Annotated in this window: 60 protein-coding genes, 1 tRNA gene and 2 pseudogenes (1 of these 63 only partly in view); 17 read left to right on the top strand and 46 right to left on the bottom strand. The window is 62.2% G+C overall.

Going from position 1 to position 55,077, the window contains the following annotated elements; genetic code table 11:
• Together dxs and ACIP1G_RS25100 are read left to right on the top strand one after the other, a co-directional pair.
• Window positions 1-455: the end of a 1-deoxy-D-xylulose-5-phosphate synthase gene (dxs, locus tag ACIP1G_RS25105; protein ID WP_400741756.1), read on the top strand. Its footprint begins 1,441 nt before the window's first position; 455 of the gene's 1,896 nt are visible here — the last part of the coding sequence; the start codon falls outside the window, past its left edge; its stop codon occupies window positions 453-455.
• Between the two features lie 135 nt (window positions 456-590).
• Window positions 591-2,462: a TonB-dependent receptor domain-containing protein gene (locus tag ACIP1G_RS25100; RefSeq protein WP_400741753.1), complete on the top strand. Its 1,872-nt coding sequence runs from the start codon at window positions 591-593 to the stop codon at window positions 2,460-2,462.
• Here the strand turns inward: ACIP1G_RS25100 and ACIP1G_RS25095 are convergent.
• The 12 genes from ACIP1G_RS25095 to nrdR form a co-directional block, all read right to left on the bottom strand.
• Window positions 2,440-3,252, bottom strand: a complete 813-nt coding sequence (locus ACIP1G_RS25095) for a cobalamin-binding protein (protein ID WP_400741750.1) — start codon at window positions 3,250-3,252, stop codon at window positions 2,440-2,442. The genes ACIP1G_RS25100 and ACIP1G_RS25095 overlap by 23 nt on opposite strands.
• On the bottom strand, window positions 3,252-3,671 hold the full coding sequence (locus ACIP1G_RS25090; RefSeq protein ID WP_110741770.1) for an MFS transporter: 420 nt from the start codon (window positions 3,669-3,671) through the stop codon (window positions 3,252-3,254). Before ACIP1G_RS25090 ends, ACIP1G_RS25095 begins: the two co-directional genes overlap by 1 nt.
• Window positions 3,668-4,285 carry a GTP cyclohydrolase II gene (gene ribA, locus ACIP1G_RS25085; RefSeq protein WP_003260612.1) on the bottom strand — a complete coding sequence of 206 codons (618 nt, stop codon included), beginning with the start codon at window positions 4,283-4,285 and terminating at the stop codon, window positions 3,668-3,670. Before ribA ends, ACIP1G_RS25090 begins: the two co-directional genes overlap by 4 nt.
• 253 nt (window positions 4,286-4,538) lie before the next feature.
• A complete protein-coding gene (locus ACIP1G_RS25080; protein WP_400741746.1) occupies window positions 4,539-5,282 on the bottom strand; it encodes a substrate-binding periplasmic protein in 744 nt (247 codons plus the stop codon).
• Between the two features lie 16 nt (window positions 5,283-5,298).
• Window positions 5,299-5,802: a phosphatidylglycerophosphatase A gene (locus ACIP1G_RS25075; RefSeq protein ID WP_003255391.1), complete on the bottom strand. Its 504-nt coding sequence runs from the start codon at window positions 5,800-5,802 to the stop codon at window positions 5,299-5,301.
• Window positions 5,799-6,767: a thiamine-phosphate kinase gene (thiL, locus tag ACIP1G_RS25070; protein ID WP_400741743.1), complete on the bottom strand. Its 969-nt coding sequence runs from the start codon at window positions 6,765-6,767 to the stop codon at window positions 5,799-5,801. Before thiL ends, ACIP1G_RS25075 begins: the two co-directional genes overlap by 4 nt.
• 18 nt (window positions 6,768-6,785) lie before the next feature.
• The gene (gene nusB, locus ACIP1G_RS25065; protein ID WP_400741740.1) at window positions 6,786-7,286 is read right to left on the bottom strand and encodes a transcription antitermination factor NusB; all 501 of its coding nucleotides are present in this window, start codon (window positions 7,284-7,286) and stop codon (window positions 6,786-6,788) included.
• Window positions 7,283-7,759, bottom strand: coding sequence for a 6,7-dimethyl-8-ribityllumazine synthase (gene ribE / locus ACIP1G_RS25060; protein WP_391131027.1), 477 nt, complete (start codon window positions 7,757-7,759; stop codon window positions 7,283-7,285). Before ribE ends, nusB begins: the two co-directional genes overlap by 4 nt.
• Before the next feature lie 91 nt (window positions 7,760-7,850).
• A complete protein-coding gene (gene ribBA, locus ACIP1G_RS25055; protein ID WP_016484697.1) occupies window positions 7,851-8,942 on the bottom strand; it encodes a bifunctional 3,4-dihydroxy-2-butanone-4-phosphate synthase/GTP cyclohydrolase II in 1,092 nt (363 codons plus the stop codon).
• Between the two features lie 18 nt (window positions 8,943-8,960).
• Window positions 8,961-9,626, bottom strand: coding sequence for a riboflavin synthase (locus ACIP1G_RS25050; RefSeq protein ID WP_003255399.1), 666 nt, complete (start codon window positions 9,624-9,626; stop codon window positions 8,961-8,963).
• A 42-nt stretch (window positions 9,627-9,668) separates the two neighbouring features.
• The gene (ribD, locus tag ACIP1G_RS25045) at window positions 9,669-10,799 is read right to left on the bottom strand and encodes a bifunctional diaminohydroxyphosphoribosylaminopyrimidine deaminase/5-amino-6-(5-phosphoribosylamino)uracil reductase RibD (RefSeq protein WP_400741737.1); all 1,131 of its coding nucleotides are present in this window, start codon (window positions 10,797-10,799) and stop codon (window positions 9,669-9,671) included.
• Between the two features lie 2 nt (window positions 10,800-10,801).
• On the bottom strand, window positions 10,802-11,266 hold the full coding sequence (gene nrdR, locus ACIP1G_RS25040) for a transcriptional regulator NrdR (protein ID WP_009685710.1): 465 nt from the start codon (window positions 11,264-11,266) through the stop codon (window positions 10,802-10,804).
• A 106-nt stretch (window positions 11,267-11,372) separates the two neighbouring features.
• Here nrdR and ACIP1G_RS25035 point away from each other — a divergent pair, with 106 nt between their 5' ends.
• Genes ACIP1G_RS25035 through trxA form a run of 3 tightly spaced genes read left to right on the top strand, consistent with a single transcriptional unit; the run spans window position 11,373 to window position 13,389 of the window.
• Window positions 11,373-11,825 (top strand): YbaY family lipoprotein, encoded by a 453-nt coding sequence (locus tag ACIP1G_RS25035; protein WP_400741777.1) that lies wholly within the window; start codon window positions 11,373-11,375, stop codon window positions 11,823-11,825.
• The gene (locus ACIP1G_RS25030) at window positions 11,826-12,485 is read left to right on the top strand and encodes a class I SAM-dependent methyltransferase (RefSeq protein ID WP_400741734.1); all 660 of its coding nucleotides are present in this window, start codon (window positions 11,826-11,828) and stop codon (window positions 12,483-12,485) included.
• A gap of 31 nt (window positions 12,486-12,516) precedes the next feature.
• A complete protein-coding gene (gene trxA, locus ACIP1G_RS25025; RefSeq protein ID WP_400741731.1) occupies window positions 12,517-13,389 on the top strand; it encodes a thioredoxin in 873 nt (290 codons plus the stop codon).
• Between the two features lie 136 nt (window positions 13,390-13,525).
• Here the strand turns inward: trxA and ACIP1G_RS25020 are convergent, their stop codons facing one another.
• Window positions 13,526-13,870, bottom strand: a complete 345-nt coding sequence (locus tag ACIP1G_RS25020; RefSeq protein WP_400741728.1) for a hypothetical protein — start codon at window positions 13,868-13,870, stop codon at window positions 13,526-13,528.
• A 129-nt stretch (window positions 13,871-13,999) separates the two neighbouring features.
• Between ACIP1G_RS25020 and ACIP1G_RS25015 the strand changes: the two genes are divergently transcribed.
• From ACIP1G_RS25015 to ACIP1G_RS24995, 5 genes are all read left to right on the top strand, one after another.
• The gene (locus tag ACIP1G_RS25015; RefSeq protein ID WP_400741726.1) at window positions 14,000-14,581 is read left to right on the top strand and encodes a DUF2796 domain-containing protein; all 582 of its coding nucleotides are present in this window, start codon (window positions 14,000-14,002) and stop codon (window positions 14,579-14,581) included.
• A complete protein-coding gene (locus ACIP1G_RS25010) occupies window positions 14,582-15,292 on the top strand; it encodes an ABC transporter ATP-binding protein (protein ID WP_400741723.1) in 711 nt (236 codons plus the stop codon).
• Window positions 15,292-16,557, top strand: a complete 1,266-nt coding sequence (locus ACIP1G_RS25005) for an ABC transporter permease (protein ID WP_400741720.1) — start codon at window positions 15,292-15,294, stop codon at window positions 16,555-16,557. Before ACIP1G_RS25010 ends, ACIP1G_RS25005 begins: the two co-directional genes overlap by 1 nt.
• 108 nt (window positions 16,558-16,665) lie before the next feature.
• Window positions 16,666-17,178 (top strand): DUF3299 domain-containing protein, encoded by a 513-nt coding sequence (locus ACIP1G_RS25000; protein WP_400741774.1) that lies wholly within the window; start codon window positions 16,666-16,668, stop codon window positions 17,176-17,178.
• A 109-nt stretch (window positions 17,179-17,287) separates the two neighbouring features.
• Window positions 17,288-17,971, top strand: a complete 684-nt coding sequence (locus ACIP1G_RS24995; RefSeq protein ID WP_400741718.1) for an OmpW family protein — start codon at window positions 17,288-17,290, stop codon at window positions 17,969-17,971.
• On the opposite strand, the gene ACIP1G_RS24990 is transcribed toward ACIP1G_RS24995, so the two are convergent.
• Window positions 17,959-19,164 (bottom strand): MFS transporter, encoded by a 1,206-nt coding sequence (locus ACIP1G_RS24990; protein ID WP_400741715.1) that lies wholly within the window; start codon window positions 19,162-19,164, stop codon window positions 17,959-17,961. The two genes, ACIP1G_RS24995 and ACIP1G_RS24990, sit on opposite strands and share 13 nt — an antisense overlap.
• Before the next feature lie 102 nt (window positions 19,165-19,266).
• Between ACIP1G_RS24990 and ACIP1G_RS24985 the strand changes: the two genes are divergently transcribed.
• A complete protein-coding gene (locus tag ACIP1G_RS24985) occupies window positions 19,267-19,710 on the top strand; it encodes a winged helix-turn-helix transcriptional regulator (RefSeq protein ID WP_400741713.1) in 444 nt (147 codons plus the stop codon).
• 133 nt (window positions 19,711-19,843) lie between these two features.
• Here ACIP1G_RS24985 and ACIP1G_RS24980 read toward each other — a convergent pair whose 3' ends face one another.
• Window positions 19,844-20,776, bottom strand: a complete 933-nt coding sequence (locus tag ACIP1G_RS24980; RefSeq protein ID WP_400741711.1) for an NAD-dependent epimerase/dehydratase family protein — start codon at window positions 20,774-20,776, stop codon at window positions 19,844-19,846.
• Window positions 20,769-21,653, bottom strand: coding sequence for a sugar nucleotide-binding protein (locus tag ACIP1G_RS24975; RefSeq protein WP_400741708.1), 885 nt, complete (start codon window positions 21,651-21,653; stop codon window positions 20,769-20,771). Before ACIP1G_RS24975 ends, ACIP1G_RS24980 begins: the two co-directional genes overlap by 8 nt.
• A 293-nt stretch (window positions 21,654-21,946) precedes the next feature.
• Between ACIP1G_RS24975 and ACIP1G_RS24970 the strand changes: the two genes are divergently transcribed.
• Window positions 21,947-22,987 (top strand): hypothetical protein, encoded by a 1,041-nt coding sequence (locus tag ACIP1G_RS24970; RefSeq protein ID WP_400741772.1) that lies wholly within the window; start codon window positions 21,947-21,949, stop codon window positions 22,985-22,987.
• A gap of 17 nt (window positions 22,988-23,004) precedes the next feature.
• Entirely contained in the window at window positions 23,005-23,799 is a 795-nt protein-coding gene (locus tag ACIP1G_RS24965; RefSeq protein WP_400741705.1) for a TSUP family transporter, read from the top strand.
• A gap of 8 nt (window positions 23,800-23,807) precedes the next feature.
• Here ACIP1G_RS24965 and ACIP1G_RS24960 read toward each other — a convergent pair whose 3' ends face one another.
• Window positions 23,808-24,617, bottom strand: a complete 810-nt coding sequence (locus tag ACIP1G_RS24960; protein WP_400741702.1) for a helix-turn-helix domain-containing protein — start codon at window positions 24,615-24,617, stop codon at window positions 23,808-23,810.
• 179 nt (window positions 24,618-24,796) lie between these two features.
• Here ACIP1G_RS24960 and ACIP1G_RS24955 point away from each other — a divergent pair, with 179 nt between their 5' ends.
• On the top strand, window positions 24,797-26,239 hold the full coding sequence (locus ACIP1G_RS24955) for an alanine/glycine:cation symporter family protein (RefSeq protein ID WP_400741699.1): 1,443 nt from the start codon (window positions 24,797-24,799) through the stop codon (window positions 26,237-26,239).
• Window positions 26,240-26,311: 72 nt separating this feature from the next.
• Complete coding sequence (locus tag ACIP1G_RS24950; RefSeq protein ID WP_400741696.1) at window positions 26,312-27,301, top strand: asparaginase; 990 nt, start codon at window positions 26,312-26,314, stop codon at window positions 27,299-27,301.
• Window positions 27,302-27,408: 107 nt separating this feature from the next.
• On the opposite strand, the gene ACIP1G_RS24945 is transcribed toward ACIP1G_RS24950, so the two are convergent.
• The 9 genes from ACIP1G_RS24945 to ACIP1G_RS24905 form a co-directional block, all read right to left on the bottom strand.
• Window positions 27,409-27,504 (bottom strand) — tRNA-Sec (locus ACIP1G_RS24945).
• 6 nt (window positions 27,505-27,510) lie between these two features.
• Window positions 27,511-29,433, bottom strand: a complete 1,923-nt coding sequence (gene selB, locus ACIP1G_RS24940; protein WP_400741769.1) for a selenocysteine-specific translation elongation factor — start codon at window positions 29,431-29,433, stop codon at window positions 27,511-27,513.
• A complete protein-coding gene (gene selA / locus ACIP1G_RS24935) occupies window positions 29,430-30,857 on the bottom strand; it encodes an L-seryl-tRNA(Sec) selenium transferase (protein ID WP_400741693.1) in 1,428 nt (475 codons plus the stop codon). Before selA ends, selB begins: the two co-directional genes overlap by 4 nt.
• 160 nt (window positions 30,858-31,017) lie before the next feature.
• Window positions 31,018-31,938, bottom strand: coding sequence for a formate dehydrogenase accessory protein FdhE (gene fdhE, locus ACIP1G_RS24930; protein WP_400741690.1), 921 nt, complete (start codon window positions 31,936-31,938; stop codon window positions 31,018-31,020).
• 4 nt (window positions 31,939-31,942) lie between these two features.
• Window positions 31,943-32,599 (bottom strand): formate dehydrogenase subunit gamma, encoded by a 657-nt coding sequence (locus ACIP1G_RS24925; RefSeq protein ID WP_400741687.1) that lies wholly within the window; start codon window positions 32,597-32,599, stop codon window positions 31,943-31,945.
• On the bottom strand, window positions 32,596-33,546 hold the full coding sequence (gene fdxH / locus ACIP1G_RS24920; protein WP_400741685.1) for a formate dehydrogenase subunit beta: 951 nt from the start codon (window positions 33,544-33,546) through the stop codon (window positions 32,596-32,598). The genes ACIP1G_RS24925 and fdxH overlap by 4 nt, the downstream gene beginning before the upstream one ends.
• Window positions 33,546-36,614, bottom strand: coding sequence for a formate dehydrogenase-N subunit alpha (fdnG, locus tag ACIP1G_RS24915; protein ID WP_400741682.1), 3,069 nt, complete (start codon window positions 36,612-36,614; stop codon window positions 33,546-33,548). The genes fdxH and fdnG overlap by 1 nt, the downstream gene beginning before the upstream one ends.
• Before the next feature lie 208 nt (window positions 36,615-36,822).
• Window positions 36,823-37,584: an SDR family NAD(P)-dependent oxidoreductase gene (locus tag ACIP1G_RS24910; RefSeq protein WP_400741680.1), complete on the bottom strand. Its 762-nt coding sequence runs from the start codon at window positions 37,582-37,584 to the stop codon at window positions 36,823-36,825.
• 22 nt (window positions 37,585-37,606) lie between these two features.
• A complete protein-coding gene (locus ACIP1G_RS24905; protein WP_400741678.1) occupies window positions 37,607-38,341 on the bottom strand; it encodes a sulfite exporter TauE/SafE family protein in 735 nt (244 codons plus the stop codon).
• Between the two features lie 12 nt (window positions 38,342-38,353).
• On the opposite strand from ACIP1G_RS24905, the pseudogene ACIP1G_RS24900 reads away from it, so the two are divergent.
• A pseudogene (locus ACIP1G_RS24900) lies at window positions 38,354-38,773 on the top strand (PLP-dependent aminotransferase family protein); the annotation flags it as partial.
• 146 nt (window positions 38,774-38,919) lie between these two features.
• Here the strand turns inward: ACIP1G_RS24900 and ACIP1G_RS24895 are convergent.
• The 3 genes from ACIP1G_RS24895 to ACIP1G_RS24885 form a co-directional block, all read right to left on the bottom strand.
• Complete coding sequence (locus tag ACIP1G_RS24895) at window positions 38,920-39,789, bottom strand: EamA family transporter (protein ID WP_400741675.1); 870 nt, start codon at window positions 39,787-39,789, stop codon at window positions 38,920-38,922.
• A 167-nt stretch (window positions 39,790-39,956) separates the two neighbouring features.
• Complete coding sequence (locus ACIP1G_RS24890) at window positions 39,957-40,505, bottom strand: single-stranded DNA-binding protein (RefSeq protein ID WP_400741674.1); 549 nt, start codon at window positions 40,503-40,505, stop codon at window positions 39,957-39,959.
• Between the two features lie 9 nt (window positions 40,506-40,514).
• Window positions 40,515-41,909, bottom strand: a complete 1,395-nt coding sequence (locus tag ACIP1G_RS24885) for an MFS transporter (protein WP_400741671.1) — start codon at window positions 41,907-41,909, stop codon at window positions 40,515-40,517.
• 129 nt (window positions 41,910-42,038) lie between these two features.
• Here ACIP1G_RS24885 and uvrA point away from each other — a divergent pair, with 129 nt between their 5' ends.
• Window positions 42,039-44,873, top strand: a complete 2,835-nt coding sequence (gene uvrA / locus ACIP1G_RS24880) for an excinuclease ABC subunit UvrA (protein WP_400741669.1) — start codon at window positions 42,039-42,041, stop codon at window positions 44,871-44,873.
• A gap of 72 nt (window positions 44,874-44,945) precedes the next feature.
• Here uvrA and bfr read toward each other — a convergent pair whose 3' ends face one another.
• The 17 genes and pseudogenes from bfr to rplE all read right to left on the bottom strand — a co-directional run.
• Window positions 44,946-45,410, bottom strand: a complete 465-nt coding sequence (bfr, locus tag ACIP1G_RS24875; RefSeq protein ID WP_003257116.1) for a bacterioferritin — start codon at window positions 45,408-45,410, stop codon at window positions 44,946-44,948.
• 163 nt (window positions 45,411-45,573) lie between these two features.
• Window positions 45,574-47,013: a catalase gene (locus tag ACIP1G_RS24870; RefSeq protein WP_400741667.1), complete on the bottom strand. Its 1,440-nt coding sequence runs from the start codon at window positions 47,011-47,013 to the stop codon at window positions 45,574-45,576.
• Between the two features lie 172 nt (window positions 47,014-47,185).
• Window positions 47,186-47,572 (bottom strand): 50S ribosomal protein L17, encoded by a 387-nt coding sequence (gene rplQ, locus ACIP1G_RS24865; protein WP_003255451.1) that lies wholly within the window; start codon window positions 47,570-47,572, stop codon window positions 47,186-47,188.
• A 42-nt stretch (window positions 47,573-47,614) separates the two neighbouring features.
• On the bottom strand, window positions 47,615-48,616 hold the full coding sequence (locus ACIP1G_RS24860; RefSeq protein ID WP_003255452.1) for a DNA-directed RNA polymerase subunit alpha: 1,002 nt from the start codon (window positions 48,614-48,616) through the stop codon (window positions 47,615-47,617).
• A gap of 22 nt (window positions 48,617-48,638) precedes the next feature.
• Entirely contained in the window at window positions 48,639-49,259 is a 621-nt protein-coding gene (gene rpsD / locus ACIP1G_RS24855; RefSeq protein WP_012270238.1) for a 30S ribosomal protein S4, read from the bottom strand.
• 15 nt (window positions 49,260-49,274) lie between these two features.
• Window positions 49,275-49,664 (bottom strand): 30S ribosomal protein S11, encoded by a 390-nt coding sequence (gene rpsK, locus ACIP1G_RS24850; RefSeq protein WP_003255454.1) that lies wholly within the window; start codon window positions 49,662-49,664, stop codon window positions 49,275-49,277.
• Between the two features lie 18 nt (window positions 49,665-49,682).
• Window positions 49,683-50,039 carry a 30S ribosomal protein S13 gene (gene rpsM / locus ACIP1G_RS24845; RefSeq protein WP_003255457.1) on the bottom strand — a complete coding sequence of 119 codons (357 nt, stop codon included), beginning with the start codon at window positions 50,037-50,039 and terminating at the stop codon, window positions 49,683-49,685.
• Between the two features lie 131 nt (window positions 50,040-50,170).
• Window positions 50,171-50,287, bottom strand: coding sequence for a 50S ribosomal protein L36 (rpmJ, locus tag ACIP1G_RS24840; protein WP_002555468.1), 117 nt, complete (start codon window positions 50,285-50,287; stop codon window positions 50,171-50,173).
• Between the two features lie 28 nt (window positions 50,288-50,315).
• Window positions 50,316-51,647, bottom strand: coding sequence for a preprotein translocase subunit SecY (gene secY, locus ACIP1G_RS24835; RefSeq protein WP_003257108.1), 1,332 nt, complete (start codon window positions 51,645-51,647; stop codon window positions 50,316-50,318).
• Complete coding sequence (gene rplO, locus ACIP1G_RS24830) at window positions 51,648-52,082, bottom strand: 50S ribosomal protein L15 (protein ID WP_003255461.1); 435 nt, start codon at window positions 52,080-52,082, stop codon at window positions 51,648-51,650.
• A 3-nt stretch (window positions 52,083-52,085) separates the two neighbouring features.
• Entirely contained in the window at window positions 52,086-52,262 is a 177-nt protein-coding gene (rpmD, locus tag ACIP1G_RS24825) for a 50S ribosomal protein L30 (RefSeq protein ID WP_003255463.1), read from the bottom strand.
• Between the two features lie 2 nt (window positions 52,263-52,264).
• A complete protein-coding gene (gene rpsE, locus ACIP1G_RS24820; RefSeq protein ID WP_003255465.1) occupies window positions 52,265-52,765 on the bottom strand; it encodes a 30S ribosomal protein S5 in 501 nt (166 codons plus the stop codon).
• Between the two features lie 3 nt (window positions 52,766-52,768).
• Complete coding sequence (rplR, locus tag ACIP1G_RS24815; protein ID WP_003255467.1) at window positions 52,769-53,119, bottom strand: 50S ribosomal protein L18; 351 nt, start codon at window positions 53,117-53,119, stop codon at window positions 52,769-52,771.
• Window positions 53,120-53,129: 10 nt separating this feature from the next.
• The gene (gene rplF / locus ACIP1G_RS24810; protein ID WP_400741664.1) at window positions 53,130-53,663 is read right to left on the bottom strand and encodes a 50S ribosomal protein L6; all 534 of its coding nucleotides are present in this window, start codon (window positions 53,661-53,663) and stop codon (window positions 53,130-53,132) included.
• Window positions 53,664-53,675: 12 nt separating this feature from the next.
• Window positions 53,676-54,068 carry a 30S ribosomal protein S8 gene (gene rpsH / locus ACIP1G_RS24805; RefSeq protein WP_003255471.1) on the bottom strand — a complete coding sequence of 131 codons (393 nt, stop codon included), beginning with the start codon at window positions 54,066-54,068 and terminating at the stop codon, window positions 53,676-53,678.
• A gap of 208 nt (window positions 54,069-54,276) precedes the next feature.
• Window positions 54,277-54,582, bottom strand: coding sequence for a 30S ribosomal protein S14 (gene rpsN / locus ACIP1G_RS24800; RefSeq protein ID WP_008089807.1), 306 nt, complete (start codon window positions 54,580-54,582; stop codon window positions 54,277-54,279).
• Window positions 54,583-54,595: 13 nt separating this feature from the next.
• Window positions 54,596-54,988: pseudogene (gene rplE / locus ACIP1G_RS24795) on the bottom strand (50S ribosomal protein L5); the annotation flags it as partial.
• Window positions 54,989-55,077 lie beyond the last annotated feature (89 nt).

The raw sequence follows: 55,077 nt of genomic DNA, 5'->3' as shown, positions 1-55,077 counted from the left end.
GTTACCCGCGTGGTACCGGCCCGAATGCACCGATCAGCGGTGACCTTGAACCGCTGGAAATCGGCAAGGGCGTGGTCCGCCGCCAAGGCGAAAAAGTGGCCCTGCTGGTATTCGGCGTGCAGCTGGCCGAGGCCATGCAAGTGGGCGAGCAGATCAATGCCACGGTAGTCGACATGCGCTTCGTCAAGCCACTGGACGAAGCCTTGGTGCTGGAGCTGGCTGGCAGCCATGAGCTGCTGGTGACCATCGAAGAGAACGCCATCATGGGTGGTGCGGGGGCTGCGGTGGGTGAGTTCCTGGCCAACCAAGGCGTGGTCAAGGCGCTGCTGCACCTGGGCCTGCCGGACATCTATGTCGAGCATGCCAAGCCGGCGCAGATGCTGGCCGAATGCGGGCTGGATGCGGCCGGTATCGAGGCTTCGGTGAAAGCCCGCATGGCCAAGCTCGGCTTGTAATCCCCGGGGCCGCCTTGCGGCCCATCGCGACACAAGGCCGCTCCTACAGAGACCGCGCCCCCGGCCTGTGCAATTCCTGTAGGAGCGGCCTTGTGTCGCGATCGAGGGCGCAGCCCTCGCAAAATGGTACTGCCCATGAAAGCCCCAAGCTTTGCCACCCTGCTCTGCCTCCCCCTGCCGCTACTGGCCGCCGAACGCGACGACGCCCTCAAGCTCCCCGACGTGCTGATCAGCGCCAGCCGCCAGGTCGAGTCGCGCACCGCTACCAGCGCCGCCAACACGGTCTTCACCCGCGCCGACATCGACCGCCTGCAACCCACCAGCGTCACCGACCTGCTCAGCCGCGTGCCGGGCGTACAGGTGGCACCTACCGGTGGCCGTGGCAGCCTGCCAGGCATCTTCATCCGCGGCACCAAGGCCGCACAAAGCTTGGTGCTGGTCGATGGCGTGCGCATCGCCAATGCCACCTCGGGAGACAGCGGCCTGCAGTTTCTCGATGTCGACCAGATCGAACGGGTGGAAGTGCTGCGCGGCTCGCGCTCGGCGGTGTATGGCAGCGATGCCATTGGCGGGGTTATCCAGATCTTCACCCGGCGCAGCAGCGGCCTAGGCATGCAACCGCGCCTGCGCGTGGCAGCCGGCAGCAATCAGACCTTCCAGCGCAGCCTGGGGCTTTCTGGCGGTAATGGCGCGACACGCTTCAACCTCGGCGCCAGCCTGGATGAAACGGCCGGCATCGACGCGACCGGGCCGTCCTTCGCCAGCGATGGCGACCACGACGCCTATCGCAACAAGTCGTTCAACCTGAGCCTGAGTCACACCTTTGGCGAACGCTTCGAGGCCGGCCTCAACCTGCTCGATAGCCGTGGCCGCAGCGAATACGACAACCCTTTCGGTGGCTTCGACCCGGTCACCTTCGCAAGCTTCGGCCAGCAGCCCTACACCGACTTCAGCGTCAGCAGCCTGGGTAGTTACTTCGACGCCCAGCTTACCGAAACCTGGCATTCACGCCTGGAACTGGCCCACAGCGAAAACCGCGACGACAAACGCGACAAGCTCAGCGCCGAGCGCTTTGTGTTCAACACCTACCGCGATCAGGTCACCTGGCAGAATGACCTGGCCCTGGGCGAACAAAACACCGTACTGGTTGGTGGTGACTGGTACGAAGACCGTGTACACGGCAGTACCGATTTCACCGAAGATAGCCGCTGGAACCGTGCCGTGTTCGCGCAGCACCGCTACCAGGGCGAGCAGTTCTCCACCGAGCTGGGCGTACGTCATGACCGCAACCAACAGTTTGGCGGCCAGACCACCTGGAGCGGCAGCCTGACCGTACCGCTGAACGAGCAGAATGACGTACTGCTCTCCTACAGCGAAGGCTTCCGCGCACCAACGTTCAACGACCTCTATTACCCACAGTTCAGTAACCCGAACCTGGACCCCGAGCACTCCAGAAGCTACGAGCTGCAATGGCGCAGCCAACTGACGGCAGACACTCGGCTGGAGACCTCGCTGTACCGCACCGACCTGCGCGATGCGATCATCTTTGGCCAGGATTCGATACCCCGCAATGTCGCCTCGGCACGGATCAACGGCCTGGAAATGGCGCTGACCCAGCAATGGGGCGCCTGGCACAGCCAGCTTGGCCTGGCGCTGATCGACCCACGCGACCGTGACAGCGGCCACACCCTCGCCCGCCGCGCACGACGCACGTTGAGCCTGGACCTGGACCGCGAATTCGGGCGTTTCGGTGTAGGCGGTAGCTGGCAGGCAGTCAGCAGCAGTTATGACGACGAGGCCAACCGCAACCGCATAGGTGGCTATGGCCTGCTTGGGTTGCGTGGTAGCTGGGCGGCTACTGATGAAGTGAAACTGGAAGCCAAGCTGGATAACGTGCTGGACCGCCGCTACAGCCGCGCCCTGTACAGCTACGAGGGCGCTTACCACCCTTACCGCGAAGAAGGCCGCACGCTACTGTTCAGCGTCACCTGGACGCCGGCGCTTTAGCCGCGAGCAACGCACACAGGCGGGCGGTGGCTTCGATCATCTGCCCGCTGGGGCGCTCCAGGCCTTTGTCGGGCACCACCAACAAACGCCCATCAGCAACCGCACGAAGCTGCGGCCAGGCCCTCCAGCTGGCCAGCTGCGCCTGATCACCGGCAAGGATGACCTGTGGGTTGCGCAGCAACACCGACTCGACATTCACCTGCGGCGCCGGTTGGCTGAGGTCGGCGAACACGTTGCGCGCTCCGCATACGGCCAGCGCGTCGCTGACCACCTGACGGCCACCGAGGGTGTACAACGGCCGGTCCCAGACCTGGTAGAACACCTGCAAGGGTTCGTCCCGCCGATACTGCTGGCGCAGCTGCTGCAACCGCTCACGCAGCGCTTGAGCGTACTGATGGCCTTGCTCGGTACGGCCGATGCGCACGGCAATAGCCTCGATCTGCACGATTAGCTGGTCGATGTCATGGGGTTCAGCACTGAAGGTGGCAATGCCCAGGCGTTTGAGCTGGTCGCGCTGGGCCGGCGGCACACTCCCTGGCCACAGCAGCAACAGGTCAGGGCGCAGGCTGAGCAGGCGCTCCATGTCCAGTTGCCCTTGCCGCCCGACCGAAGGCAGGTCGCGCAGCGCAACCGGTCGTTCGCCCCCGTCGAGCACGCCCACCAGCAGGTCGTCGGCCTGCAGTTCGAGCATGATTTCAGTCATCGAAGGGGCCAGGCTGACCACCCGCAGGGGTTCTGCGGCCAGCACGGTGCAGGCAAAGAGCGCCAGCAGCCCAGGCAGCAAGCGCATCAGCCGAGCTGGCGCGGAATGCGATAGAGGTACAGCACCACCACGGTGGACAACGCAAGCAGGATCTGTGGCACCGCCTCCAGGCCAACCAGCACCGACAGTGCGGCGACCCAGGCCGGGAAGCAGGCATACAGCATGGCCAGCCGGCGTACCCGCGCCAACTCGATCCAGGCGGCGGGTTCTTCGCCGGTGCCGAGGACCTTGGAGGTGGCGATGAGTGCGCGCTTGTAGGCCCCAAAGCGCGGCAGGCTGAGGAACATGGTTGCCGCGCCGGCGATGAACAGCGGCATGGCCAGCACCGGGATCAGCGCATCACCGCCACCAAACGCCCAGGCCATGACCGGCAGCGGCACGAGGCCGACCGCCAGGTACTGCCACCAGGCCAGCGCCAGGCGCCGCTTGACCTCGGCGCGGGTCACGCCTGGGGCACCTCGCCCTGGTGTTCGTTGCCCAGCATGTGGCCGAGCTTGCCGGCCTTGGTCGCCAGGTAGTAGCGGTTGTGCGGGTTGTGCCCGGTGTGCAGCGGCACGCGCTCGGCAACCACGATGTTCATGTCGGTCAGGGCTTTGACCTTGCGCGGGTTGTTGGTCATCAGGCGCAGCGATTTCACGCCCAGGTGCTCCAGCATCGGCAGGCACATGGCGTAGTCGCGCTGGTCGGCGGCAAAGCCCAGGCGCTCGTTGGCTTCGACGGTGTCGGCGCCGCCATCCTGCAGCTCGTAGGCGCGAATCTTGTTCAGCAGGCCGATGCCGCGGCCTTCCTGGCGCAGGTACAGCAGCACGCCACGGCCTTCGCGGGCGATGGCCTGCAGCGCCGCTTCCAGCTGCGAGCCGCAGTCGCAGCGCTGGCTGAACAGGGCATCGCCAGTCAGGCACTCGGAGTGCAGGCGCCCCAATACCGGCTGGCCGTCCGCGATGTCACCCAGGCTGAGCACCACGTGCTCACGGCCAGTGGCTTCATCGAGAAAGCCATGCATGGTGAAGGTCGCGAAGGGAGTCGGGAGTTTAGAGGCGGCAACAAAGACGACGGGCACGTTGTGCTCCTGGAATAAGTTGAAAATTTCTCGTGGGCCGATTGTATCAGCAGGTTGGGCAATGTGGGCTGGCTGAATACCGTGGGGTAAGATCGAAAAGTTCGATGCTTAGCAGAGAGCATCGCTCAATCCTGCGCCCTGCACCGTCCCTGTGGGAGCGGGTTCACACCGCGAAGAAGGCAACACGGTACCTGGCACCGGCTTCGCCGGTGTTCGCGGGTGAACCCGCTCCCACAGGATTACGCGCGTCGTTTCAATGCGGCTTGCTGTCTGCACTGAACGGATACGGCTGCTGCCAGTGCTCGAAAATCGGTTTCAACTCGCCGCTGCGCACCAGCTCGGCCATGCGTTTGTCGAACAGGTCACGCAGGGCCTTGGCCTGGTTGTTGCGGGCGAAGGCCAGGTACAACGGCAGTTCCGCCACATGGGTGCGGCGGAAGCGTTCAGGCTGGGAAGCCTGGCCAAGTACGTAGTCGACCTCGGTCAAGGCATCGATGTAGAAGTCCACACGGTCATGTTCAAGCATTGGCAGGATGCCTTCGCGACGCTGGATTTCGCGAAACTCATGCACATTGGGCAGGTAGCTGCCGTAGTCGTAGCCGCGCACCCAGGCCAGGCGGTACTTGCCCACGGTTTCCAGGGTAGGTACAGGCTTGCTGGCCAGTCCCAGGGCGTAGATGTGGTCCATGTCGAAGTGCCAGCGCGGGTACAGGTTGTCGTCGTTCTCTTCCTTGTATGAGCCAACCCAGGCATCAGCCTCGCCGCGCTTCACCAACCCTACCGCACGGCTGTAAGGCGCGCTCTTGGTAACCACCTTGACCCCGGCCGGCTCGAACACCTTGCGCAGCACGTCCCAGGCTACCCCGGTACCGTCGGCATTGGTGTAGTCGAGCCACTCCTCGCTGACCAGATGGATCTGCTTTGGCACGCCTTCGCCAGCCGCCACCCACGGGGCAACACTCAGCAGCATTGCCAGCAGCACAGTCCTTATGGCCATTTACACGCTCCCTGTTTCAGGCAACCGCCCACACCAGAACCTGCATGCCCAGCCAGGCGAACACGCCTGCCAGGATATCGTCGAGCATGATGCCGACGCCTCCGTGCACATGGCGGTCGATCCAGCGGATCGGCCACGGCTTGAGGATGTCGAAGAAGCGGAACATCAGGAACCCCGCCAGCAGCCACTGCCAGCCTTCCGGCACCAGCCAGAGGGTGATCCACATGCCGACAATCTCGTCCCAGACAATGCCTTCATGGTCGTGAACGCGCAAGTCATTGGCGACTTTGCCGCACAGCCAGAAGCCGAACAGCATGCTCACGCCAAGCAACAGCCAGTAGCCCCAGTCGGGCAGCATCTGCCACAACGGGATGAACGGTATGGCCACCAGCGAGCCCCAGGTGCCGGGGGCCTTGGGCAAGGTGCCGGAACCGAAGCCAAAAGCGATGAAGTGCCACGGGTTGCGCCAGACCGAGGGCGGAACGAACTCCGCAGGCACCTGGTTGGGGTGATCGGTCACGGTGTCTCCCTAAAGTGTTGATAGCCCCGCTGAACGGGGGTGATGTCCTGGCCCTGCGCGTCGCGCAAGGTCACACCCTGCCCTTCAACTACGCGGCCGATGGTATGCACTTCAATGAAGCCGAAGTCGGCCAAGGGCGCCAATGCCTCGGGCGGCAAGGTGAAGGCCAGCACGTAATCGTCACCACCGGTGAGTGCTGCCTGCAGCGCCGCTTCGCGGCCCAGGAACGCCTCTAGAGCAGGAGACACCGGGACCTGCGCCAGGTTCACCTCCAGCGCAACGCCGGACGCCTTGGCGATATGCCCACAGTCGGCAAGCAGCCCATCGGATATATCCAGCGCCGCCGTAGCCTTGCCACGCAGCAGTGCACCGAGGGTGAGCTGTGGCATTGGCGACCAGTAATGGGCCAGCAGCGGCTCGGCCTGTTCGGCAGGCGCTTCGCGCTCACCCAGCACCAGTGGCAAGGCGCCAGCGGCCTTGCCCAGCGAACCGCCGACACACAGCAGGTCGCCCGGCCGTGCACCGCTGCGGCGCAATGCCTGGCCCGCCGGCACGCGGCCGAACACGGTGACGGTGATGCTCAGCGGGCCTCGGGTGGTATCCCCCCCGATCAGGCTCATGCGGCAGCGGTGGGCCATGCGGCTGAGGCCGTCGGCATAGGCCGCAAGCCAGTCAGGGCCAACGTCAGGCAGGGTCAGGGCGAGGGTAAAACCGATTGCGGTCGCACCCATGGCTGCCAGGTCACTGGCCGCCACAGCCAACGAACGCTGGCCAAGCAGCAACGGATCGCAAACAGCAGGAAAATGTACCCCGGCGACCAGGGTATCGGTCGACACCGCCAGTTGTTCACCGGGGGGAAGGTCCAGCAGGGCGCAGTCGTCGCCGATACCCAGGGCCACGCCCTCGCCGCCCTGCGCACAGGGCGCGGCGGCGAAGTAATGGTTGATCAGCTCGAACTCACCCATGGCCAGGCAGCGCCGGCATCAGCGCTTGTTCGCCTTGACTTCTGCTTCACGCAGGGTCGGGGCGAGCTTGTCCAGCACGCCGTTGACGAACTTGTGGCCGTCGGTGGCACCGAAGACCTTTGCCAGTTCCACACCTTCGTTGATCACTACGCGGTACGGTACGTCGACGCGTTTGATCAGCTCCCAGGTGGACAGGCGCAGCACGGCCAGCTCGACCGGGTCGAGCTCTTCAAGTGCCATGGTCATGCAAGGCACCAGCGCCTTGTCGATTTCGCCCTTGATCGCCGGAACCCCGTGCAGGATCTCGCGGAAATAGGCGCCGTCGACATCGGTGAAATCGTTATCGACCCGGAACTGCGCTTCGATCTCGTTCAGCGAATGCTGGGCCATGTGCCACTGGTAGAGGGCCTGGGTCGCGAGCTTGCGGGCTTCGCGGCGCTTGGCGCTCTTCGACGGCTTGCCGGCATCCGCAGGTTTTGGATCGCGCGGGTTGAAACGATCGCTTTCGTCGCTAATCACTTGGCCTCCAACTGCGCCAGCAGGCTGACCATTTCCAGAGCGGACAGGGCGGCTTCACCGCCTTTGTTGCCAGCCTTGGTGCCGGAGCGCTCGATGGCTTGCTCGATGGAGTCGACGGTCAGTACGCCGAAGGCCACCGGAACACCGAACTCCATGGACACCTGGGCCAGGCCCTTGGTGCATTCGCCTGCCACGTATTCAAAGTGCGGGGTACCACCACGGATCACGGCGCCCAGGGCGATGATCGCGTCGTAGGCGCCTTGCTGGGCGACCTTCTGTGCTACCAGCGGGATCTCGAACGCACCCGGGGCACGGATGATGGTGATGTCGCTTTCGCTGACACCGTGGCGAACCAGGGTATCAACGGCACCGCTTACCAGGCTTTCGACAACGAAGCTGTTGAAGCGGCCAACCACCAAAGCATAGCGACCTTTGGGGGCGATGAAGGTACCTTCGATGGTCTTCAGGGTCATTCCGATATTCTCATCTTCAAGAGCGAGGCCGCATACAAGCGGCCTCGACAGGGGTCTGGACTCGAGCAGAGGGCGTCATTGCCGCCTCAAGTCACTCGGAGGGCACGTATTCTACAACTTCCAGATCGAATCCGGATATCGCGTTGAACTTCATCGGCGAACTCATCAGGCGCATCTTGCGCACACCGAGGTCACGCAGGATCTGCGAACCGGCGCCCACGGTGCTGTAGGTGGTCGGTGCCTTGGCCGGTGCATCGCCCGCGCTTTCGCGGATGTGCGCCAGCAGCACGTCGCCGTCCAGCGGGTGGCCCAGCAGCAATACCACGCCGCTGCCGGCCTCTGCCACGGCGGCCATTGCGGCGCGCAGGCTCCAGCGGCCTGGTTGCTTGACCAGCAGCAGGTCGCGCAGCGGGTCCATGTTGTGTACACGCACCAGGGTCGGCTCTTCGGCGCAGATCTTGCCCAGGGTCAGGGCCATGTGCACGTCGCCTTCCACCGCATCGCGGTAGGTGACCAGGTTGAACTCACCCAGTTCGCTCTCCACCGGCTGCTCGGACACGCGCTGCACGGTGCGCTCGTGGATCATGCGGTAGTGGATCAGGTCGGCGATGGTGCCGATCTTCAAGCCGTGCTCGGCAGCGAACACTTCCAGCTCGGCGCGGCGCGACATGGTGCCGTCGTCGTTCATCACTTCGCAGATTACGCCGCTTGGCTCGAAACCGGCCATGCGCGCCAGGTCGCAGGCGGCTTCGGTGTGGCCGGCGCGGGCCAGGGTACCGCCAGGCTGGGCCATCAGCGGGAAGATGTGGCCAGGGCTGACGATGTCTTCGGCTTTGGCATCCTTGGCGGCAGCGGCCTGCACGGTGCGTGCGCGGTCAGCGGCAGAGATGCCGGTGGTGACGCCTTCGGCGGCTTCGATCGACACAGTGAACTTGGTGCCGAAGCCCGAGCCGTTGCGCGGTGCCATCAGCGGCAGCTTCAACGTTTCGCAACGCTCGCGGGTCATCGGCATGCAGATCAGGCCACGGGCGTGCTTGGCCATGAAGTTGATGTGCTCGGGCAGGCAGCATTCGGCTGCCATGATGATGTCGCCTTCATTCTCGCGGTCTTCGTCATCCATGAGGATGACCATTTTGCCCTGGCGGATGTCTTCGACCAGTTCTTCGATGCTGTTGAGCGCCACGCGGCACCCCCTTCTCAATCAGGATTTCAAGAAGCCGTTGGCGGCCAGGAAGCTTTCGGTAATGCCACTGCCCTTGCTCGGTTCGGCAGCCTTGTCACCCAGCAGCAAGCGCTCCAGGTAACGGGCCAGCAGGTCGACCTCAAGGTTTACCCGACGCCCTGCACGGTAGTCGGCCATGATGGTTTCGGACAGGGTGTGCGGGACAATGGTCAGCTCGAACTCGGCGCCATTGACCTCATTGACCGTCAGGCTGGTGCCGTCGACGGTGATCGAACCCTTGTGGGCGATGTACTTGGCCAGTTCCTTCGGTGCACGCACGCGGAACTGAATGGCGCGGGCGTTATCGCTGCGCGAAATGATTTCGCCGACCCCGTCGACATGGCCACTGACCAGGTGCCCGCCCAGGCGGGTGGTAGGGGTCAGGGCCTTTTCCAGGTTGACCTTGCTGCCGCTCTTGAGGTCGATGAAGGCGGTGCGCTTGAGGGTTTCGACGCTGACGTCGGCCCAGAAGCCGTCACCCGGCAGTTCGACGGCGGTCAGGCACACGCCGTTGACGGCGATGCTGTCGCCGAGCTTGACGTCACCCAGGTCGAGCTTGCCGGTTTCGACGTAGACGCGCACGTCGCCACCCTTGGGGGTCAGGCTGCGGATGGTGCCGATGGATTCGATGATGCCGGTGAACATGGGGTCTTCCTCAAAAACGGTTTGCGCGGGGCAAGCCCGGCATTATACGCCGGGCGCCAGCAGGGGGATGGCCGTGACCCGCCAGTCATCGCCCACTGCACGCATTTCGGTAATTTTCAGCCGCGGTGCTTCGCTCATCTTCTCCAGCGGCCAGTCCAGTAGCGGGCGGGCGTGGGAGCCGAGGAAGGTGCCGGCGACGAACAACTGGTACTCGTCGACCAGGCCCTGGCGGGCAAAGGCACCGACCAGGCCGGCACCGGCCTCCAGCAGGATTTCGTTGGCGCCACGGGCGGCCAGGGCTTGCAGCAACGCCGACAGGTCGACCTGGCCATTGTTGCCCGGCAGGCTGAGCAGTTCATGGCCGGCAGCGGCATAGCGCGGGTCATCTGCGACAGCGGTCACCACCAGCGCCGGGCCGGCCTGGAAGAACGGTGCATCCAGCGGCAGGCGCAGGCGGCCATCAACCAGCACCCGCAGCGGAGTGCGGCTGAGTGCCAAGGCCGTAGTTTCATCATCCAGGCCCAGCTCGGTGCCACGCACGGTCATGCGCGCGTTGTCGGCCAGCACACTGGCGGCGCTGGTCAGCACCACGCTGGAACGGGCGCGCAGGCGCTGTACTGCCGAGCGGGCGGCCGGGCCGGTGATCCACTGGCTTTCGCCACTGGCCATGGCGGTGCGGCCGTCCAGGCTCATGGCCAGCTTGGCACGCACGAACGGCAGGCCGTGTTCCATGCGCTTGAGGAAGCCTGGGTTGAGGGCTCGGGCCTCGGCTTCGAGCACGCCGCTGGCCACCTCGATACCGGCCTCGGCCAGACGCCGCAGGCCCTGCCCCGCCACTTGCGGGTTCGGGTCCTGCATGGCTGCCACCACCCGCGCCACACCGGCCTTGACCAGCGCTTCGGCGCACGGCGGCGTGCGGCCATGGTGGCTGCACGGCTCCAGGGTGACATAGGCGCAGGCGCCGCGGGCACGCTCACCGGCCTGGCGCAGGGCATGCACTTCGGCATGCGGCTCGCCGGCGCGCACGTGCCAGCCTTCGCCGACCACCTCGCCATCGCGCACGATCACGCAGCCTACGCGCGGGTTCGGGTGGGTGGTGTACAGGCCCTTGCGCGCCAGCTCCAGCGCGCGGGCCATGTAGTGGGCGTCAAGGATGGCGGCTTGGCTGGGCATGTTCACTCTTTAGCTGGCTCGCGGGCCAGGCGGTCGATTTCTTCGCGGAACTCGTCCAGGTCCTGGAAGCGCCGGTACACCGAGGCAAAGCGGATATAGGCCACTTCATCGAGCTTGCGCAGCTCGGCCATGACCATTTCACCCACCACCAGCGATTTGACTTCGCGCTCGCCAGTGGCACGCAGGCGGCTCTTGATGTGCGCCAGCGCCGCTTCCAGGCGCTCGACGCTGACCGGACGCTTTTCCAGTGCCCGCTGCATGCCGGCGCGCAGTTTGTCTTCGTCGAAAGGCTGGCGCGTGCCGTCCTGCTTGATCAGCCGGGGCAGCACCAGTTCGGCGGTTTCGAAAGTGGTGAAGCGCTCACCGCAGGCCACGCATTCGCGGCGACGGCGCACCTGCTCGCCCTCGGCGACGAGGCGAGAGTCGATGACCTTGGTGTCGTTGGCACCGCAAAAGGGACAGTGCATGGTGGCAGGCAACAAAAAAAGGGAGGGCCATGGTAGCGCATTGCACTGGCAAGACAAGCCAAAGGGGTTAACATCCATGGGAATTCTGCCCGTGAAGGACTACCCCATGCACTACCGAGCGCTCGTCGTGCTGTGCTGCGCCGCCCTGCTCGCCGCCTGCGGCAGCGACAGACCGAAGACCGATAACCCACCGGCGCCCACGTCAACCCGCTCGGCCAAGCCGGCTGAAGTACTCGGCCCGCTGCCGGCTTACCAGCGCGAACTCAGCGGCACCCTGCTGGAAATCCCGGCCGGTGCCGACGTGGAGCTGGCGTTGCTGGTCATCGACGAACGCGACCGCCCGCAGCGCCTGCTGGCCAGCAGCAACCTGACCGGCACCGGCCAGGCCCTGCCCTATCACCTGCGCTTCAACCCCGAAGCCTTCCCGGCCGGCGCCCGGGTCGAGCTGCGTGGCCGCGCCAGCAGCTCCGGCCAGCTGATCATGCATCTGCCACCGGTGCGCATTATCCAGGCCCAGACCCAGGCCACCGGCCCGCTGCGTTTCGAGAAGGCGCCGTAAGTGGCGCCACTTTCCCTGCAACAGGCCCTCAGCGGCCTGATCGGCGAAGCGCGGCTGATCGTCAGCGATCTGCCCGGCTGCGACCTGAAGCTGTGGCTGATCGACGAGCAGAACATGGACCGTGCCTTCAGCAGCGAAGAGACCCGGCGCATTCTTGAAGAGCCTCCCTACTGGAGCTTCTGCTGGGCCAGCGGCCTGGCCATGGCCCGCTACCTGGCCGAGCGCCCGGAATGGGTGGCCGGCAAGCGCGTGCTGGACTTTGGCGCCGGCTCCGGCATCGCCGGCATTGCCGCAGCCCGCGCCGGTGCACTGGAAGTGGTGGCCTGCGACCTCGACCCGCTGGCCCTTGATGCCTGCCGTGCGAATGCCGCGCTGAACGGGGTGGAGCTGAGCTACAGCAGCGACTTCTTCGCCGAAGACGACCGCTTCGACCTGATCCTGGTGGCCGATGTGCTGTATGACCGCGCCAACCTGCCATTGCTGGATGCCTTCCTCGGCCGTGGTCGCCAGGCCCTGGTGGCCGACTCGCGGGTACGCGACTTCAGCCACCCGCTCTACCAACAACTGGGCGTGCTCGAAGCACTGACACTGCCAGACCTGGCCGAACCACACGAATTCCGCCGGGTCAGCCTGTACCACGCCAGCCGCGACACCTTATAGTGCTGTTATTCACGAGTTTGCGAGAGTCGCAATGAGCCAAGACACGCCTTACATTTTCGACGCCACCGATGCCACCTTCCAGCAACTGGTGATCGAGAACTCCTTCCACAAGCCAGTGCTGGTGGACTTCTGGGCCGAGTGGTGCGCACCGTGCAAGGCACTGATGCCGCTGCTGGCGAAGATCGCCGAGGGTTACCAGGGCGAACTGCTGCTGGCCAAGATCAACTGCGACGTGGAGCAACAGGTGGTTGCCCAGTTCGGCATCCGCAGCCTGCCGACCGTGGTGCTGTTCAAGGACGGCCAGCCGGTGGACGGTTTTGCCGGTGCACAGCCAGAGTCGGCAATCCGCGCCATGCTTGAACCCCATGTGCAGCTGCCCGCCGCACCTGCCGCTTCGCCACTGGAGCAGGCCAAGGCGCTGTTCGCCGAAAGCCGTTTTGCCGAGGCCGAAGCGCTGTTGCAAGCACTGCTGAGTGAGGACAACAGCAATGCCGAAGCGTTGATCCTGTATGCCCGTTGCCTGGCCGAACGCGGTGAATTGGGTGAAGCCCAGGTGGTGCTGGATGCGGTCAAGACCGACGAGCACAAGGCTGCCCTGGCGGGTGCCAAGGCCCAGCTGACCTTCCTGCGCCAGGCTGCCAGCCTGCCGGAAGTCGCCGACCTGAAGAGCCGCCTGGCGCAGAACCCGCAGGATGACGAGGCGGCTTATCAGCTGAGCATTCAGCAACTGGCGCGCCAGCAGTATGAGGCCGCGCTGGAGGGGTTGTTGAAGCTCTTCCAGCGTAATCGTGGCTATGAGAACGGGCTGCCGCAGAAGGCAATGCTGCAGGTGTTCGAGTTGCTGGGTGGCGACCACCCGCTGGTTGGCGTTTACCGTCGCAAGCTGTCGGCGGCGATGTTCTGACCTGAAGCCCATTGCGAGGGCTTCGCCCTCGTTCGCGGGTGAACCCGCTCCCACAGGATCACCACAACCTCAAGACTTATGAGGTCCCTGTAGGAGCGGGTTTACCCGCGAAGAGGCCAGAACAGGCAATACAGATCTATCCCACCCAGTGATAAACCGGCGCATCCACGCCACTTTCCACCTTCACCTCACTGCTGTGCCGCAAGCGCACCAGCAGCCGCTTGCCCGCCGCCGTGCTCCCGGCCAGCCCTTCCAGCCGATCAAGCAACTCCGGCCCGCTCATCTGTCCAGCCAAGCGCAACACCTCACGCGCCGCCGTCCACTGCCCATCATCCTGACGCGGCGTCGCCACCGTAGCCGTCGCAGCACCCTGCGCCACCACCGGCACCTCGATTTGCCGCCCCAGCTGCGCCCACTCTTCAGGTTCCAGCTCGATGGTCAGGTCCACCGGCCAGTCACCAATCTGTCCACGAATTCTCACGATGCATTCCTTGAGCAAGGTCAATGCACCCATGCTAACGCAACATGAAACCTGCGCCACACAGGCTGGCGGCGCGCCGAGAAGTTGTTATAACATAACTCAATCATCCCGCCCGCTCCGGAGTCGTCCATGCGTCGCCTGCTGCTCGCCCTGCCCTTCGCTTTGTTGCCCCTGGCCGTGGCCCATGCCCACGACGACCACGATCATGATCATGATCACGCCCATGGCACCCTTGGCGCCCATGAGCATGGCGTGGCCAAGCTAAACGCCGTGCTTGATGGCAACACCCTGGAGTTGGAGCTGGACAACCCGGCGATGAACCTGGTCGGCTTCGAACATGCTGCCAGCAGCGATGCCGACAAAGCCAAGGTCGCCGCCGTGCGCCAGCAACTCGAACAACCGCTGCAACTGTTCGGCCTGCCTGCTGCCGCAGGCTGCAAGGAAGACCAGCAGGAGCTGGAAAGCCCACTGTTCGGTGATGCGCCGAAAGCCGACGACGATGGCGATGAACATGAGCACGGCCATCAGCACAGCGACATCGGCGCCCATTACCAGCTGACCTGCACCAGCCCCGAAAAACTGGCACAGGTCGACCTCACTCCGCTGTTCAAAGCCTTCCCGGCCACCCAGAAAATCAATGTGCAACTGATCGGCCCCAATGGCCAGAAAGGCGTGGAAGCAACGCCGGCCAAGGCAGCGGTCACCTTCTGAATGAGCCAGCCGTTGATCGAACTGCATGACCTGGTGTTCGCCTGGCCAGGTCAACCTCCGCTACTGGATATTCCGGCGTTCCACCTGGACGCCGGCGAGGCCTTGTTTCTGAAAGGCCCCAGCGGCAGTGGCAAGACCACCCTGCTGGGCCTGCTGGGCGGGGTGAATGTGCCAGGACAGGGCCGCATCCAGTTGCTCGGCCAGAACCTCGGCAGCTTGGGCCAAGGCGCCCGTGACCGCTTCCGGGTTGATCACACCGGCTACATCTTCCAGCAGTTCAACCTGCTGCCGTTCCTCTCGGTGCGCGAAAACGTCGAGCTGCCCTGCCGCTTCTCGAGCAGCCGCAAGGCCCGCGCCGAGCAGCGCCATGGCAGTGTCGACCAAGCGGCCAGCACGCTGCTGGCCCACCTGGGCCTGCACGACCCCGCCCTGCTCGTGCGCCGCGCCGACAGCCTGTCGATCGGCCAACAGCAAAGGGTCGCCGCCGCCCGCGCGCTGATCGGCCAGCCCGAGCTGGTGATTGCCGACGAACCCACTTCGGCGCTGGATGCAGACACCCGCGAAACATTCATCCGCCTGCTGTTCGATGAATGCCGCGCCGCCGGCGCCAGCCTGCTGTTCGTCAGCCACGACCAGAGCCTGGCACCGCTGTTCGACCGCCACCTGTCGCTGGCCGAACTCAACCGCGCCGCCAAGCCCCGGGAGGCCTGATGTACCTGCTCCGCCTTGCCTTGGTCAGCCTGGCCAACCGCCGCTTCACTGCGTTGCTCACCGCCTTCGCCATCGCCCTGTCGGTGTGCCTGCTGCTGGCCGTGGAGCGCGTCCGTACCGAGGCCCGCGCCAGTTTCGCCAGTACCATCAGTGGCACCGACCTGATCGTCGGCGCCCGCTCCGGCTCGGTGAACCTACTGCTGTATTCGGTATTCCGCATCGGCAACGCCACCAACAACATCCGCTGGGACAGTTATGAGCACTACGCCAAAGACCCGCGGGTAAAATGGGCGATCCCTATTTCGCTGGGCGACTCGCATCGCGGCTACAGGGTGATGGGCACCACGCCTGAATACTTCAGTCATTACCAGTATGGCCGCCGCCAGCATCTGCAGCTGAGCCAGGGGCGTGAGTTCGCCAGCGACCCGTTCGAAGTGGTACTCGGCGCCGAAGTGGCCGAGGCGTTGCACTACAAGCTGGGCGACAAGCTGGTGCTAGCCCACGGCGTGGCCGCGATCAGCCTGGTCAAGCATGACGACAAACCCTTCACCGTGGTCGGTGTGCTCAAACGCACCGGCACGCCGGTCGACCGCACCCTGCATATCAGCCTGGGCGGCATGGAGGCCATCCACATCGACTGGCATAACGGCGTACCGGCCCGTGGCGCCGGGCGTATCAGTGCCGAGCAGGCACGTACGATGGACCTGCAACCTGCTGCCATCACCGCGTTCATGCTCGGCCTGAACAGCAAGATCGCCACTTTCAGCCTGCAACGGGAGATCAACGAATACCGCAACGAGCCCTTGCTGGCGATCCTGCCCGGGGTGGCCCTGCGAGAGCTGTGGAGCCTGATGGGCACTGCGGAACAGGCGTTGTTCGTGGTGTCGCTGTTCGTGGTGCTGACCGGTTTGATCGGCATGCTCACGGCGATTCTCACCAGCCTCAACGAGCGCCGCCGGGAAATGGCGATCTTGCGTTCGGTCGGGGCCCGGCCCTGGCATATCGCAGGGTTGCTGGTACTGGAAGCACTGTCGCTGGCTGCGGTCGGGATAGTGGCCGGGCTTGGCTTGCTGTATGCGGGTATCGCCCTGGCGCAGGGGTATGTGCAGGCCAACTATGGCTTGTACTTGCCGCTGGCGCTGCCGAGTGCTCATGAGTGGACCTTGCTGGCTATCATCCTGGGGGCCGCGTTGCTGATGGGCAGCGTACCGGCGTGGCGGGCCTATCGGCAGTCGCTGGCCGATGGCCTGGCCATACACCTCTGAGGGCCTGCAATGATCAGAAATTTCATCGCCTGCTTCGCGGGTAAACCCGCTCCTACATTGGGTTGCGTTCCCCGTGTAGGAGCGGGTTCACCCGCGAAGAGGCCAGCACTGCACATATTACTGATCCTGCTGATTACGGTAGCGATGCCCCTGTGGGCCTCGGAACCCAAGGAGCTCGACTGGCCCGCCCTGATCCCCGAAGGCGCCCCGGTCATCCCGCCACAACTCGCCCCGCTGCACGACATGTCACAGCTCAGCAATGCCCTGTCTGCCGAGTCCGCCCCGGCAGCACGCCAGCAGGCTCCCGACGCGCCAGTAGTAAAAAACCTCGATGGCCAGCAGATCAAACTGCCCGGCTACATCGTACCGCTGGAGGTCAGCGAAGAAGGCCGCACCACCGAATTCCTGCTGGTCCCCTACTACGGCGCATGCATCCACGTGCCACCACCGCCGTCAAACCAGATCGTGCACATTTTCAGCGAAATGGGCGTACGCGTCGAAGACCTCTACCAGCCCTACTGGATAGAGGGAAAGATGCAGGTTAGAGCCTCCAGCAGCGAATTGGCCGATGCCGGATACCAGATGGAAGCCGAGAAAATATACGCTTACGAGCTGAAGTGAGAACTGTTACCAATTCGTGAAGACGCTTCTTTGAGCTGGGTCAAACTTTCTGTTTAGACGCATCCGTACCATTGGACTACTCGATTACTCACGTCCTTTGGGAGCTTCCATGAACAAGTCCTTGCTCGGTGCCGCCCTCGCGGCCCTGGCGCTCGCCGCCCCTGTTGCCCACGCCCACCAGGCGGGTGATGTCATCGTCCGCGCCGGTGCCATTACCACTGCGCCGAACGAGAGCAGCGGCGACCTGAAATTTGATGGCAGCAAGGTTTCGGGCACCAAGGCGACCCTGGACAGCGACACCCAGCTGGGCCTGACGTTCGCCTACATGCTCACCGACCACATCGGCCTGGAACTGCTGGCAGCCACGCCCTTCAAACACACCGTGGCCGTAAAAGGCCTGGGCGGCGGCCTGGACGGCAAGCTGGCCGACATCAAGCAACTGCCACCGACCCTGTCGCTGCAGTACTACCCGATGGAGCCCAACTCCAAGTTCCAGCCGTATGCCGGCGTCGGTATCAACTACACCCTGTTCTTCGACGAAGACCTCAGCAGCGCCCGCAAGCAGCAGGGCTTCAGCAACCTGAAGCTGCAGGACTCGGTTGGCATCGCCGGCCAGCTGGGCATGGACTACATGCTCACCGACAACCTGCTGGTCAACGCTTCGATCTGGTACGTAGACATCGACACCAAGGCCAGCGTCAACGGCCCGACTGCACTGGGCTACAGCAAAACCAAGGTCGACGTCGACGTCGACCCGTGGGTGTACATGGTCGGCCTTGGCTACAAGTTCTGACCTGAGCATTGCAGGGCGGCTTCGGCCGCCCTCTCCCGTTGCAGCCATAGCCAATAGCCCAGTGCGACCGTGCTAAAGGCCATCCCCAACCCACACACCGCCACCCAGCCCCAATGGGCAAATACCCAGCCCGCCAGCACTGCACCCAGCCCGCTGCCAAGCGAATAGCAACACATGTAGGCGCCGATCAAGCGGCTGGCCATTGCGCCTCGCCCGGCCAGCAACAGGCTCTGGTTGGTGACATGCACCGCCTGCACGGCAAAATCCAGCATCAGCACCCCCAAGCCGAAAGCCATCAGTGACTGCCCGACCAGTGCCGTGGGCAGCCAAGACAGTGCCAGCAGGGCCAGAGCCAGCCCGGTGGTGCGCTCCCCGCGCCCTTGGTCGGCCAAGCGTCCGGCGCGGGCTGCCGCCATGGTGCCCGCAACACCTGCCAAACCGAACAGGCCTATCTCGGTATGGCTCAGCGCCAATGGCGCAGCGCTCAGGGGCATGACCATTGCACTCCACAGCACGCTGAACGCCGCAAAGATCAACACGCCGAACACCCCACGCTGGCGCAACAGCCGGTCGTGCCGGTACAGGCTGAACTGGGCCGCGATCAGCGCCCGGTAGCCAAGCCGATGCTCAGCCGGCTGCGCCGTGGGCAAGCTGCGCCACAACACCAGGGCCAGCAGTATCAGCAGTGCTGCGGCAACCAGGTACACGCTGCGCCAACCGGCCAGGTCGGCAAGCCCGCCCGAAACCAGCCGCGCCAACAGAATCCCCAGCACCACACCGCTGGTGACGGTGCCTACGGCTTGCCCATGCTGGCCGGGTGCGGCGAGACTCGCGGCATACGCCACCATCACCTGCACCATGACGGCCATCAGCCCGGTGATGATCAACGCCAGCAGCAACATGGCCCAGTTGGGTGCCATGCCGACGCTGACAAGCGCCAGGGCCGAGACCAGCAACTGGCCAAGCAACAGGCGTTTGCGGTCGACCATGTCCCCTAGCGGTACGATCAGCAGCAGCCCCAGGGCGTATCCCGCCTGGGTGGCACCGACCACCCAGCCGATCTGCTGCTGCGCCACACCCAGATCGGCAGCCATCGTTTCGAGCAAGGGCTGGGCGAAATACACCGTCGCCACGGCCATGGCGCTGGTGACGGCAAGCAGCAGGGTTTTCCAGCGTGTCAGCGCAGGGCTCATCGGGGCGACCTCGTCAACCTGGTTTTGAATTGAAACCACATGCTGGATATTTAGCAAATGTAGTTTTAATCTGCAACCAGATAGCCAAGACAGGTTTGCCCCATGCTCGATGAAAATAATGCGCAATGCCCTGTGGCCCGGGCCTTGGAAGTACTGGGTGACCGTTGGGCGCTGATGATCCTGCGCGATGCCTTTGATGGCCTGCGGCGCTTCAGTGAATTCCAGAAGAACCTGGGGCTGGCGAAGAATATCCTCGCCTCAAGGTTAAAGCTGCTGGTTGAGAGCGGATTGCTGGAGATGCAGCCGGCCTCGGATGGCAGCGCCTACAAGGAATACGTGCTGACCGAGAAAGGGCGGTCGGTGTTTCCGGTGGTGGTTGGTTTGAGGCAGTGGGGGGAGCGGTATCTGTTCGCGGCGGGTGAGGTGCGTTCGGAATTGGTGGAGGATGTTAGCGGGCAGGCGCTTGAGACGTTACAGGTGCGAGGCCAGAATGGGCGGATTTTGAACGCCGAGGATTGTCTGCGCAGAGTTGTGCAGCATGGGTGATTTTTGGGGCTGCTGCGCAGCCCTATCGCGACACAAGGCCGCTCCTACAGCGACCGCGTCACTTCGGCCTTGCGCGATCCCTTGCAGGAGCGGCCTTGTGTCGCGATAGGGCCGCAAAGCGGCCCCATGGGCTTCAGCTTTTACCCAAAAGCCGCGCCAGGCCCTCGACCATCGGCGTCGCCTGCGGAAAATCGAACCGCGCCAGCAAGCGCTGGTTATCCGCCCGCGAATGGCGAATATCACCCGAACGCGCCGCTGCATAGCTGATCGCCGGCAAGCTACCGACCACTTTCTCCAGTGCCGCCAGCAACTGGTTGAGTGAAGTAGCCTGGTTGAGGCCGATGTTCACCGCCCCCTCCTCGACCTGCGGCTGCTCCAGCGCCTGCACCATCACTTGCACCAGATCCCCGACATAAAGGAAGTCGCGGGTCTGTTCACCATCACCGAACACCGTAATCGGCAACCCTTGCACAGCACGCTCGCAGAAGATGCTGATTACCCCGGAATACGGCGAGGACGGGTCCTGGCGCGGCCCAAAGATATTGAAGAAGCGGAACACCACCGGCTCCAGGCCATGCTGGCGGCGGTAGAAGTCGAGGTACTGCTCACTGGCCAGCTTGTCCACCGCATAAGGGGTCAGCGGCGCCTTGGGGGTGTCCTCGGCAATCGACTCGCCCTCGCCATTGTTGCCATACACTGCCGCACTCGAGGCGAACAGCACCCGGCGCACGCCCTGTACGCGCATGGCCTCGGCCACGTTCAGGGTGCCGATAAAGTTGCTCTGATGGGTCTTTACCGGGTTTTCGACAGACGCCTGCACCGACGCTACCGCAGCCAGATGGACCACGGCACTACAACCGGCAGCCGCGCGCAAGACCAGATCAGCATCGGCCACATCGCCTTCGATCAGCTCAAGCCGTGGGATGTCCAGCTGCAGGTTGCCCCGCTTGCCAGTGGATAAATCGTCGAGCACACGTACGGCGTAGCCTTTTTCCAACAACGCATCGCACAGGTGGGAGCCAATGAAGCCGGCACCGCCGGTGATCAGGATGGGGGCGTCAGCCATGGCGGTAGAACCGGTCCAGTAGAGGCGGCAAGCCGGCGCGCCAGGCACGCGGCTTGATGCCGAAGGTATGAAGGATTTTCTTGCAGGCCAGTACTGCGTGCTGCGGCTCTTCGCTGGCATCGGGGCGCGCGGCATGGGCCTGCGGCGTCGGCGCCTGCACGGCCAGCTGGCGGTACTGGCCAGCCTCGGTGAGGATCGCCTGGCCCAGCGCCAGCGGCGTAGTCGCCTCGTTGCCGGCGTAATGGTAGGTGCCCCACAGCGGCGCACTGCAATCGAGTTGCTTGAGCACCGACAGGATCACCCGGGCGGCATCGTCTACCGGCGTCGGGTTGCCGCGCCGGTCATCGGCCAGCAGCAGCTCCTGCGGTTGCTCGGCACGGGTCAGGAAGCGGCCCAAGGCCCCGTCGATGCTATCGTCCAGCAGCCAGCCAAAGCGCAACAGTACATGCTGCGGGCAGGTCGCACGCACGCTCTGCTCGATACGCCACAGGGCCTGGCCACGCAGGCCCAGCGGCACGGGCTCGTCCTTTTCGCTGTAGGCCGTGGCCCGCGATCCATCGAACACCCGGTAGCTGGATGGCTGCACCAGGGTGACATGGTGGTGCTGGCACAGCTCTGCCAGCCGCTCCACCGCCCGCTCCTGTTGAGCCAGGCGCTGTTCGCTGACCGACTCGGCCTGGAACCAGTCGAAGTAGTAGGCCAGGTTGACCACGGCATCGGGGCGATGATCGTCGAGCAGCTGAGTGAGGCTGGCAGGCGCCCAGCCATTCTCGGGCGGGCGCGGTGCCAGGAATGCGATGTCCTCCTCGGCCCCAAGACGAATCAGCGCTTGCCCGAGGGCATTGCCACCACCCAACAGCATTAGGCGCATACGCATAGAGTCAGCAGATCCGGAGAGGTTGATGAAGGAAAGGGGTCATTTTGCGGTTTCCGGGCGGGGAAGTCCAACGCGAGGTCTCAAGCACACCGTTCGTCGCAATCGCCCAACGCTTTCATCGTCGAAATTACAACAAGCAGAAATTTCCTACAGCCCTCAAAGATCAGGCTGACTTCCCTTCAGCGGCCCAACGGCATTGAATTATTGACTGCTGCCACTTGCTGGTTGCCGACGCTTTTTTGCGAGCGGCGGCAAGAAAGGCACTTCAGGTTATTCACTACAAGGAACGTTTCATGCCGCATTCGGAAGTTGCCTACCTGGACTTCAACAGGAAGCAAGGCAAGGCGATAGCCCTCGCAAGCCAAACCCTTACAGAACTGGGGGGGCCAGAAGCTAGAGGGGTGGCGATTCAGGCCCGCCTTTTTGCCGAACAACTCGAAACAATATTGAGTGCTGACCAACAGTCGACACTACAGCGATTCAGTGCAGGCCAGCTATCTGCCCTGATGTTCCGGCACCTGCCTGGCGCCGACGACCCTATCCCAGAACAGCTGGCCGACATTTCGTTACTGGCAAGCAGCAACCGCTGCCAATTCCTTGCATCGCGTAACCACGTGCTGTTAGCACTGGCACACCATCGCAGTTTTGCCTTCGACATCGACAATGACGGCAAACAAGTTCGTTTGGTCGGCAACTTCAAGGGGGGTGGATGCATCCCTCTCTTCGACGAAAAGCCCAATACTGAAATTGAATTGAGCTCACATGCAGGTTTGCGCCTGGGGCCGCATACCGAAGCACCCTATAATTGTTCGACCGTAGCCAGCAATGGCCATTCCCCTGCGCCTTGCGCTCTTATTCTTACCGCACGCTGGAATCCTGCCCAAGAACCAATAGCGGTTTTTCCACTTCGCAACATCATCGAACGAATGGCCGCCCTGGATGTGCTCGCCCTCACTTCGCCTTCATTCGACTTCACGCGTAGTGACTGCTTCGCGCATGGGCAGGGCAACGCTGGCAAAGCAGTGTCGATGCTGCAGTTCAACGCCCAAGGCGGATTTGCACTTCGCTATAACAGCTATCGCTTTTCTCTCAACGACAGTGCCTGCAGTGCGGCTGCCCGCGCATTCAATGCGTTTCAACAGGCACTGAACAGCACGCCACCCTTCATGTTCGACCTGCAGGCTGACACGGCACTGCTGATCAACAACGGTCGCGCCTTGCATGGCCGCGACATCATTCGCGATAACCGGCGCTTACTGGTGCGTCAGTTCGGATACTCGCGTTCCGCCGTTCCAATTGTGATCACTGAAGATCCACTGCTGGTCCGTGGCTGAGCACAGGAAAATACCCGATGATCGAACTCGATTTGACACTTGTTCTGATACTCGCCCTTGTGGCTCTGATGGCCGGCTTCTTCGATGCGATTGCCGGCGGCGGTGGCCTGATCACGCTGCCGGTATTGTTTATAGCCGGCATCGAACCATTGGCAGCGATCGCCACCAACAAGTTTCAAGCAGCGTCGGCGACCGTTTCGGCTACATGCGCCTTTGCGCGAAAAGGCATGATCGACTGGAAAAATGGCAGCGCCATGGCGCTCATGTCCTTTGCCGGTGGCGCACTAGGCGCCTTGTCGGTCAGTTTCGTACCAAAAACACTGCTACAAGCCTGCGTGCCAATACTCCTGATTCTGGTGGCAGCCTACTTCGCTTTCAGCCCGAAACCCAATGAGCAATCGCGAAAGGCGAAGATATCAGTCAGCTTGTTCTGCATTACCGTGGCGCCGATCATTGGGTTCTATGACGGGATTTTCGGTCCAGGCGTCGGCTCGTTTTTCATGCTGGCCTGCGTCATCCTCCTGGGCCAGCATCTGCTCCAGGCCGTTTGTAACAGCAAGCTGTTGAACGCAGCATGTAACCTGGGTGCGCTGTCAGTGTTTTCATTAAGCGGGGCGATCATCTGGCCACTGGCGTTGGCAATGGCAGGCGCGGCTTTTGTGGGGGCTCAATTGGGCGCACGTTGCGCAGTGCACTTTGGTCCCCGGCTGATCAAGCCATTGCTGGTCGGTGTTTGCTGCATCATGGCGACCAAGTTGCTGCTCGACTCAGGCAACCCGATTGGTCAGTGGTTACATCGCCTTACTCTTTGAGCGAAACATCATTCGATCTCGAACAGACTATTGCGCAACGGCCCCACGCTCAGCCGCTCACGTACATCGTCATCTATACGCGGATCATCCGGCCGGTACAGTCTTACCTGCCGGTATGCATTGATGCGGTTGATCTCCTCGCCCAGGTACTCCCACACCACCCTGGTACAGGCCGGGTTGCGCCGGTCGCCGCTGGAGACACCGGCCTTCAGGCCGTTCAGGCGGGTGATGCGGCTTTTGAAGCTGGGGATGAGGATGGTCTGGCTCATTTCGTTAAAGGTCAGCGACTCGTAGTCGATGAGGAATACCCGGTCCTGCAACTGGAACGCCGCACCCAGGTAGCGGCAACGGACCTCGGCATGCTGATCGGCGGCGCTTGAGCGTTCCTGGCGCTCCTGGCGCTCGAACAGGAAACGGCCGCGCTCTTCCCACAGGTGCACCAGCGACACCAGGATCGTGCCCGGTACTGACATGCAGTTGGAGTACTCGAAGTAATAACCGCAATAGCGCGACAGGTTGCCAGCGTGTTCGTGCAGCGGGCGGAACAGTTCGCTGATCGGGTCGCTGGGCTGCTCGGCAAGGGTCGACACCCGTGCACCGATCAAACGGGCGAACTGCTCAGCAGGCAAATTCAGCTCGTAATCCTCGACGCCGAAGAAATCACCGATGCGTTTCAGGTTAAACGCCGTTGGACGGCTCTGCCCGCTCAGGTACTTGTTGAACTGCGCGCGGTTGATTGACAGCTGGCGGCAAACTTCGGAGATAGAGCGGTAGTGGCTGCAGGCCAGTTTGAGGTTGGTTGCGAAATGATCGCTCATGACAAGAAACTCAGGTGACGCGAATGACGCCAGTTTAGCATCAAGTCGCATCAAGTAAGAGCAATCCGCGAAATTGTAACCACTCTTGTCATGACCAACCATGCGCCCCAACGAATAGCGGTGCGCCTGCCGTCCGCTGGTCTTTCCACACGAAGAATAAGAATCGAGGTCATTTTCCAATGCTCGAAGTACTCAACGATTTCCTTTCGGGGAAACTCCTCATCGTGCTGATCGTAGGGCTGGGTAGCTACTTCACCATCCGCTCCCGGTTCGTCCAGTTCCGCCATTTCGGCCACATGTTCGCCGTGTTCAAGGAATCGCTGCGTGGCCAGGCAGGCCAGCTGAGCTCCTTCCAGGCCCTGATGCTGAGCCTGGCCGGCCGCGTGGGCGCCGGTAACATCGCCGGTGTCGGCATCGCCGTGACCCTGGGCGGCCCTGGCGCGGTGTTCTGGATGTGGGTCACCGCCCTGGTCGGCATGGCCAGCAGCTTCTTCGAATGCACCCTGGCCCAGGTCTACAAGCGCGCCGACGGCGATGGCTTGTACCGTGGCGGCCCGGCTTATTACATTCAGCATGGCCTGAAGAAGAAAAGCATGGCCATCGTGTTCTCGATCCTGCTGCTGGTTACCTACGGCTTCGCCTTCATCGGCCTGCAGTCGTACACCGTGACCCACTCGCTGCAAAACGCCTTTGCCTTCGACCCAAGCCACACCGGCATTGTCCTGGCGGTGCTGCTGGCCGTTACCTTCCTCGGCGGCATCAAGCGCATCGCCGCAGTCTCGGACCTGCTGGTACCGGTCAAGACCCTGGCCTACATCGGTGTGACCCTGTACGTGATCGGCACCCAGATCGAACACGTGCCGGCCATGCTGGAAACCATCTTCAAGAGCGCCTTCGGCCTCGACCCAGCGTTCGGCGGCCTGCTCGGCAGCGCCATCGTCATGGGCGTGAAGCGTGGTGTGTTCGCCAACGAAGCGGGCTTGGGCAGTGCGCCGAACGTGGCCGCCGTGGCCGCCGTGAAACACCCAGGCGCGCAGGGCGTGGTCCAGGCCTTCAGCGTGTTCCTCGACACCTTCGTGATCTGCACCTGCACCGCGCTGCTGATCCTGCTGTCGGGCTTCTACACCCCGGGCTTCGAGGGTGATGGCATCGTCCTGACCCAGAACTCGCTGGCCGCCGTAGTGGGTGACTGGGGCCGCGTGTTCGTCAGCGTGGCACTGTCGCTGTTCGTGTTCACCTGCATCCTCTACAACTACTACCTGGGCGAGAACAGCCTGCAGTTCCTCAGCCGCAACCGCGTGGTGCTGATGGTGTTCCGCGCCCTGGTGCTGGCACTGGTGGTGTGGGGCTCGATGCAGGACCTGTCGACCGTGTTCGCCTTCGCCGACATCACCATGACCTGCCTGGCCTTCGTCAACCTGGTGGCCCTGGCCCTGCTGTTCAAGGTCGGCCTGCGGGTAATGCGCGACTATGACGACCAGCGCAAGGCCGGCATCCAGCAGCCAGTGTTCGACTCGTCGAAGTTCACCGACCTCGACCTGGACCGCAATGCCTGGCCTGCCAATCCGCAGGTGGAAACAGCCGCTGACAAAGCAGTCGGCCAAGCTCAGCCACAGCGCTGATATCCTGCCCTGCCCAGCCGCCCCGTCCGCGGGCGGCTTTTCTTTCTCCGCTTACCGCTACGGATGCTTTCCATGCGTGCAGTAAAGAATCTTCTCGTGCTCTATACCGGTGGCACAATCGGCATGCTTGAAACCCCGGAAGGCCTGGCGCCAGCCGGTGGTTTTGAAGCGCGGATGCGCGAGCACTTCGCCCAGATGGCCGATGCGCCCCAGCTGCAATGGACCCTGCAGGAACTGAACCCGCTGCTCGACAGCGCCAATATGCAGCAACACAACTGGCTGGCGATGCGCGATGCCATCGTTACAGCGGTGGATGTGGCGGGTCACGATGGCGTGCTGGTGCTGCACGGTACCGACAGCCTGGCCTATAGCGCGGCTGCATTGTCGTTCTTGCTGCTGGGCCTGCCGGTGCCGGTGCTGCTGACCGGCTCGATGCTGCCGGCAGGTGCCCCAGACAGCGATGCCTGGCCCAACCTGTGTGGTGCGCTGCGCCAGTTCGAACAAGGCCTGGAAGACGGCGTGCAGCTGTACTTCCATGGCCAGCTGTTGCATGGCTGCCGGGCGTCGAAGCTGCGCAGCGAAGCGTTCGATGCCTTTGTTGCACTGCCGCGTCATCGTGACGGTGAGCGTGCCGTAGCGATCCCTGCCGAGCTTGGTTACAAACACCCACGTCAGCCGGTCAACCTGGCAGTAGTGCCGGTGTTCCCGGGGCTGCAGGCCAGCCATTTGCAGGCGCTGCTGGGTAGTGGTGTGCAAGGGTTGCTGCTGGAGTGCTACGGCAGCGGGACCGGGCCGTCGGATGACCAGGCGTTGCTGGATGTGCTGCGTGCGGCGCGCCAGCGCGGTGTGTTGCTGACGGCGATCAGCCAGTGCCCTGAGGGGGCGGTGGTGTTCGATACCTATGCGGCGGGTAACCGACTGCGCGGGGCCGGACTGGTCAGTGGTGGCGGCATGACCCGTGAGGCGGCGCTGGCCAAGATGGTTGCGCTGTTGGGGGCTGGGCTGGATGTCGATGCGGCAGAGCGGTGGTTTGCTCTGGACCTGTGCGGGGAGCGGGCTTAGGTTTAACCCTTTAGGGCCTCTTCGCGGGTAAACCCGCTCCTACAATGATTGCGTTTCCTGTGTAGGAGCGGGTTTACCCGCGAAGAGGCCTTGACAGGAAAAGAGAATGGCGGAAGGCAGCGGGAGTCGAACCTGCCCGGGAACGGCTGCCGTCCCCAACCGGGTTTGAAGCCCGGCCGCGCCACCGGGCGCGATTGCCTTCCTTGAACTCAGTGCCTGGCCTGCTGCTGGGCCAGGGCGCTGTCGGCGCGGATGTGACGCTGGTCGGCCACCCGCCGGGTCAGGCCGATGCGGTCGAAGTATTCCAGAACCTGCACACTGCGTTTGCGACCGATGCCCAACATATCGCGAAACGCGGCAACCTGCACTATAGGCGTTTCGCGGGCCTGCCGCAGCAGCAGCTCTGCCATGCGCTGTAGCGTCGCCTCGGGGTAGAACAGGTCGCGCACCACCTGATGCACCAGGCCCAACCGGGCCAGCTTGCGCAGCAACAGGCGCACATCTGCCTCCGCGCAGTTTTCTTCAGTGGCCAAAGTCCTGACCCAGGGCGGGTCATATTGCCCTGCCAGCAACTTCGGCTGCAGCCTTGCCCACAAGGCACTGTCGGCTTCGCTCAACTGTACCTTGTGATCAGGCAGATGCAGCCATGGCCCACTGCTGGCGATCACCTCGTCGTTGAGCAGCTCATCGAGCAAGCTGACAAATGCCGGGCGCTCCAGCGGCAAGGCGGTGAAGCGGCGCAGGCGGTCGCGGTCCGGGCCGAGCTGGTCGGGCTCCTGTTCATGGAAGCGCGCCAGCTGCTCCATCACCTGCTGCCTCAGTGCCTGCCACTGGCTTTTGGCAAACAGCAGCGGGCCCTGGCGCGTGGCTATCACCTGCACATCATTGGGCAACAGCCAGGTTTCGCGCTGGCGATTGAACTGGCGCTCCAGGCGCTGCGGATCGAGCCCACCGAGCGCACTGGCGAGCAAGGCCGGCAGTGCCTCCTCCAGGTCATCTGCATCGCGCAACACCTGCAGCTGGCGCAGGCGCTCCTCGCTGCGGCGCTGCCGACTCGGCGCGAACGGGTCGAGCACCTTGCCGCCGCCGAGGGTGCGCTGGGCACGCTGGTCCCTCAGCACCAGACGATCACCATGTACCGCCTGCAACGGCGCGTTGAGCAGCAGCTGGGCAAACATGCGCTGGCCGGCGGCCAGGGTTTCGCCCTCGAGCAAGGCCACCCGAGCCGTCACGTCCTGGGTACCGAGGTGCACATGAACAGCACTGAAATGTTCAAAAATGCGGGTTTCCCCGGGTAGCAGGCAAAGTTCTATGTCCACCCGCACGCTGGGTGCATGCAGCCATTCGGGCACCAGCCAGTCGCCGCGGTGCACTTGCTCCACCGCCAAGCGTTCGGCGGCGATGTTCAGCGCCACTCGCTGGCCGGCCTCGGCCACCAGTGCAACCTGGTTCTGCGCGTGCAGGCCACGCACTCGCACCGGCTTGCCGGCCTTGCCCAGCAGCAACGTGTCGCCAGCGCTGACGCGCCCGGCCAGCGCTGTGCCAGTCACTACCACCCCGGCGCCGGTCACGGCGAAGGCGCGATCGACCGCCAGGCGAAAGCCACCGCGCACGCTGCGCTGACGCACCCGCACCTCGGCTTCCAGCAAGGCCCGGCGCAACACCTCGATGCCTTGCCCGTTGATGCTCGACACGGGGAATTGCCGTGCCTTGGCATAAGGCCCATCAGCCAGCAATTCCCTGACCTGCGCCTGCACCTCTGCCAGTCGCGCGGGCTCGACCCTGTCGCATTTGCTGATTACCACCAGCGCCTGGGGAATACCCAGCAGCTCGATGATCGCCAGGTGCTCGCGAGTCTGCGGCATTACTCCGTCGTCGGCGGCCACCACCAGCAGCACCAAGTCGATGCCATGGGCGCCGGCCAGCATGTTGTGGATAAAGCGCTCGTGGCCCGGCACATCGATGAAGCCAGTCAGCGCCGCCCCCTCGGCCAGCGCCGCATAGCGGTAACCGAGGTCGATGGTCATGCCACGGGCGCGTTCTTCCTGCCGCTGGTCACCGGCCTGGCCGGTGAGAGCCTGTAGCAGCGCGGTCTTGCCGTGGTCGATGTGGCCGGCGGTGCCGACGATCACTGCACTGGCCCCAGTTGCAAGGCCGGCAGCTGCGCCAGCCACTGGGCCTCGTCGTCGAGCTGGCGCAGGTCGAGCCACAGGGCATCGTCATCGATACGCCCGAGCACCGGCACCGGTAATTCGCGCAGGGCCCGCTCAAGCACATGCAGGCTGCGACCGCGCAGTTTCTTCGACACCTGCGGGCGCAGGCACAGCGCCGCGCTCGGCAGGCGTGCAACCGGCTGGCTGCCACTGCCGATCATGCCCAACGCCGGTTCCACGCTGACTGCCCATTGCTCGCCGAGGTGGGCTTTGAGTTCAGGGGCCAGGCGCTCGGCCTGGGCCTGGATCTCGGCCTGGCTGCGGGTCAGCAGTCGCAGGCTGGGCAGGCGTTCGGCCAGGCGGTCGGGGTTGCGGTACAGCGCCAGCACCGCTTCCAGTGCGGCGAGGGTGATCTTGTCGACGCGCAGTGCGCGCTTGAGCGGGTTCTTCTTGATTTTGGCGATCAGTTGCTTGCGGCCGACGATGATCCCGGCTTGCGGCCCGCCCAGCAGCTTGTCGCCACTGAAGGTGACAATATCGGCACCATCGGCCAGGGCCTGGCGCACCGTCGGTTCGGCGGGCAGGCCCCAGCGGGTGAGGTCGAGCAGGCTACCGCTGCCCAGGTCTTCAAGCAGCGGCAAATCATGTTGGTGGGCGATGCGCGCCAGTTCGGCGGTGGGCACCTGAGTGGTGAAGCCCTGGATGCTGTAGTTGCTGCAATGCACGCGCATCAGCAGGCCGGTGCGCGGGCCGATGGCAGCCTCATAATCGCGGGCGTGGGTGCGGTTGGTAGTGCCGACTTCATGCAGCTTCACGCCAGCGCGGGCCATGATGTCGGGGATGCGGAAGGCGCCGCCGATTTCGATCAGCTCGCCACGGGAGATGATGCCCTCCTTGCGCGCGCCCAGGCTGTTGAGCGCCAGCAGCACGGCAGCAGCGTTGTTGTTGACCACGGTGACGGCTTCGGCGCCGGTCAGTTCGCGGATCAGGCCTTCGATCAGGTCGTCGCGGTCGCCACGCTTGCCGGTGGCCAGGTCGAATTCCAGGTTGAGCGGGTAACGGGCGGCGGTGTGCATGGCCTCGATGGCTTCTTCGGGCAACAGGGCGCGGCCGAGGTTGGTGTGCAGCACGGTGCCGGTGAGGTTGAACACACGGCGGACTTGGCTGCGTTGCTGGAGAGCGAGGCGTTCGCCGCTGCGGCCCAGCAGGACTTCAGCAGACAGTTCGGCGGCGCTGAGCTGGCCGTTGCGGGTGGGTTCGCGCAGGTCGTCGAGCAGCTGGCGCAGGGTGGCCAGGACAGCGTCGCGGCCGTGGCGGTCGATCAGTGGGAGACAGGCCGGGTGGCGCAGAAGGGTGTCGATGGAGGGCAGGCGTGCAGTTTCGCTGGCGAGGCTGTTGGACATGCGGTACTACCTTGGACTGGTCCGTTGTCTGTGCTGGCCCTTTCGCGGGTAAACCCGCTCCTACGGGGAATGCGCAAACCGTCAGGAATACGCTGTACCTGTAGGAGCGGGTTTACCCGCGAAGCAGGCAACTCGATACTTCAGTGTAGACACTCACCCACTACCCGGGCGCGAGCATCAGGTTGGGTGCCAGGCGATGAAAGCCCTCCTCGTCCAGGCGCATGTCCAGCGCCAGGCTGGCCAGGTCGTCAGCCAGCGGCTCGGCTGCCGCATCGTTCTCCAGGTAATTCTGCTTCAGGTAACTCTCGCACCCCGGGCAGCATTCAGCCCGCAGCGGCGCCTTGCCCGGTGCATGGCGATCATCTTCAAGGCTGGTGTAGCGCAAGTCCTTGCTCGACTCGCAGTACACGCACTTGACCCGCACCACATGCCACTCACAGGCACACAGCGAGCAGGCCAGGTAACGCAGGCCATTGTGCTTGCCACGGTTGCGCACCACCCCAGCCATCGCCGGCGAACCGCAGGCCGGGCACTGGGCCAGGCTGTCGCCAGGCTTGAGCTCAGGCGTGGGCAGCGCCAGCAGCCAGCAGGACCATGCAGCCTGCAACGCGGCGCCCAGGAACGGCACAAGCGCCGCTGGCACCGCATCGTACTGGCCCGCCAGCAAGGCAATGCCCCAGCCCTTGCGCTGATTGTCATCACTGCCGCGCATCACCTGCAACGCCTCACCCAACGGGCCACTGGTTTCTCCGTTGAAGTGTTCAAGCAAGGCCTGCAACCAGACCAGCCAAGGCCCTTCACGTACCAGGCTGTCAGCCGCCAGTGGCGGCAAGCCGTGACTTATGCACAGGCGCTGCCGCTCCTCGGCCACCGGCATGCCGCCAGGCGGGTTATCCACAAGCTGCTGCTGGATACGGCACAACCGCGCGATCAGTTTCAGGTAAGCGCCAAGGGCATTGCCTTCGGCCAACAGCTCCAGGCGCGCGGCGCGCAGTTCAAACAGGTTAGCGGGGGGCAGGTGCAGAAACGGCGGCATCACCGCCGACGCTTCGATCTGCCCGGGTTCGAGTATCGTGCTCAAGCGCTCATCCTTCTTTTCGCCTGTGATTGCCCGGCGTCTTGTTGCCGGTCACTTCGCGGTACCACAATTCATGGTGCTTGCGTGCCCAGGCGCGGCTGACCCAGCCATGCAGCATGGCGCCGATCGAGCCCTTGATCCAGATACCGGCGTAGATGTGCACGATGATGCTGAGGATCAGCACGAACGCCGCCAACGCATGCAGCAGCGTCGACAGGCGAATGACATCGATGCCGAACAAATGGCTGAAGTAAGCACGCCAGATCACCACGCCACTGACCAGCAGCACCAGCATGCACGCCAGCAGGGTCCAGAACAGCAGCTTCTGCCCGGCGTTGTACTTGCCTACGGGCGGCACGCCCTCCTCCTCGTTGCGCATCACCCGGTCCACCCGGCGCAGCCACAGGCGGTCGTTGGCAGTGATGAAGTTGGCCCGCCAGAAGCGGAACACCAAACCGAGGAAGAACACGAACATCGCCACGCCGATAAAGGGGTGCAGGATGCGCGTCCACGGCCCGCCGCCGAACAGGTTGCTGAGCCAGAACAGCGCCGGGTGGAACAGCGCCAGCCCCGACAGCCCTGCAAGGATGAACAGGATCGCCACCACCCAGTGGTTGCTGCGCTCGTTGGCGTTGTAGCGCAGGATGGGTTTTTTGTCGTTCATGGCCGCTGCCCCCCTTGCCCACCGGGCTTGGTCGGATCATAGACATGCACCGCAGGGTCCACCTGATGCACGCTTTCGTCGGGTGGCGTGGGGTGTTCATCCTCTTCCACACGCTGTGGGCCAACCCGCACGTAGTGGAAGAACCCGGCCAGCACCGCTGCGCCCATGGCCAGCAGCGCCAGCGGCTTGGTGAAGCCCTTCCACAGCCCCACCAGCGGGCTGATCACCGGCTGGTCCGGCAAGCCGGCGTACAGCTTCGGCGTGTCGGCATGGTGCAACACGTACATCACGTGGGTGCCACCGACGCCATCCGGGTCGTAAAGGCCGGCCTTGTCGAAGCCCCGCGACTTCAGGTCGACGATGCGCTCGGCGGCATGCACCTTCATCTCGTCCTTGCTGCCGAACACGATCGCCCCGGTCGGGCAGGTTTTCACGCAGGCCGGCTCCAGGCCCACATTCACGCGGTCGGAACACAGGGTGCACTTGTACGCCTTGTGGTCCTTCTGCGAGATGCGCGGGATGTTGAACGGGCAGCCAGTGATGCAATAGCCACAGCCGATGCAGTGGTCCTGATTGAAATCGACGATGCCGTTGGCGTGTTTGATGATCGCCCCCGGGCTCGGGCAGGCCTTCAGGCAACCTGGGTCGGCGCAGTGCATGCAGCCGTCCTTGCGGATCAGCCATTCCAGGTTGCCGTCGTCACGCTCGTGCTCGGTGAAGCGCATCAGGGTCCAGGTCTCGGCGGTGATGTCCTGGGGGTTGTCGTAGGTGCCGTGGTTGTGGCCGACCTCGTCACGCAGTTCGTTCCACTCCGAACACGCCACCTGGCAGGCCTTGCAGCCGATGCACTTGGTGGTGTCGATCAGCTTGGCGACTTCCTGCTGCTGGCGTACCGAGGGCGGTACGGTGGTGGTGGCCGAGCGGGCGATGATGTCTTGGCTGGCCATCAGAGTTTCTCCACTTTGACGAGGAACGACTTGGACTCTGGCGTCTGCGTGTTGCCGTCACCGAGGAACGGCACCAGGGTGTTGGTCAGGTAGCCATGCCGGGTCGCGCCGGTGAAGCCCCAGTGCAGCGGGATGCCGATCTGGTGCACGGTCTGGTTGTTGACCTGCAGCGGACGAATCCGCTTGGTCACCACCGCCACCGCATCGATATGCCCGCGCTTGCTCGACACCCGCACCCGGTCGCCGGCCTTGATGCCCTTCTCGTTGGCCAGTACCTCGCCGATCTCGACGAACTGCTCGGGCTGGGCAATGGCGTTGAGCCGGCAATGCTTGCTCCAGAAGTGGAAGTGCTCGGTCAGCCGGTAGGTGGTCGCCGCGTACGGGAACTCGTCGTGCGTGCCGAGGCTGTCCCACACCGAATCGAAGATGCGCCCGGCCGGGTTGCTGGTGGCCTTCTTGTTCTGCGGATGCAACGGGTTGATGCCAATCGGCGTTTCGAACGGCTCGTAGTGCTCGGGGAACGGGCCTTCGGCCATCTTGTCGATGGCGAAGAAACGCGCCACGCCTTCGGGGTTCATGATGAACGGGTTCATCCCCGCTTCCGGTGGCGAATCGACCTTGAAGTCGGGCACGTCGGTGCCGGTCCAGGCTTTGCCGTTCCACCACACCAGGCGCTTCTTCTCTGGGTCCCACGGCTTGCCTTGCGGGTCACTGGAAGCACGGTTGTAGAGAATGCGCCGGTTGGCCGGCCAGGCCCAGGCCCAGTTCTGCACTTGGTGCATCCCATACGGGTCGCTGTTGTCACGGCGGGCCATCTGGTTGCCCTGCTCAGTCCAGCTGCCGGCAAAGATCCAGCAGCCGGACGCAGTACTGCCGTCGTCCTTCATCTGCCCGAAGCCCGACAGTTGCTGGCCGGCCTTGAGCGTGGCGCCAGTGGCGTCGGTAAGGTCGGTGACCGCCCAGCCGTTCATCTCCTTGGCCAGCTCCTCCGGGGATGGCTCATCAGGAATCTTGTACGGCCAGCTGATGTTCATCATCGCGTCGGGGTAGGCGCCACCCTCAGCCTGGTAGCGTTGGCGCAGGCGCAGGAACAGTTCGCTCATGATCTGCACGTCGGTACGGGTCTCACCCGGGCCGTCGGCGCCCTTCCAGTGCCACTGCAGCCAGCGGCTGCTGTTGACCAGCGAGCCGTCTTCCTCGGCGAAGCAGGTAGTGGGCAGGCGGATCACTTCGGTCTGGATGTTGGCCGTGTCGACATCGTTGAACGGCCCGGCGTTGCGCCAGAACTCCGAGGTTTCGGTGGCTAGCGGGTCCATGATCACCAGCCACTTGAGCTTGCCCAGGGCTGCGGTGACGCGGTTCTTGTCCGGCAGCGCGGCGATCGGGTTGAAGCCCTGGCACATGTAGCCGTTTACTTTGCCCTGGCCCATCATCTCGAACATGCGCAGCACGTCGTAGGCTGGTACGTCGAGCTTGGGCAACCAGTCGTAGCCCCAGTTGTTTTCCGCCGTGGCATTGGCACCGTACCAGGCTTTCATCAGGCTGACGTGGAACTTGCCGTAGTTCTGCCAGTACGACAGCTGCCCCGGGCGCAGCGGCTTGGAAGCGCGCTTGTCGATGTAGGTGGCGTAGTCCTGCTCGGCGTCGCCAGCCAGGGTCAGGTAGCCAGGCAGCGAGTTGGACAGCAGGCCGAGGTCGGTCAGGCCCTGGATGTTGGAGTGCCCGCGCAGGGCGTTGACCCCGCCACCGGGCATGCCGACGTTGCCCAGCAGCAGCTGGACCATGGCCGCACTGCGGATGATCTGCGCGCCGATCGAGTGCTGCGTCCAGCCCAGCGCGTAGAGGATCGTCATGGTCTTGCCCGGTACCGAGCAGGTGGCGATCTCTTCCCAGACCTTCATCATGGCGTCCTGCGGCATGCCACAGGTCATGCTCGCCAGCTCCGGGGTATAGCGGCTGTAGTGCTGCTTCATCAGTTGGAACACGCAGCGCGGGTGCTGCAGGGTCGGGTCGACCTTGGCATAGCCGTCCTCACCCAGCTCGTAACCCCAGCCGGACTTGTCGGCATACACGCGCTTGGCCTCGTCGTAGCCGCTGAACAGCCCGTCCTCGAAGCCATAGCTCTCTTTGACGATGAACGACACGTCGGTGTAGTTGCGCACGTACTCGTGCTGAATCTTGTCAGTGCTCAGCAGGTAGTTGATCAGCCCGCCCATGAAGGCGATGTCGGTACCTGTACGGATCGGCGCGTAGTAATCCGCCACCGAAGCGGTACGGGTAAACCGCGGGTCGACCACGATCAGCCGCGCCTTGTTGTGCGCCTTGGCCTCGGTCACCCACTTGAATCCGCACGGATGCGCTTCTGCTGCGTTGCCACCCATCACCAGTACCAGATTCGCGTTGGCGATATCGGACCAGTGGTTGGTCATGGCGCCACGGCCGTACGTCGGGGCAAGACTTGCCACCGTCGGGCCATGTCAGACACGAGCCTGGTTATCGAACCCCAGCATGCCTGTTGCGCGGACGACCTTGTGGGTCAGGTAGCCGGCCTCGCTGGAGGCGGCGGAAGCAGCGAGAAAACCGGTGGTGAGCCAGCGGTTGACGGTTTGCCCCTGGGCGTTCTTCTCGATGAAGTTGGCGTCGCGGTCCTGCTTCATCAGGTCGGCGACGCGGTCGAGCGCTTCGTCCCAGCTGACCCGCACCCACTCCTTGCTGCCCGGCTTGCGTACCTCGGGGTACTGCAGGCGGCTCGGGCTGTGGATAAAGTCCAGCAGGCCGGCGCCTTTCGGGCAGAGGGTGCCACGGTTGACCGGGTGGTCGGCGTCACCTTCGATATGGATGATGCTCTGTTTGACGTTTTTACCCGCATCGCCCTGGCTGTACATGATCAGGCCGCAGCCGACCGAGCAGTAGGGGCAGGTGTTACGGGCTTCTTTGGTATGCGCCAGCTTGAAGTGACGCACCTGCTCGGCGAAGGCCGGCGTCGGGGCCATGCCCAACGCCGCCAGGCTCGAGCCTCCAAGGCCGACGGCGGCGACCTTGAAGAACTGCCGACGGTTCAGGTCCATCGTGCACTCCTGATCAGGTGGTGGACGCGCGGAACATGGCCGGCGCCTCTTGGTAGTCACGGTGGCGGCTAATTGGTGGCCGCCAATAGATAAGACTAGTCAAGAATCGAGAGGGTGCGATGACATGGATCAGCTGCAGACGAGGTCCCTGTGGGAGCGGGTTTACCCGCGAACACCGGTAACGCCGGTGCCATCCACCACTTACCAATCAGCAACGCGGCAGGTTGCGCACCACATTCAGCGCCGCACTGCTCCGCGCCACCGGCATGATCTCGATGGTATTGATGTTCACATGCGCCGGTTGCTCGGCAATCCAGGCCACCGTCGCCGCAATGTCTTCCGGAAGAATGGCTTCCACATCCCGGTACAGCGCCTGCACGGCATCATGGTCACCCTTCAGGCGCACCACCGAGAAGTCAGTGCCCGAACACAGCCCCGGCTCAATATTGCTCACCCGCACGCGGGTGCCCGCCAGGTCGGCGCGCAGGTTGAGGCTGAACTGGCGAACAAAGGCCTTGCTCGCGCCGTATACGTTACCGCCCGGGTAGGGATAGGTCCCGGCGATGGAGCCGATGTTGATGATCATGCCACTGTCGGCTTCCACCATCTGCGGCAGGATCTTTTGGGTGACCATGGCCAGGCCGGTGATGTTGGTGTCGATCATCCGCTGCCAGTTTTCGGCACTGCTGGCCTGGGCACGGTCGACACCCAGCGCCAGCCCGGCGTTGTTGACCAGCAGATCGATCTGCAGCGAAGCATCACGAATCTGCTCTACCGCCGTTTCAAGCGACACCGGGTCAGTGACATCCAGCGCCAGCGGCATGAAGTTGACGCCCAGTTCGGCTTCCAGCGCTTGTAGCTTGTCCATGCGCCGGGCACCACCGATCACGCGGTAGCCTTTGACGATCAGGGTGCGGCAAATGGCGCGCCCAAAGCCCGAGGAGGCGCCGGTTACGAATGCGGTTTTCATCGATTGTCTCCTTTGGATTGGGTCAGGCCAGGTACTTCACGCCCAGGCTGGTGAACAGGCAGAGCATCGAGAACACCAGCGCCTTGCGCACCACTTCGTTACCTTTGCGCAGGGCCAGTGCGCTGCCCAGGTGGTTACCGAGGATGTTGCAGGCAACCAGCGGCAATGCCAGCAGATAGACGACCTTGCCTGCCATGACGAAGGCCACCAGGGCGCCAATGTTTGACGCAAAATTGAAGGTTTTCGAGTTGGCCGAACTGGACACCAGGTCCATGCGCAGCAGGTAATGGAAGGCGATGATGAACATGCTGCCGGTGCCGGGGCCGAAGAAGCCGTCATAGAAGCCAATGGCCAGGCAGGTCAGTGGCACCACGGTGTAGAGCATGCGCGAAGACAGCTCGCGCTCCTCGACCGGGCGATCCTTGGGGGTGAGGAAGATGAGGATGCCGAACGGAATCAGCGCCAGGATGATCTTGCCCACGGTTTCCTGGGCGATGGACACGATCAAGTGCGCCCCCAGGTAGGCACCGAGCAACGAAAACGGCACCCCGACCAGCGCCACCTGCCAGACCATCTTGCTGTTGGCCAGGAAGTTGCGAATGGCCGCCAAGGTGCCAAGGGTGCTGACCAGTTTTTCCTGGCCCAGGGCAACTTGGGGGGGCATGCCGACCAGCAGGAAGCCCGGCACCAGGAACAACCCGCCACCGCCAGCAATGCTGTCGACGAAGCCCGCAATGAAGGCGATCGCACCGAGCATGAGGATCGCCAACAACTATCGTCGATGGTACGCAGCAGCGTATGGATGCCATCGCCATTGATGGCGCAGTTGGCCAGCAACCTGATCAACAGCGGCATGGCCGACCAGTTGGTGCGGGTACAGCAGGACGAGGCAGCCGCGCGCCAGCAAATGGCCCTGAAGACTCTTGGCAAGTACAAGATCCGCAGCCAACCCAACAGCTTCCACATCTGGCTGGAGCTGCCAGAGCCATGGACCAGCGACGAGTTTGCCAACCTGGCGCGCAACAACGGCGTCACGGTGGTCAGTGGCAGCCAATTCCTGCCAGAACGCAGCCACGCCACTTGCGGCGTGCGCATTGCCCTGATGACCCCTAGCCGCCAGGAACTGGGCTTTGCCCTGACCAAGCTGGTCAGCCTGCTGGACTCGCCGGAGCCGCGGTTGTTCTATTGAAGCGCTGGCTGATTTCACACGCCCCCTGTGGGAGCGGGTTTACCCGCGAATGCGTCGGTAAGCCCGCTGCCGCATTCGCGGGTAAAACCGCTCCCACAGAGACCGCGTCATGGCTCAGATGAACGCAGTACCTGAACTTATCGGGGTCATCCAAACAGGTGCAGCAGAATGGCACCCGCCAAAACCAGGCTAACGCCTACCACCTGAAAACAGGACAAGCGCTCTCGATAGAAGAAAAAGCCAAGTATCGCAGCGATGCCGCCAGACAGTGTGCTGATCACCGTGACGATGGAAATCGAACCATTGAGTACCCCCCATGAAAATGCAGAAAAACCACCCAGGTTAAACAGGCTGGCACAGCACAATGTTGCACAGGTTCGTGGCCCGATTGCCGACCACCCTCTTATCAGCCTGAGCGCTTCGGGCATCAGGAAGATCACCCCTACTGCATACCCTAGCGCCAACATGTTCACAGGGCCGAGCGATGGCAGCGCATACATCCCCTGAAGCCAGAAACTGATGCCGTAGAGCGCCGCCGCCAACAACGCGAAACCAATAGGCAAACGGCTCATCGAGCGCCCCTGCTCATCCGCCCTGTTACCGCTGCTACTGGCCAACAGCACACCAAGGAAACAGGTCAGCAAGGCAAGAAACTGCCAAAGCGACAGTTCATCACCACCCAGCCAGGCCAGCAGCGTAGTAAAGACGCCATATGAGGTCACCAGCGGGGCCACGACTGCCGTCTTGCCGATAGCAAACGCCTTGGAAAGTGACAGCGCCCCCAACACCGTGCAAAGCGCCGCAACCCCACCGAGCAGCAATGCGCTAACAGGTGCCGCCAGCATCTTTTCCAGCTGATTGGCCGACACGAAGATAATCAGCCCCATCAGCAGCAGACCCAATACCTGTCCAAGAAAGACAGCTCGGCGGATGCCAACCGCCCGGGCGTTTACCCCCACCAGAAAATCCGTAGCGCCCCACAACACGGCAGCTACCAGCCCCATGATGACGTCCATTTTCCCATTCCCTCTGCCTGCTACGGAGCAGATGCTAAATGGTGAGGGCTGCGATGAGTCGCAACACCAGCAAATTCAGAAGCCTCCTACACCGGAGGTCCAGGCATAAAAAAACCCAGGGCAACTGCCCTGGGTTTCTGGTCCAGCTAGACGCCTAACCGCTCTGATTAGAACGGAATATCGTCATCAAAGCTGTCAAAGTCAGCCGCCGGCTGCGGTGCCTGCTGCTGTGGCGCCGGGCGCTGTTGCTGCTGCGGGCGCGGGGCCTGCTGGCGCTGCGGGGCCTGGTTGTACTGTTGTTGCTGACCACCGCCCTGGTTGTAGTTGCCGCCACCCTGGTTGTACGGGTCACCGCCCTGCTGCTGGCCCTGCGGACGGCCGCCGAGCAGCTGCATGGTACCGTTGATGTCGACGATGATCTCGGTGGTGTAGCGCTTGATGCCGTCTTTTTCCCACTCGCGGGTCTGCAGCTTGCCTTCGATGTAGCACTGCGAACCTTTGCGCAGGTACTCGCCGGCGATTTCGGCAACCTTGCCGAACAGCGACACACGGTGCCATTCGGTACGCTCGACCTTCTGGCCCGACTGCTTGTCGGTCCACTGCTCGCTGGTGGCCAGGCTCAGGTTGGTCACGGCGTTACCGTTGGGCAGGTAGCGGACTTCGGGATCCTGGCCACAGGTACCGACCAGAATGACTTTGTTAACCCCACGGGCCATAACGTTCTCCTAGGCTTCGCACGCCGAAGAGGCCGGGTTCACCAAGCGCTCGAGGGTCGTACGGTCCAAAATTTTCGTATCCAGTTTGATATAGATGGCAGATTCTTCTGCCACCACAACGGCGTCGGTCACACCCGGCACGGCCATCAGGCGCTCGGTCAGGCCGGCTTCCCGGACTGCCTCAGGCGTCAGCGGCATGCGCAGGCTGGTCACATAGGGCGGCTCGTTCATCCGCAAGGCGACGACCAGCCAGATGGCACACAGAACCGCACAGCCGAGGAACACCATGTTCAGCCCGCCGTGCTGGAACAACCAGCCACCGAGGATTCCCCCCAGGGCAGCGCCGAGGAACTGGCTGGTGGAGTAAACCCCCATTGCCGTCCCCTTGCCACCTGCAGGCGACACTTTGCTCACCAGCGAAGGCAGCGAGGCCTCCAGTAGGTTGAATGCAGTAAAGAATACCACGGTGCCGATCACCAGTCCGCGCAAACCGTCAGCCCACTGCCAGAAGAACACCTCGACCAGCAGCAACACACTGACCGCCCCGGCCAGCACACGTTTCATCTTGCGCTTTTTTTCGCCGTAGATGATGAACGGGACCATTGCAAAAAATGAGATGAACAACGCGGTCAGGTACACCCACCAGTGTTGCTCCTTGGGCAAGCCACCGCGCTCGACGAAGGCCAGTGGCAGCGCTACGAAGCTGGCCATGAGGATGGCGTGCAGGATGAAAATGCCCACGTCCAGGCGCAGGAGGTCCGGATGACGCAGGGTCGGGCCGATGGCCTTGCGCGCCACACCCGACTCGCGATGCTGCAGGATGCTGTGGGTATTGGGCACGACAAAGGCGATCAGCAGGATGCCCACCAGGGCAAGCCCTGCCGTGGCCAGGAACAATCCTGACAAACCAAAGGCACTTGTCAGCAATGGACCAACGACCATGGCCACGGCAAACGACAGACCGATGCTCATGCCGATCATGGCCATGGCCTTGGTCCGGTGTTGCTCGCGGGTAAGGTCGGACAGCAGCGCCATGACGGCGGCAGAAATCGCCCCGGCGCCCTGCAGGATACGCCCGGCAATCACTCCCCAGATGGAGTCGGCCTGGGCCGCCAGTACACTGCCCAGGGCAAAGATCACCAGCCCCAGGTAAATCACTGGCCGGCGGCCAATGCGGTCGGAAATCATCCCGAACGGGATCTGCAATACCGCCTGGGTCAGGCCGTAGGCACCAATGGCCAGACCGATCAGTGCAGGCGTGGCGCCGGCCAGGTCCATGCCGTAGGTGGCCAGCACCGGCAAGACCATGAACATGCCCAGCATACGAAAGGCAAAGACCAGGGCCAGGCCGCCAGCAGCGCGGGTTTCGCCGCTGCTCATGCGCTCGTTGTGGGTGTCGTGCATGGATTAACCTCGTGTGAACCGGCGGGGATTCTATCAGTCCGACAGCTTGACGGCATCTACGCGACGCTTTGCCGCGTACTGGCAGCGCGCCGTATACTTCCTTGTTTATGCCCGCCAAGCGAGGCCGCAGTGGACAAGATCCTGATTCGTGGGGCGCGTACCCACAACCTGAAGAACATCGACCTGACCCTGCCCCGGGACAAGCTGATCGTGATCACCGGCCTGTCCGGTTCCGGCAAGTCGTCCTTGGCGTTCGATACCCTGTACGCCGAAGGCCAGCGCCGCTACGTGGAATCGCTGTCGGCCTACGCCCGGCAATTCCTGTCGATGATGGAAAAACCCGACGTCGACACCATCGAAGGCCTGTCGCCGGCGATTTCCATCGAACAGAAGTCGACTTCGCACAACCCGCGCTCCACGGTCGGCACCATCACCGAGATCTACGACTACCTGCGCCTGCTGTATGCCCGCGTCGGCACCCCACGCTGCCCGGACCACGATATCCCGCTGGAAGCGCAAACGATCAGCCAGATGGTCGACCTGGTGCTGGAGCGCCCGGAAGGCAGCAAGCTGATGTTGCTGGCACCGGTAGTGCGCGAGCGCAAAGGCGAGCACCTGGCGGTGTTCGACGAGCTGCGCGCCCAAGGCTTCGTACGCGCCCGGGTCAACGGCAAGCTCTACGAGCTCGACGAACTGCCCAAGCTGGACAAGCAGAAGAAGCACAGCATCGATGTGGTGGTGGACCGCTTCAAGGTCCGCGCCGACCTGCAGCAGCGCCTGGCCGAGTCGTTCGAGACCGCACTTAAGCTGGCCGACGGCATCGCCCTGGTAGCACCGATGGACGACGAACAAGGCGAAGAGATGATCTTCTCCGCGCGCTTCGCCTGCCCGGTGTGCGGCCACGCCATCAGCGAGCTGGAGCCAAAGCTGTTCTCCTTCAACAACCCGGCTGGCGCCTGCCCGACCTGTGATGGCCTGGGGGTGAAGCAGTTCTTCGACACCAAGCGCCTGGTCAATGCCGAGCTCACCCTGGCCGAAGGCGCGATCCGCGGCTGGGATCGGCGTAACGTGTATTACTTCCAGATGCTCGGCTCGCTGGCCGCGCATTACGGCTTCAGCCTGGAAGAACCGTTCGGCGAGCTTTCAGCCGACCACCAGAAGGTGATACTGCAAGGCAGTGGCAAGCAGAGTGTCGACTTCAAGTACCTCAATGACCGCGGCGATATCGTCAAGCGCTCGCACCCGTTCGAAGGCATCGTGCCGAACCTGGAGCGCCGCTACCGGGAGACCGAGTCGGCGACCGTGCGTGAAGAACTGGCCAAGTTCCTCGGCACCCAGCCCTGCCCTGACTGCCGTGGTACCCGCCTGCGCCGTGAAGCGCGCCACGTGTGGGTTGGCGAGAAGACCCTGCCGGCAGTGACCAACATGCCGATCGGTGACGCCAGCAACTACTTCGGCGAACTGACCCTGACCGGCCGCCGTGGCGAAATTGCAGCGAAGATCCTCAAGGAAATCTGCGAGCGCCTGCAGTTTTTGGTCAACGTCGGCCTCGATTACCTGACCCTCGATCGTAGCGCCGATACCCTGTCCGGCGGCGAAGCCCAGCGTATCCGCCTGGCCAGCCAGATCGGCGCTGGCCTGGTAGGGGTGATGTACATTCTCGATGAGCCGTCCATCGGCCTTCATCAACGCGACAACGATCGCCTGCTGGCCACCCTCAACCACCTGCGCGACCTGGGCAACACGGTAATCGTGGTGGAGCACGACGAGGACGCCATCCGCCTGGCCGACTACGTGGTCGACATCGGCCCAGGGGCTGGCGTGCATGGTGGGCAGATCGTCGCCGAGGGCTCGCCGCAGGAGGTCATGGAGCACCCTGACTCACTGACCGGCAAGTACCTGTCCGGGCGCAAGAAGATCGTCGTGCCGGCCAAACGCACACCGCGCAACAAGAAGCTGCAACTCAAGCTCAAGGGCGCACGGGGCAACAACCTGCAGAACGTTGACCTGGAAGTCCCGATCGGCCTGCTGACTTGCGTGACCGGGGTATCCGGCTCGGGCAAGTCGACGCTGATCAACAACACCCTGTACCCGCTGGCTGCCACCGCCCTCAATGGCGCTAGCAGCCTGGAAGCGGCGCCGCATGCCAGCATGGACGGCCTGCAGCACCTGGACAAGGTGGTGGATATTGACCAAAGCCCGATCGGCCGCACCCCGCGCTCCAACCCGGCGACCTACACCGGTATCTTCACGCCGATCCGCGAGCTGTTTTCCGGCGTGCCGGAATCGCGTTCACGTGGCTATGGCCCAGGGCGCTTCTCGTTCAACGTCAAGGGTGGCCGTTGTGAGGCCTGCCAGGGCGATGGCTTGATCAAGGTGGAAATGCACTTCCTGCCGGACATCTACGTGCCGTGCGACGTGTGCAAGAGCAAGCGTTACAACCGCGAAACCCTGGAGATCAAGTACAAGGGCAAGAACATCCACGAGGTGCTGGAAATGACCATCGAGGACGCCCGCGAGTTCTTCGATGCGGTGCCGGCGCTTGCGCGCAAGCTGCAAACGTTGATGGATGTGGGCCTGTCGTACATCAAGCTTGGCCAGTCGGCGACCACGCTGTCTGGCGGTGAAGCGCAGCGGGTGAAGCTGTCACGCGAGCTGTCAAAGCGCGATACCGGCAAGACCTTGTACATCCTCGATGAGCCGACCACAGGCCTGCACTTCGCCGATATCCAGCAGTTGCTGGACGTGCTGCATCGCCTGCGTGACCACGGCAACACCGTGGTGGTGATCGAGCACAACCTGGATGTGATCAAGACTGCCGACTGGCTGGTGGACCTGGGACCGGAGGGTGGCTCCAAGGGTGGGCAGATCATTGCCTGCGGTACGCCGGAAGAGCTGAGCGAGATGAAGCAGTCGTATACCGGGCATTACCTGAAACCGCTGCTGGAGCGGGATCGCGCCTGAGTATTGCCGACGCAATGAAAAAGCCCCTGGTACCGTTGGTGCCAGGGGCTTTTTCGTGAGCTTGTGGATAACTTACATCTGCGACTGCAGGTAATTCTCCAGGCCAATGGCCTTGATCAGACCCTGCTGCTTCTCCAGCCAATAGGTGTGATCTTCTTCGGTATCGGCCAGCTGCGCACGCAGGATGTCACGGCTGATGTAGTCCTTGTGCAGCTCGCACAACTCGATGCCTTTGCACAGGGCGCCGCGCACCTTGTACTCGAGTTTGAGGTCAGCCTCGATCATTTCTGGCACGGTGCTACCGACTTCCAGGTCGTCTGCACGCATGTCGGGAGTACCCTCGAGCATGAGGATGCGACGCATCAGGGCATCGGCGTGCTGCGTCTCTTCTTCCATCTCGTGGTTGATGCGCTCGTAGAGCTTGGACAGGCCCCAGTCTTCGTACATGCGCGAATGAATGAAGTACTGGTCGCGTGCCGCCAGTTCGCCCTTCAGCAGCGTGACGAGGTAATTGATTACGTCCGGGTGGCCTTGCATCGCCCTGCTTCTCCATGTGAAAACGTCTATGCCACATAGTGTGAACCAGCTTTTGCCTGCGGTCACTGAAAAACGCGCAATTAGAAGCAAAAAATCGGTTAAACAGTAGTGATATTCATTGAAAAACCGCCCAAATGAGGGCGGTTCTTCTTATCACTTCGACTTAGGCGAGATTGATGCCCAAGACCTTGGCAATCCCTTCGCCGTAGGCCGGGTCGGCCTTGAAGAAGTACTGCAATTGGCGCTGGACCACGTCTTCGCTGACACCTGCCATCGTCCCGGCAATGTTGTTGATCAGCAGGGTCTTCTGCTCATCGCTCATCAACCGGAACAACGCACCGGCGTGGCTGTAGTAGTCGGTGTCCTCTCGGTGATCGTAGCGATCAGCCGAATCCTTCAAGGCCAGTTCTGGCTCGGCATGACGCGGCGACTGCTTCGGCGCCTCGGCGTAGCTGTTGGGTTCGTAGTTCGGCGCGCTGCCGTAACTGCCGGTGGCCATGGAGCCGTCGCGCTGATAGCTGTTTACCGGGCAGCGCGGCGCGTTCACCGGCAGCTGCTGGTGGTTGGTACCAACACGGTAGCGGTGCGCGTCAGCGTAGGCGAAAACGCGACCTTGCAGCATGCGGTCTGGTGACAGGCCAACGCCAGGCACCATGTTGCTCGGCCCAAAAGCGGCCTGCTCGACTTCGGCGAAGTAGTTGAGCGGGTTACGGTTCAGTTCCAGTACACCCACCTCGATCAGCGGGTAGTCCTTCTGCGACCATGTCTTGGTGACATCGAACGGGTTCTCGTTGCGGCTGGCCGCCTCGGCTTCGCTCATTACCTGAATGCAGACAGTCCAACGCGGATAGTCGCCACGCTCGATGGCCTCAAACAGGTCGCGCTGGGCATAGTCCGGGTCAGTACCTGCCAAGCGCGCGGCATCTGCCGGAGCGAGGTTCTTGATACCTTGCTGGGTCTTGAAGTGCCACTTGACCCAGGTACGCTCACCCTTGGCATTGATCAGGCTATAGGTGTGGCTGCCAAAGCCGTGCATGTGGCGATAGCCGTCTGGAATGCCACGGTCAGAGAACAGGATAGTGACTTGGTGCAACGCTTCGGGGGAGTGCGACCAGAAGTCCCACATCATCTGGGCGTTCTTCAGGTTGGATTGCGGGTGGCGCTTCTGGGTGTGGATAAAGTCCGGGAATTTCAGCGGGTCGCGAATGAAGAACACTGGCGTGTTATTGCCAACGATGTCCCAGTTGCCTTCCTCGGTGTAAAACTTGACAGCGAAGCCACGTGGGTCGCGCTCGGTATCCGCAGAGCCGCGCTCGCCACCCACTGTAGAGAAGCGCAAAAAGGTCTCGGTCTGCTTGCCGACCTGTTCGAACAGCTTGGCGCTGGTGTAGTCGGTGATGTCGCGGGTGACGGTAAAGCTGCCGTAGGCACCCGAGCCCTTGGCGTGCACGCGGCGCTCAGGAATGTTTTCGCGGTTGAAATGGGCAAGCTTCTCGATCAAATGGAAGTCGTCGAGCAGCAGCGGGCCGCGTGGGCCGGCGGAGCGGGAATTCTGGTTGTCGGCTACAGGTGCACCGCTGGCGGTGGTGAGAATCTTGCTCATGGGCTCTCCTTATCGGTCTTCAACTGCCGGCTAATCGGCTTGAGAAGGAGTATTGACGAGCGGTCGCATCAGGACAAATTCATTACATGACTTGTATCAATAGAAATAAACAATATATGCAGACACAAAAAACCGGGCACTAGGCCCGGTTCTTTGTAGCAGACAGAACGTCTTACTCAGCAGCTTCTACAGCACCGCCGACCGGACGATCAACCAGCTCGACATACGCCATAGGCGCGTTGTCGCCAGCGCGGAAACCGCACTTCAGGATGCGCAGGTAGCCGCCCTGACGGGTGGCGTAACGCTTGCCCAGGTCGTTGAACAGCTTACCGACGGCGGACTTCGAACGAGTACGGTCGAAGGCCAGACGACGGTTAGCAACGCTGTCTTCCTTGGCCAGGGTGATCAGCGGCTCGGCAACGCGGCGCAGTTCCTTGGCTTTCGGCAGGGTGGTTTTGATCAGCTCGTGCTCGATCAACGACACTGCCATGTTCTGGAACATAGCCTTGCGGTGAGAGCTGGTACGGCTCAGGTGACGTCCACTTTTACGATGACGCATGATTCATTCCTTACCAAACACTACGTTCGGTGATTACGACGATCAGGCGGTCGCCTTGTCGTCTTTCTTAAGACTTGCAGGCGGCCAGTTGTCGAGGCGCATGCCGAGAGACAGACCACGAGAGGCCAGGACGTCCTTGATTTCAGTCAGGGACTTCTTGCCCAGGTTAGGAGTCTTCAACAGCTCTACTTCGGTACGCTGAATCAGGTCGCCGATGTAGTAGATGTTCTCCGCCTTGAGGCAGTTGGCCGAACGTACAGTCAGTTCCAGGTCGTCAACCGGACGCAGCAGGATCGGATCGATCTCGTCTTCCTGCTCGACTACGACAGGCTCACTGTCACCTTTGAGGTCGACGAACGCGGCCAACTGCTGTTGCAGGATGGTCGCAGCGCGGCGGATAGCCTCTTCAGGATCCAGGGTGCCGTTGGTTTCCAGATCAATGACCAGCTTGTCCAGGTTGGTACGCTGTTCAACACGGGCGTTTTCGACCACATAGGCGATACGACGCACCGGGCTGAACGAAGCGTCCAACTGCAGACGGCCAATGCTACGGCTTTCGTCTTCGTCGGTTTGACGGGAGTCGGCCGGCTCGTAACCACGACCACGAGCTACAGTGAGCTTCATGTTCAGGGCGCCGTTCGACGCCAGGTTCGCGATTACGTGATCGGGGTTGACGATCTCGACATCGTGATCCAGCTGAATATCGGCAGCGGTAACCACCCCCGAACCCTTTTTCGACAAGGTCAGCGTAACTTCGTCACGACCGTGCAGTTTGATAGCCAGGCCTTTCAGGTTCAACAGGATTTCAATTACGTCTTCCTGAACACCTTCGATCGCGGAGTACTCGTGGAGTACGCCATCGATCTCGGCCTCGACTACTGCACAGCCAGGCATGGAGGACAACAGGATGCGGCGCAGCGCGTTGCCCAGGGTGTGGCCAAAGCCACGCTCGAGAGGCTCGAGCGTGATCTTGGCGCGGGTCGGACTGACTACCTGCACATCAATATGGCGGGGAGTCAGGAACTCATTTACCGAAATCTGCATGGATGCACCTATTTTCTAGCCCTTACTTGGAGTAGAGCTCGACAATCAGGTTTTCGTTGATGTCGGCAGACAGGTCGCTGCGAGCAGGAACGTTCTTGAAAACGCCCGACTTTTTAGCAGCATCCACGTCAACCCACTCAACGCGGCCACGCTGGGCGCACAGTTCAAGGGCTTGAACAATGCGCAGCTGGGCCAACGACTTCTCGCGGACCGCGACCACGTCACCCGGACGAACTTGGTAGGATGGAATGTTTACAGTCTTACCGTTGACGCTGATCGCTTTGTGCGAAACCAGCTGACGCGACTCGGAACGAGTCGAGCCGAAGCCCATACGGTAAACGACGTTATCCAGACGGCACTCGAGCAGTTGCAGCAGGTTCTCACCAGTTGCGCCTTTTTTCGAGGCTGCAGCTTGGTAGTAACCGCGGAACTGACGCTCCAGAACACCGTAGATACGACGGACTTTTTGTTTCTCACGCAGCTGGGTGCCGTAGTCGGACTGACGGCCACGGCGCTGGCCGTGGATACCTGGGGCTGCTTCGATGTTGCACTTCGATTCCAGAGCGCGAACGCCGCTCTTCAGGAACAGATCGGTGCCTTCACGACGAGACAGTTTGCATTTTGGACCAATGTAACGTGCCATTCTTCTGTCTCCTGATTACACGCGACGCTTCTTCGGCGGACGGCACCCGTTATGCGGGATTGGCGTCACGTCGGTGATGCTGGCGATCTTGTAGCCGCAGCTGTTCAATGCACGAACGGCGGACTCACGACCTGGACCTGGACCCTTGACGTTTACGTCGAGGTTCTTCAGACCGTATTCCAGCGCAGCTTGACCAGCACGCTCAGCAGCGATCTGGGCTGCGAACGGGGTGGATTTGCGCGAACCACGGAAACCCGAACCACCGGAGGTCGCCCAGGACAAAGCATTGCCCTGACGGTCGGTGATGGTCACGATGGTGTTGTTGAAAGACGCATGGATGTGGGCGATGCCATCAACCACTGTCTTTTTGACTTTCTTACGAGGACGAGCAGCAGGTTTTGCCATGTCTATATTCCTGGGCGGTTACTTGCGGATCGGCTTACGCGGGCCCTTACGGGTGCGTGCGTTGGTCTTGGTGCGCTGACCGCGTACCGGCAGACCTTTACGATGACGCAGGCCGCGGTAGCAACCCAGGTCCATCAAGCGTTTGATCTTCATGTTGATGTCACGACGCAGGTCACCTTCGGTGGTGAACTTCGCGACTTCGCCACGCAGGGTTTCGATTTGCTCGTCGCTCAGATCCTTGATCTTAGCGGCTGGGTTTACACCAGCGTCTGCACAGATCTTCTGTGCAGTTGTGCGACCGACACCATAGATGTAGGTCAGCGAGATAACAGTATGCTTGTTATCTGGAATGTTGACGCCTGCAATACGGGCCATTCAGTGGGACTCCAATTGACAGCTACCTACGCCCCGGAAGCCAAGAAATAGGGCGCGAGATAATATCGCTGTAGAAACGAATAATCAACCCAGCAGCACACTAGCTGCTGGGTTTGAAGCGCAGATCACACTCAGCCTTGGCGCTGTTTGTGACGCGGTTCCGCGCTGCAGATCACTCGTACGACGCCTTCGCGACGGATGATCTTGCAGTTACGGCACAGCTTTTTCACCGATGCACGAACTTTCATTACCGACTCCTCGAACCTTAGGGGCGTATCAGCGCAGCAGACCGCTGCCACCATAGCCTTTCAGGTTGGCTTTCTTCATCAGGGATTCGTACTGGTGCGAAACGAGGTGCGATTGTACTTGGGACATGAAGTCCATCACAACCACTACCACAATCAGCAACGAGGTCCCGCCAAGGTAGAACGGCACATTTGCTGCCACCACCAGGAACTGGGGCAGAAGGCAGACGGCCATCATGTAAAGAGCACCGAACATGGTCAAACGGGTCAGAACGCCATCAATGTAGCGTGCCGACTGCTCACCAGGACGGATACCCGGAATAAAGGCACCGGACTTCTTCAGGTTTTCCGCTACGTCTTTCGGGTTGAACATCAACGCTGTGTAGAAGAAGCAGAAGAAAATGATCCCTGCACTAAACAGCAGAATGTTCAACGGCTGACCAGGAGCGATCGACTGCGAGATGTCCTGCAGCCAGCCCATACCTTCGGACTGACCGAACCAGGCACCCAGCGAAGCCGGGAACAGCAGAATGCTGCTCGCGAAAATAGCCGGGATAACCCCCGCCATGTTCACTTTCAACGGCAAGTGGCTGGTCTGCGCAGCGAAGACCTTGCGGCCCTGCTGACGCTTGGCATAGTGAACGGCGATACGACGCTGACCACGCTCAATGAACACCACGAAACCGATAATCGCTACTGCCAGCAAACCGATAGCGACCAGGGCGAAAATGTTGATATCGCCTGTGCGTGCAGACTCGAAAGACTGCCCGATTGCTCTCGGAAGACCGGCAACGATACCTGCGAAGATCAACATCGAGATACCGTTGCCCACACCGCGCTCGGTGATCTGCTCGCCCAGCCACATCATGAACATCGCGCCGGCCACGAACGTGGAGACGGCGACAACATGGAAGCCCAGGCCTACAGAAAACGCCACGCCCTGGTTGGCCAGGCCAATGGACATGCCAATGGCTTGAACCAGTGCCAGGATAACGGTGCCGTAGCGGGTGTACTGGCTGATCTTGCGACGGCCAGCTTCACCTTCCTTCTTCAACTGCTCCAGTTGCGGGCTGACCGCCGTCATCAGCTGCATGATGATCGATGCCGAGATGTACGGCATGATCCCCAGTGCAAAGATGCTCATGCGCTCAAGCGCGCCACCGGAAAACATGTTGAACAAGCTAAGAATGGTCCCCTCATTCTGCCGAAACAGATCCGCCAGACGGTCCGGATTGATGCCTGGAACCGGGATATGCGCACCTATCCGATAGACGATGATCGCCATGAACAGAAAGCGCAGACGAGCCCAGAGTTCCGACATCCCGCCCTTACCGAGCGAAGAGAGAGCACCTTGCTTAGCCATTTATTCCTCGAATTTGCCGCCAGCTGCTTCGATAGCCGCACGCGCACCCTTGGTGGCTGCGATACCCTTGATGGTGACTGCGCGAGTAACTTCGCCAGACAGCATGATTTTCACACGCTGAATGTGCTGGTTGATCACGTTGGCATCCTTCAGGGATTGCACGGAGATCACGTCGCCTTCCACTTTGGCCAGCTCGGACAGACGCACTTCTGCGCGGTCCATGGCTTTCAGGGAAACAAAGCCGAACTTCGGCAGACGACGGTGCAGCGGCTGTTGACCGCCTTCGAAGCCAGGAGCGATCGAACCACCCGAACGGGAGGTCTGACCTTTGTGGCCACGGCCGCCGGTCTTACCCAGACCGCTACCGATACCACGACCTGGACGATGCTTCTCGCGACGGGAACCCGGCGCTGGACTCAGATCATTGAGTTTCATCGATTAACCCTCGACCTTCAGCATGTAGTAAGCCTTGTTGATCATCCCGCGGTTCTCGGGAGTATCCTGGACTTCTACAGTGTGACCGATGCGACGCAGACCCAGGCCTTTAACGCACAGTTTGTGGTTAGGCAGACGGCCCGAGACGCTCTTGATCAGCGTTACTTTTACGGTTGCCATGATCAGAAGATCTCCTCGACGCTCTTGCCGCGCTTGGCAGCAATGGATTCAGGAGATTGCATGGCTTTCAGACCCTTGAAGGTGGCGTAAACCACGTTCACTGGGTTGGTCGAACCGTAGCACTTGGCCAGAACGTTCTGAACGCCAGCAACTTCCAGGACAGCACGCATTGCGCCACCGGCGATGATACCGGTACCTTCCGAGGCAGGCTGCATGTAAACCTTCGAGGCGCCGTGGGCAGCCTTGGTGGCGTACTGCAGGGTGGTGCCCTTCAGGTCAACCTGGATCATGTTACGGCGAGCAGCTTCCATGGCTTTCTGGATCGCGGCTGGTACTTCGCGCGATTTGCCACGGCCGAAGCCGACACGACCTTTACCATCACCAACCACGGTCAACGCGGTGAAGGTGAAGATACGGCCGCCTTTTACGGTTTTGGCAACGCGGTTAACTTGAACCAGCTTCTCGATGTAGCCTTCGTCGCGCTTTTGATCGTTATTTGCCATAACTTAGAACTCCAGCCCGCCTTCACGAGCAGCATCAGCCAGCGCTTTGACGCGGCCATGGTACTTGAAGCCGGAACGGTCAAAGGCAACTTGAGATACACCGGCGGCTTTCGCACGCTCAGCTACCAGCTTGCCAACCTTAGTGGCCGCGTCGATGTTGCCAGTGGCGCCATCACGCAGGTCTTTGTCCAAGGTCGAGGCGCTTGCCAGAACCTTGCTGCCGTCGGCCGAAATGACCTGGGCGTAGATGTGCTGCGAGGAGCGGAACACGCACAGGCGCACGACTTCGAGTTCGTGCATCTTGAGACGTGCTTTGCGAGCGCGACGCAGTCGAATAACTTTTTTGTCGGTCATTTACTAGGCCCTACTTCTTCTTGGCTTCTTTACGACGGACTACTTCGTCCGCGTAACGCACACCTTTACCTTTGTAAGGCTCTGGCGGACGGAAGTCGCGGATTTCAGCGGCCACCTGACCTACCAGCTGCTTGTCGATACCCTTGATCAGGATGTCGGTCTGGCTAGGTGTTTCAGCGGTGATACCGGCTGGCAGTTCGTAGTCCACTGGATGCGAGAAGCCCAGAGCCAGGTTCAGGACGGTGCCTTTAGCCTGTGCCTTGTAACCAACACCGACCAGCTGGAGCTTACGCTCGAAGCCTTGGCTTACGCCTTGGACCATGTTGTTGACCAGGGCACGGGTAGTACCGGCCATAGCGCGAGCTTGCTGGTCGCCGTTGCGAGCGACGAAACGGAGTTCGCCGGACACTTCGGAGACTTCAACAGACGAGTGAACGTTCAGTTCGAGAGTGCCCTTGGCACCCTTCACCGAAAGCTGCTGGCCTGCGAATTTGACTTCGACACCGGATGGCAGCTTAACGGGGTTCTTAGCGACGCGAGACATGTCTATCCCCCCTTAGAACACTGTGCACAGAACTTCGCCGCCGACACCGGCAGCGCGCGCAGCGCGATCAGTCATCACACCTTTGTTGGTGGAGACAATAGACACGCCCAGACCGCCACGTACTTTCGGCAGATCGGTGACGGCCTTGTACTGGCGCAGGCCTGGACGGCTGGAGCGCTTCAGTTCCTCGATGACCGGACGGCCTTCGAAGTACTTCAGTTCGATCGACAGGGAAGGCTTGGCTTCACCAGTTACCTGGTAGCCAGCGATGTAACCTTCGTCCTTCAGAACTTTGGCAACCGCGACCTTCAGGGTAGAAGAAGGCATGCTTACGACGGACTTTTCAGCCATCTGGGCATTACGGATGCGAGTTAGCATGTCCGCTAACGGGTCCTGCATACTCATGGGCTAGATGCTCCTGATACAAGAATTATTAGCCTTGCGGCTATGACAACCACCCGAGCGGATTGGGCAAAAACCCAGGCTCAGGTGAGCCGGTCATTCTAGACACAAGGCAGAAACGAAACAAGCCCCATATAGGGGCTTGTTTGTTGGCGAGGTCACCGACGGTCGGAAGATTGCTCCCCTTCCGCCGGGACCCTGCCTGCAGCGATTACCAGGAGGCCTTGACCAGACCTGGTACGTCACCGCGCATTGCAGCTTGACGCAGCATGTTACGGCCCAGGCCGAACTTACGGTATACACCGTGAGGACGACCGGTCAGGCGGCAACGGTTGCGCAGACGCGCAGCGCTGGCATCACGTGGCTGCTTCTGCAGAGCGACAACGGCAGCGAAACGCTCTTCTGGAGAGGCGTTAACGTTGACAATGGTCGCTTTCAGCTCAGCACGCTTCTTAGCGAACTTGGCTACCGTCAGCTGACGCTTCAGCTCACGGTTTTTCATGCTCTTCTTGGCCATTTTCCTACTCCAATCAGTTGCGGAACGGGAACTTGAAAGCACGCAGCAGAGCGCGGCCTTCGTCGTCCGAACGAGCAGTGGTGGTCAGGGTGATGTCCAAACCGCGCAGAGCATCGATCTTGTCGTAATCGATTTCCGGGAAGATGATCTGCTCTTTCACGCCCATGCTGTAGTTGCCACGGCCATCAAAGGACTTGGCATTCAGGCCGCGGAAGTCGCGAACCCGAGGCAGGGAGATCGCCAGCAGGCGGTCCAGGAATTCGTACATCTTGTCGCTACGCAGGGTCACCTTGACGCCGATCGGCCAGCCTTCGCGGACTTTGAAGCCAGCGATGGATTTGCGAGCGAAAGTCACGACCGGCTTTTGACCGGTGATCTTTTCCAGGTCGGCAACAGCGTGCTCGATGTCGTAGCAGCGCTCGGCGTCCTCGACGACGGGCTGGCGGAATTGCGTGTTGCTCATTGGGCAGGCTCCGGAAAATGAAGTGACGACCC

The sequence above is a fragment of the Pseudomonas sp. NPDC089392 genome (assembly GCF_044749595.1).
Taxonomy (GTDB): domain Bacteria; phylum Pseudomonadota; class Gammaproteobacteria; order Pseudomonadales; family Pseudomonadaceae; genus Aquipseudomonas.
The sequence above is the reverse complement of the archived record's forward strand: the minus strand, read 5'-3'. Positions and strand labels throughout refer to the sequence as shown.

Excerpts from the sequence above, each read along its gene's own strand:
- thiL (WP_400741743.1), bottom strand. The coding sequence starts at position 6,767 with ATGGGTGAGTTCGAGCTGATCAACCATTACTTCGCCGCCGCGCCCTGT.
- ribD (WP_400741737.1), bottom strand. The coding sequence starts at position 10,799 with ATGCCCAGCCAAGCCGCCATCCTTGACGCCCACTACATGGCCCGCGCG.
- ACIP1G_RS24890 (WP_400741674.1), bottom strand. The coding sequence starts at position 40,505 with ATGGCCCGTGGGGTTAACAAAGTCATTCTGGTCGGTACCTGTGGCCAG.
- trxA (WP_400741731.1), top strand. The coding sequence starts at position 12,517 with ATGAGCCAAGACACGCCTTACATTTTCGACGCCACCGATGCCACCTTC.
- ACIP1G_RS24905 (WP_400741678.1), bottom strand. The coding sequence starts at position 38,341 with ATGCTCGGTGCGATCGCCTTCATTGCGGGCTTCGTCGACAGCATTGCT.
- rpsE (WP_003255465.1), bottom strand. The coding sequence starts at position 52,765 with ATGGCAAATAACGATCAAAAGCGCGACGAAGGCTACATCGAGAAGCTG.
- rplF (WP_400741664.1), bottom strand. The coding sequence starts at position 53,663 with ATGTCTCGCGTCGCTAAGAACCCCGTTAAGCTGCCATCCGGTGTCGAA.
- ACIP1G_RS24985 (WP_400741713.1), top strand. The coding sequence starts at position 19,267 with ATGCTCGATGAAAATAATGCGCAATGCCCTGTGGCCCGGGCCTTGGAA.
- ACIP1G_RS25005 (WP_400741720.1), top strand. The coding sequence starts at position 15,292 with ATGTACCTGCTCCGCCTTGCCTTGGTCAGCCTGGCCAACCGCCGCTTC.
- ribE (WP_391131027.1), bottom strand. The coding sequence starts at position 7,759 with ATGACCCTGAAGACCATCGAAGGTACCTTCATCGCCCCCAAAGGTCGC.
- rpsM (WP_003255457.1), bottom strand. The coding sequence starts at position 50,039 with ATGGCCCGTATTGCAGGCGTCAACATTCCAGATAACAAGCATACTGTT.
- ACIP1G_RS24860 (WP_003255452.1), bottom strand. The coding sequence starts at position 48,616 with ATGCAGATTTCGGTAAATGAGTTCCTGACTCCCCGCCATATTGATGTG.
- secY (WP_003257108.1), bottom strand. The coding sequence starts at position 51,647 with ATGGCTAAGCAAGGTGCTCTCTCTTCGCTCGGTAAGGGCGGGATGTCG.
- ACIP1G_RS25080 (WP_400741746.1), bottom strand. The coding sequence starts at position 5,282 with ATGGCCATAAGGACTGTGCTGCTGGCAATGCTGCTGAGTGTTGCCCCG.
- rpmJ (WP_002555468.1), bottom strand. The coding sequence starts at position 50,287 with ATGAAAGTTCGTGCATCGGTGAAAAAGCTGTGCCGTAACTGCAAGATC.
- ACIP1G_RS25095 (WP_400741750.1), bottom strand. The coding sequence starts at position 3,252 with ATGCGCTTGCTGCCTGGGCTGCTGGCGCTCTTTGCCTGCACCGTGCTG.
- ACIP1G_RS25050 (WP_003255399.1), bottom strand. The coding sequence starts at position 9,626 with ATGTTCACCGGCATCATCGAATCCATCGGCACCATCCGCAGCCTGACC.
- nrdR (WP_009685710.1), bottom strand. The coding sequence starts at position 11,266 with ATGCACTGTCCCTTTTGCGGTGCCAACGACACCAAGGTCATCGACTCT.
- bfr (WP_003257116.1), bottom strand. The coding sequence starts at position 45,410 with ATGCAAGGCCACCCGGACGTAATCAATTACCTCGTCACGCTGCTGAAG.
- ACIP1G_RS25010 (WP_400741723.1), top strand. The coding sequence starts at position 14,582 with ATGAGCCAGCCGTTGATCGAACTGCATGACCTGGTGTTCGCCTGGCCA.
- ACIP1G_RS24955 (WP_400741699.1), top strand. The coding sequence starts at position 24,797 with ATGCTCGAAGTACTCAACGATTTCCTTTCGGGGAAACTCCTCATCGTG.
- ACIP1G_RS24885 (WP_400741671.1), bottom strand. The coding sequence starts at position 41,909 with ATGCACGACACCCACAACGAGCGCATGAGCAGCGGCGAAACCCGCGCT.
- ACIP1G_RS24870 (WP_400741667.1), bottom strand. The coding sequence starts at position 47,013 with ATGAGCAAGATTCTCACCACCGCCAGCGGTGCACCTGTAGCCGACAAC.
- rpsN (WP_008089807.1), bottom strand. The coding sequence starts at position 54,582 with ATGGCCAAGAAGAGCATGAAAAACCGTGAGCTGAAGCGTCAGCTGACG.
- ACIP1G_RS24975 (WP_400741708.1), bottom strand. The coding sequence starts at position 21,653 with ATGCGTATGCGCCTAATGCTGTTGGGTGGTGGCAATGCCCTCGGGCAA.
- ACIP1G_RS25035 (WP_400741777.1), top strand. The coding sequence starts at position 11,373 with ATGCACTACCGAGCGCTCGTCGTGCTGTGCTGCGCCGCCCTGCTCGCC.
- ACIP1G_RS25100 (WP_400741753.1), top strand. The coding sequence starts at position 591 with ATGAAAGCCCCAAGCTTTGCCACCCTGCTCTGCCTCCCCCTGCCGCTA.
- rpsH (WP_003255471.1), bottom strand. The coding sequence starts at position 54,068 with ATGAGTATGCAGGACCCGTTAGCGGACATGCTAACTCGCATCCGTAAT.
- ACIP1G_RS24960 (WP_400741702.1), bottom strand. The coding sequence starts at position 24,617 with ATGAGCGATCATTTCGCAACCAACCTCAAACTGGCCTGCAGCCACTAC.
- ACIP1G_RS24995 (WP_400741718.1), top strand. The coding sequence starts at position 17,288 with ATGAACAAGTCCTTGCTCGGTGCCGCCCTCGCGGCCCTGGCGCTCGCC.
- ACIP1G_RS24990 (WP_400741715.1), bottom strand. The coding sequence starts at position 19,164 with ATGAGCCCTGCGCTGACACGCTGGAAAACCCTGCTGCTTGCCGTCACC.
- rplR (WP_003255467.1), bottom strand. The coding sequence starts at position 53,119 with ATGACCGACAAAAAAGTTATTCGACTGCGTCGCGCTCGCAAAGCACGT.
- fdxH (WP_400741685.1), bottom strand. The coding sequence starts at position 33,546 with ATGGCCAGCCAAGACATCATCGCCCGCTCGGCCACCACCACCGTACCG.
- ACIP1G_RS24895 (WP_400741675.1), bottom strand. The coding sequence starts at position 39,789 with ATGGACGTCATCATGGGGCTGGTAGCTGCCGTGTTGTGGGGCGCTACG.
- rpmD (WP_003255463.1), bottom strand. The coding sequence starts at position 52,262 with ATGGCAACCGTAAAAGTAACGCTGATCAAGAGCGTCTCGGGCCGTCTG.
- ACIP1G_RS24965 (WP_400741705.1), top strand. The coding sequence starts at position 23,005 with ATGATCGAACTCGATTTGACACTTGTTCTGATACTCGCCCTTGTGGCT.
- ACIP1G_RS24970 (WP_400741772.1), top strand. The coding sequence starts at position 21,947 with ATGCCGCATTCGGAAGTTGCCTACCTGGACTTCAACAGGAAGCAAGGC.
- ACIP1G_RS24980 (WP_400741711.1), bottom strand. The coding sequence starts at position 20,776 with ATGGCTGACGCCCCCATCCTGATCACCGGCGGTGCCGGCTTCATTGGC.
- rplO (WP_003255461.1), bottom strand. The coding sequence starts at position 52,082 with ATGAAACTCAATGATCTGAGTCCAGCGCCGGGTTCCCGTCGCGAGAAG.
- ACIP1G_RS24950 (WP_400741696.1), top strand. The coding sequence starts at position 26,312 with ATGCGTGCAGTAAAGAATCTTCTCGTGCTCTATACCGGTGGCACAATC.
- ACIP1G_RS24925 (WP_400741687.1), bottom strand. The coding sequence starts at position 32,599 with ATGAACGACAAAAAACCCATCCTGCGCTACAACGCCAACGAGCGCAGC.
- ACIP1G_RS24910 (WP_400741680.1), bottom strand. The coding sequence starts at position 37,584 with ATGAAAACCGCATTCGTAACCGGCGCCTCCTCGGGCTTTGGGCGCGCC.
- rpsD (WP_012270238.1), bottom strand. The coding sequence starts at position 49,259 with ATGGCACGTTACATTGGTCCAAAATGCAAACTGTCTCGTCGTGAAGGC.
- selA (WP_400741693.1), bottom strand. The coding sequence starts at position 30,857 with ATGTCCAACAGCCTCGCCAGCGAAACTGCACGCCTGCCCTCCATCGAC.
- rpsK (WP_003255454.1), bottom strand. The coding sequence starts at position 49,664 with ATGGCAAAACCTGCTGCTCGTCCTCGTAAGAAAGTCAAAAAGACAGTG.
- rplQ (WP_003255451.1), bottom strand. The coding sequence starts at position 47,572 with ATGCGTCATCGTAAAAGTGGACGTCACCTGAGCCGTACCAGCTCTCAC.
- ACIP1G_RS25015 (WP_400741726.1), top strand. The coding sequence starts at position 14,000 with ATGCGTCGCCTGCTGCTCGCCCTGCCCTTCGCTTTGTTGCCCCTGGCC.